The 51165-nt window shown below is 69.7% G+C and carries 44 protein-coding genes; 19 read left to right on the top strand and 25 right to left on the bottom strand.

The window, feature by feature from the left end:
* On the bottom strand, positions 1-1072 hold a 1072-nt coding region (locus tag ACXJKR_RS00470; protein ID WP_457319831.1), incomplete at its 3' end, for a GMC family oxidoreductase.
* 344 nt (positions 1073-1416) lie between these two features.
* Between ACXJKR_RS00470 and ACXJKR_RS00465 the strand changes: the two genes are divergently transcribed.
* On the top strand, positions 1417-2319 hold the full coding sequence (locus ACXJKR_RS00465; RefSeq protein WP_457319829.1) for a LysR family transcriptional regulator: 903 nt from the start codon (positions 1417-1419) through the stop codon (positions 2317-2319).
* A 128-nt stretch (positions 2320-2447) separates the two neighbouring features.
* Here ACXJKR_RS00465 and ACXJKR_RS00460 read toward each other — a convergent pair whose 3' ends face one another.
* Positions 2448-3341 (bottom strand): LysR substrate-binding domain-containing protein, encoded by an 894-nt coding sequence (locus tag ACXJKR_RS00460; RefSeq protein ID WP_457319828.1) that lies wholly within the window; start codon positions 3339-3341, stop codon positions 2448-2450.
* A gap of 142 nt (positions 3342-3483) precedes the next feature.
* On the opposite strand from ACXJKR_RS00460, the gene ACXJKR_RS00455 reads away from it, so the two are divergent.
* Positions 3484-4242 carry an SDR family oxidoreductase gene (locus tag ACXJKR_RS00455; RefSeq protein ID WP_457319826.1) on the top strand — a complete coding sequence of 253 codons (759 nt, stop codon included), beginning with the start codon at positions 3484-3486 and terminating at the stop codon, positions 4240-4242.
* A 14-nt stretch (positions 4243-4256) separates the two neighbouring features.
* A complete protein-coding gene (locus tag ACXJKR_RS00450; protein ID WP_056191120.1) occupies positions 4257-5156 on the top strand; it encodes an SDR family oxidoreductase in 900 nt (299 codons plus the stop codon).
* Here the strand turns inward: ACXJKR_RS00450 and ACXJKR_RS00445 are convergent.
* Together ACXJKR_RS00445 and ACXJKR_RS00440 are read right to left on the bottom strand one after the other, a co-directional pair.
* Positions 5153-6340: a DUF4382 domain-containing protein gene (locus ACXJKR_RS00445; protein WP_457319824.1), complete on the bottom strand. Its 1188-nt coding sequence runs from the start codon at positions 6338-6340 to the stop codon at positions 5153-5155. The two genes, ACXJKR_RS00450 and ACXJKR_RS00445, sit on opposite strands and share 4 nt — an antisense overlap.
* A gap of 91 nt (positions 6341-6431) precedes the next feature.
* Positions 6432-7385 carry a LysR family transcriptional regulator gene (locus tag ACXJKR_RS00440; RefSeq protein ID WP_457319823.1) on the bottom strand — a complete coding sequence of 318 codons (954 nt, stop codon included), beginning with the start codon at positions 7383-7385 and terminating at the stop codon, positions 6432-6434.
* A 115-nt stretch (positions 7386-7500) separates the two neighbouring features.
* Between ACXJKR_RS00440 and ACXJKR_RS00435 the strand changes: the two genes are divergently transcribed.
* Complete coding sequence (locus ACXJKR_RS00435) at positions 7501-8352, top strand: oxidoreductase (protein ID WP_457319822.1); 852 nt, start codon at positions 7501-7503, stop codon at positions 8350-8352.
* Positions 8353-8355: 3 nt separating this feature from the next.
* Here the strand turns inward: ACXJKR_RS00435 and arsC are convergent, their stop codons facing one another.
* Complete coding sequence (gene arsC, locus ACXJKR_RS00430) at positions 8356-8778, bottom strand: arsenate reductase (glutaredoxin) (protein WP_457319820.1); 423 nt, start codon at positions 8776-8778, stop codon at positions 8356-8358.
* Positions 8775-10559 carry a DUF885 domain-containing protein gene (locus ACXJKR_RS00425; RefSeq protein ID WP_457319818.1) on the bottom strand — a complete coding sequence of 595 codons (1785 nt, stop codon included), beginning with the start codon at positions 10557-10559 and terminating at the stop codon, positions 8775-8777. The genes arsC and ACXJKR_RS00425 overlap by 4 nt, the downstream gene beginning before the upstream one ends.
* 371 nt (positions 10560-10930) lie before the next feature.
* Here ACXJKR_RS00425 and ACXJKR_RS00420 point away from each other — a divergent pair, with 371 nt between their 5' ends.
* Positions 10931-13654, top strand: a complete 2724-nt coding sequence (locus ACXJKR_RS00420) for a polysaccharide deacetylase family protein (RefSeq protein ID WP_457319816.1) — start codon at positions 10931-10933, stop codon at positions 13652-13654.
* A 25-nt stretch (positions 13655-13679) separates the two neighbouring features.
* The gene (locus tag ACXJKR_RS00415; protein WP_457319814.1) at positions 13680-13961 is read left to right on the top strand and encodes a hypothetical protein; all 282 of its coding nucleotides are present in this window, start codon (positions 13680-13682) and stop codon (positions 13959-13961) included.
* An 81-nt stretch (positions 13962-14042) separates the two neighbouring features.
* Here the strand turns inward: ACXJKR_RS00415 and ACXJKR_RS00410 are convergent, their stop codons facing one another.
* Positions 14043-14447, bottom strand: coding sequence for an SRPBCC family protein (locus ACXJKR_RS00410; protein WP_457319812.1), 405 nt, complete (start codon positions 14445-14447; stop codon positions 14043-14045).
* 116 nt (positions 14448-14563) lie between these two features.
* On the opposite strand from ACXJKR_RS00410, the gene ACXJKR_RS00405 reads away from it, so the two are divergent.
* Genes ACXJKR_RS00405 through ACXJKR_RS00395 form a run of 3 tightly spaced genes read left to right on the top strand, consistent with a single transcriptional unit; the run spans position 14564 to position 17333 of the window.
* Entirely contained in the window at positions 14564-16795 is a 2232-nt protein-coding gene (locus tag ACXJKR_RS00405; RefSeq protein ID WP_457319811.1) for a helicase-related protein, read from the top strand.
* Between the two features lie 17 nt (positions 16796-16812).
* Positions 16813-17034: a hypothetical protein gene (locus ACXJKR_RS00400; protein ID WP_457319809.1), complete on the top strand. Its 222-nt coding sequence runs from the start codon at positions 16813-16815 to the stop codon at positions 17032-17034.
* Positions 17031-17333 carry a type II toxin-antitoxin system RelE/ParE family toxin gene (locus ACXJKR_RS00395; RefSeq protein ID WP_457319807.1) on the top strand — a complete coding sequence of 101 codons (303 nt, stop codon included), beginning with the start codon at positions 17031-17033 and terminating at the stop codon, positions 17331-17333. The genes ACXJKR_RS00400 and ACXJKR_RS00395 overlap by 4 nt, the downstream gene beginning before the upstream one ends.
* A gap of 38 nt (positions 17334-17371) precedes the next feature.
* On the opposite strand, the gene ACXJKR_RS00390 is transcribed toward ACXJKR_RS00395, so the two are convergent.
* Both ACXJKR_RS00390 and ACXJKR_RS00385 read right to left on the bottom strand, forming a co-directional pair.
* Positions 17372-18397 (bottom strand): NAD-dependent epimerase/dehydratase family protein, encoded by a 1026-nt coding sequence (locus ACXJKR_RS00390; protein ID WP_457319805.1) that lies wholly within the window; start codon positions 18395-18397, stop codon positions 17372-17374.
* Between the two features lie 5 nt (positions 18398-18402).
* On the bottom strand, positions 18403-19785 hold the full coding sequence (locus ACXJKR_RS00385; protein WP_457319803.1) for a ribonuclease E inhibitor RraB: 1383 nt from the start codon (positions 19783-19785) through the stop codon (positions 18403-18405).
* A 154-nt stretch (positions 19786-19939) separates the two neighbouring features.
* Between ACXJKR_RS00385 and ACXJKR_RS00380 the strand changes: the two genes are divergently transcribed.
* Positions 19940-21355, top strand: coding sequence for a peptide MFS transporter (locus ACXJKR_RS00380; RefSeq protein WP_056191091.1), 1416 nt, complete (start codon positions 19940-19942; stop codon positions 21353-21355).
* A gap of 6 nt (positions 21356-21361) precedes the next feature.
* Here the strand turns inward: ACXJKR_RS00380 and ACXJKR_RS00375 are convergent, their stop codons facing one another.
* Positions 21362-21940, bottom strand: coding sequence for a hypothetical protein (locus tag ACXJKR_RS00375; RefSeq protein ID WP_457319801.1), 579 nt, complete (start codon positions 21938-21940; stop codon positions 21362-21364).
* Between the two features lie 88 nt (positions 21941-22028).
* Here ACXJKR_RS00375 and ACXJKR_RS00370 point away from each other — a divergent pair, with 88 nt between their 5' ends.
* From ACXJKR_RS00370 to ACXJKR_RS00360, 3 genes are all read left to right on the top strand, one after another.
* The gene (locus ACXJKR_RS00370) at positions 22029-22487 is read left to right on the top strand and encodes a hypothetical protein (protein WP_457319799.1); all 459 of its coding nucleotides are present in this window, start codon (positions 22029-22031) and stop codon (positions 22485-22487) included.
* A gap of 32 nt (positions 22488-22519) precedes the next feature.
* Entirely contained in the window at positions 22520-23185 is a 666-nt protein-coding gene (locus ACXJKR_RS00365) for a glutathione S-transferase family protein (protein ID WP_457319797.1), read from the top strand.
* A 147-nt stretch (positions 23186-23332) separates the two neighbouring features.
* Positions 23333-24013, top strand: a complete 681-nt coding sequence (locus tag ACXJKR_RS00360) for a class I SAM-dependent methyltransferase (RefSeq protein ID WP_457319795.1) — start codon at positions 23333-23335, stop codon at positions 24011-24013.
* 10 nt (positions 24014-24023) lie between these two features.
* On the opposite strand, the gene ACXJKR_RS00355 is transcribed toward ACXJKR_RS00360, so the two are convergent.
* The 4 genes from ACXJKR_RS00355 to ACXJKR_RS00340 all read right to left on the bottom strand — a co-directional run bounded on the left by ACXJKR_RS00355 (position 24024) and on the right by ACXJKR_RS00340 (position 30324).
* Entirely contained in the window at positions 24024-25001 is a 978-nt protein-coding gene (locus ACXJKR_RS00355; RefSeq protein ID WP_457319793.1) for a hypothetical protein, read from the bottom strand.
* Positions 24998-25522, bottom strand: coding sequence for a (2Fe-2S)-binding protein (locus tag ACXJKR_RS00350; protein ID WP_457319791.1), 525 nt, complete (start codon positions 25520-25522; stop codon positions 24998-25000). The genes ACXJKR_RS00355 and ACXJKR_RS00350 overlap by 4 nt, the downstream gene beginning before the upstream one ends.
* Positions 25523-26117: 595 nt before the next feature.
* Positions 26118-28940, bottom strand: a complete 2823-nt coding sequence (locus tag ACXJKR_RS00345; protein WP_457319789.1) for a xanthine dehydrogenase family protein molybdopterin-binding subunit — start codon at positions 28938-28940, stop codon at positions 26118-26120.
* A gap of 82 nt (positions 28941-29022) precedes the next feature.
* Complete coding sequence (locus ACXJKR_RS00340) at positions 29023-30324, bottom strand: M20/M25/M40 family metallo-hydrolase (RefSeq protein ID WP_457319787.1); 1302 nt, start codon at positions 30322-30324, stop codon at positions 29023-29025.
* A 23-nt stretch (positions 30325-30347) separates the two neighbouring features.
* Between ACXJKR_RS00340 and ACXJKR_RS00335 the strand changes: the two genes are divergently transcribed.
* A complete protein-coding gene (locus ACXJKR_RS00335; protein ID WP_457319785.1) occupies positions 30348-31172 on the top strand; it encodes an alpha/beta hydrolase in 825 nt (274 codons plus the stop codon).
* Here the strand turns inward: ACXJKR_RS00335 and ACXJKR_RS00330 are convergent.
* From ACXJKR_RS00330 to ACXJKR_RS00300, 7 genes are all read right to left on the bottom strand, one after another.
* The gene (locus ACXJKR_RS00330) at positions 31159-34251 is read right to left on the bottom strand and encodes a ligand-binding sensor domain-containing diguanylate cyclase (RefSeq protein WP_457319783.1); all 3093 of its coding nucleotides are present in this window, start codon (positions 34249-34251) and stop codon (positions 31159-31161) included. The two genes, ACXJKR_RS00335 and ACXJKR_RS00330, sit on opposite strands and share 14 nt — an antisense overlap.
* Before the next feature lie 125 nt (positions 34252-34376).
* The gene (locus ACXJKR_RS00325; protein WP_457319781.1) at positions 34377-35210 is read right to left on the bottom strand and encodes a CPBP family intramembrane glutamic endopeptidase; all 834 of its coding nucleotides are present in this window, start codon (positions 35208-35210) and stop codon (positions 34377-34379) included.
* 128 nt (positions 35211-35338) lie between these two features.
* Positions 35339-36085, bottom strand: coding sequence for an AAA family ATPase (locus ACXJKR_RS00320; RefSeq protein WP_457319779.1), 747 nt, complete (start codon positions 36083-36085; stop codon positions 35339-35341).
* Complete coding sequence (locus ACXJKR_RS00315; RefSeq protein ID WP_457319777.1) at positions 36082-36651, bottom strand: hypothetical protein; 570 nt, start codon at positions 36649-36651, stop codon at positions 36082-36084. The genes ACXJKR_RS00320 and ACXJKR_RS00315 overlap by 4 nt, the downstream gene beginning before the upstream one ends.
* Positions 36652-36837: 186 nt before the next feature.
* The gene (locus tag ACXJKR_RS00310; protein ID WP_457319776.1) at positions 36838-37515 is read right to left on the bottom strand and encodes an ABC transporter ATP-binding protein; all 678 of its coding nucleotides are present in this window, start codon (positions 37513-37515) and stop codon (positions 36838-36840) included.
* A 2-nt stretch (positions 37516-37517) separates the two neighbouring features.
* Positions 37518-38777, bottom strand: coding sequence for an efflux RND transporter periplasmic adaptor subunit (locus tag ACXJKR_RS00305; protein ID WP_457319774.1), 1260 nt, complete (start codon positions 38775-38777; stop codon positions 37518-37520).
* A 7-nt stretch (positions 38778-38784) separates the two neighbouring features.
* The gene (locus ACXJKR_RS00300) at positions 38785-41262 is read right to left on the bottom strand and encodes an FtsX-like permease family protein (RefSeq protein ID WP_457319772.1); all 2478 of its coding nucleotides are present in this window, start codon (positions 41260-41262) and stop codon (positions 38785-38787) included.
* A gap of 152 nt (positions 41263-41414) precedes the next feature.
* On the opposite strand from ACXJKR_RS00300, the gene ACXJKR_RS00295 reads away from it, so the two are divergent.
* From ACXJKR_RS00295 to ACXJKR_RS00280, 4 genes are all read left to right on the top strand, one after another.
* On the top strand, positions 41415-42707 hold the full coding sequence (locus tag ACXJKR_RS00295) for a sigma-54-dependent transcriptional regulator (protein ID WP_457319770.1): 1293 nt from the start codon (positions 41415-41417) through the stop codon (positions 42705-42707).
* Positions 42697-43857, top strand: a complete 1161-nt coding sequence (locus ACXJKR_RS00290) for a sensor histidine kinase (RefSeq protein WP_457319768.1) — start codon at positions 42697-42699, stop codon at positions 43855-43857. The genes ACXJKR_RS00295 and ACXJKR_RS00290 overlap by 11 nt, the downstream gene beginning before the upstream one ends.
* A gap of 92 nt (positions 43858-43949) precedes the next feature.
* A complete protein-coding gene (locus ACXJKR_RS00285; RefSeq protein WP_457319766.1) occupies positions 43950-45188 on the top strand; it encodes a glycerophosphodiester phosphodiesterase in 1239 nt (412 codons plus the stop codon).
* A gap of 226 nt (positions 45189-45414) precedes the next feature.
* Positions 45415-46140, top strand: coding sequence for a response regulator (locus ACXJKR_RS00280; protein WP_457319764.1), 726 nt, complete (start codon positions 45415-45417; stop codon positions 46138-46140).
* 147 nt (positions 46141-46287) lie between these two features.
* Here the strand turns inward: ACXJKR_RS00280 and ACXJKR_RS00275 are convergent, their stop codons facing one another.
* Complete coding sequence (locus ACXJKR_RS00275) at positions 46288-47364, bottom strand: hypothetical protein (protein ID WP_457319762.1); 1077 nt, start codon at positions 47362-47364, stop codon at positions 46288-46290.
* A 122-nt stretch (positions 47365-47486) separates the two neighbouring features.
* Here ACXJKR_RS00275 and ACXJKR_RS00270 point away from each other — a divergent pair, with 122 nt between their 5' ends.
* The gene (locus tag ACXJKR_RS00270) at positions 47487-48260 is read left to right on the top strand and encodes a PEP-CTERM sorting domain-containing protein (protein ID WP_457319760.1); all 774 of its coding nucleotides are present in this window, start codon (positions 47487-47489) and stop codon (positions 48258-48260) included.
* 13 nt (positions 48261-48273) lie between these two features.
* Here the strand turns inward: ACXJKR_RS00270 and ACXJKR_RS00265 are convergent, their stop codons facing one another.
* The 3 genes from ACXJKR_RS00265 to ACXJKR_RS00255 form a co-directional block, all read right to left on the bottom strand.
* Entirely contained in the window at positions 48274-48933 is a 660-nt protein-coding gene (locus ACXJKR_RS00265) for a 3-keto-disaccharide hydrolase (protein WP_457319758.1), read from the bottom strand.
* A gap of 244 nt (positions 48934-49177) precedes the next feature.
* Positions 49178-49792 (bottom strand): gluconate 2-dehydrogenase subunit 3 family protein, encoded by a 615-nt coding sequence (locus tag ACXJKR_RS00260; protein WP_457319756.1) that lies wholly within the window; start codon positions 49790-49792, stop codon positions 49178-49180.
* A 2-nt stretch (positions 49793-49794) separates the two neighbouring features.
* A partial coding sequence (locus tag ACXJKR_RS00255) for a GMC oxidoreductase (RefSeq protein ID WP_457319754.1) occupies positions 49795-51165 on the bottom strand: 1371 nt, incomplete at its 5' end.

Below are 51165 nucleotides of genomic sequence, written 5' to 3'. Positions count from 1 at the left end.
GTTGCAGGTCGGGCACGGTCACATCCGCCGAGGAGCGCAGGAAGGCGCCGGACTCGGCAATGCTGCTCGTCAGCAGGCCCTTGCGATGGCGCCGCCATTCGCCCACCGCCCGCGCCAGCCGCGCGCCGCCGCGCAGCGAGACGCCGAAGGTGGGCGTGTCCGAGCTGCAGCGCCAGGTCTGCACATAGTCGATGTGGTCCTGCAGGTTCTGGCCGACGCCGGGCAGGTCGTGCTGCACCTCGACACCCGTCTGCCGCAGGTGTGCGCCAGGCCCGATGCCCGAGAGCATCAGCAGCTGCGGCGAACCGAAGGCGCCGGCGCTGAGCAGGACCTCGCGGCGCGCACGCACGAAGCGGGATTGGCCGTGGACGCGGTAGTCCACGCGCACCGCGCGGCCATTGGCCAGGCGCAGCTTCGTCGCCTGCGCGTGGGTGATGACCTTGAGGTTCGGGCGGCCCAAATTGGGCGTCAGATAGGCCTTGGCGGCGCTGCAGCGCTCGCCGTTGACTTGCGTGACCTGGTAGACGAAGGAGCCGAACTGCTCGGCGCCGTTGTAGTCGCCGATATGGGGCACCCCCTGCAGCGCCGCGGCGGTCAGGAAGGTCTGGTTGATGGGGCTCGCGCTGCGCGGCAGCGTCACGTTCAGCGGCCCGCCACGGCCGTGCAGCGGGCAGTCGCCGAACTGCTCGTTGTGCTCGGCGCGGCGGAAATAGGGCAGCACCTCGTCATACGACCAGCCGGCGTTGCCGAAGCTCGCCCATTGGTCGTAGTCGTGGCGGTGGCCGCGCACATAGAGCATGGCGTTGATGGAGCTGCTGCCGCCCAGGGTCTTGCCGCGCGGCTGGTAGCCGCGGCGGCCCATCAGGCCGGGCTGGGGCACGGTCTGGTAGGCGTAGTTGTTGATGCGGGTGGGCACCATGGCGACGACGCCGGCCGGCGCGTGGATGAGCACGCTGCTGTCCGGCCCGCCGGTTTCCAGCAAGGCCACCGTCACGCCGGGGTCTTCGCTCAGGCGCGCGGCCAGCACGCAGCCCGCCGAACCGGCACCCACGATCACGTAATCGAACTCCACGGCGCTTGCCTCCTCCAACCTCTGAGCGGGCCGGGGAGCGAAGGATGGAAGCCGGCAACCAATACGTCCAACGCATAATTGGTTGGCATTCATTGCGTTCACTGCATAGCAACCCAGATCCGGCAGTCGGCCGCTCCCCATGGCGCCATGCCTTCAACCTCGGCACGCCGGCCGATTTGCCACCCTCGCCGCTTCGATGAACAACGCTGCACGCCCGCTGGTCGGCCGCTGCAAACCGCAGGCGGCGTTGCTTCTCCTCGTGGGCAKSAGCCCACTTCGTCGGCGCGCCTTGCCRRCGGCYCGCCTCGYCMGCCCCTCGGRCGYGCCCAACTRCCGGATCTAGGTTGAACCTCCGCCAGCTCTCCCATCTGATCGCCCTCGCCGACGAGGGCCGCTTCGTCGCCGCGGCGGAGCGTGTGCACCTGAGCCAGGCCGCCTTCAGCCGCAGCATCCAGGCCCTCGAAGCCCATTGGGGGCTGCGCCTGTTCGAGCGCGGGCCGCTGGGCGCGGTGCTGACGCCGGCCGGCCGCACGCTGGTGGAGCGCGCCCGCCGCCTGGTCTTCGACGCCGACTGCCTGGAGCGCGACGCCGACCTGCTGCGCGGCGGCCTGCTGGGCGACCTGGCCTTTGGCGCGGGGCCCGTGCCGGCCGCCGTGCTGGTGCCGCCGCTGCTGGCCGAGCTGCGCCGCCAGGCGCCCGGTGTTATCGCCCGCGTGCGCTACGGCAATGTCGACAGCCTGCTGACCTTGCTCACCGACGAGGCCATCGAGTTCTTCGTCGCCGACCCGCGCATGCTGACCGACGCCAGCCGGCTGGAGATGGCGCCGGTAACGCGCATCCGCGGCGCCGTCTATGCCCGCGCGGGCCATCCGTTGTTGGACGCCACGACCGTGACAGCGGCCGACCTGGTGCACTACGGCCTGGCCATGGTGTCGGTGTCGCCGCAGCTGCAGGCCTATGTGGCCCAGGGCCTGGGCTTTGCAACGCCGGCCGAGCTGCCCGTCGTCGTCGAATGCGACGACCTCGTCACGCTGGCCCGGCTGGCGGCCGACGGCGACCTGCTGGCCGCGCTGCCACGCTCCCTGCCCATCATCCAGACCCTGGGCCTGCAGCCCGTGCGCGGGCTCAAGACGATGAGCGAGCTCTATGTCGACGCCCACGCCGTCTGGTTGCGCGGCCGCACGCTGGCGCCGGCGGCGGAGACGGCAATCCGGCTGTTCAGGGCGGTGGCGGGGTCGGGTGGGTGACGAGGAGGCCCGCAGCGCCGAACCGCGTCCAGATGCTCACGACAGCGCCTCGATGCAGATAGGCCACCACGTCGGCCCCTAGGCCCACCGAGTGCAGCGATTCATAAGCGCTCACCGGTCAACGTCGCTCAGCCCGCCGCCGCCATCCTCTCCGCCAACCAATCCACAAACACCCTCACCCGCGACGACAGCTGGCGGGCATGGGGATACAGCACATAGACCGGCATAGGCGTCGGCTGCCAGTCGGCAAACACCTCGACCAGCTCGCCGCTCGCCAGTTCTTTCTCGAAGTTGTAGCGCGGCGCCTGGATGAAGCCCAGGCCGGCCAGGCAGCAGGCGCCATATGCCGTCGCGCTGCTGACGGTGACCGGGCCGGGCAGCGTGAGGCTGTGCGCCTCGCCATCGACGATGAAGTCGAAGGGCAGCACGCGACCGCTGCTGCCGATGTAGTTGACGGCCTGGTGGGTGGCGAACTCTTCCAGCGTGAGCGGCAGGCCGCGGCGCTCGATGTAGTCGCGGCTGGCGCAGGTGACCTGGCGCAGCTGGGCAACGCGCCGGCCCACCATGGACGAATCCTTGGGTTCGCCCGAGCGCAGCACGCAGTCCACGCCCTCGCGCACGAGGTCGACAAAGCGGTCGCCAAGGCCGATCTCCAGCTCGACGTCGGGGTAGCGGGCATGGAAGTCGCCGAGGTAGGGCAGCACGAAGCGCTGGGCCTGGTTGCCCTGCATGTCCACGCGCAGCTTGCCGCGCGGCTTGAGCTGGGCGGTGCGGAACAGGTCCTCGGCCTCGCCGACGTCCTGCAGGATCTGCTGGCAGCGCAAGTAATAGGCCTGACCGTCCAGCGTCGGGCTCACATGCCGCGTCGTGCGGTTGAGCAGGCGCACACCCAGACGCGCCTMCAGCTGCTGCAGCGCCAGGCTGACCGAGGCGCGCGGCAGCTGCAGCTCGTCGGCGGCCTTGCTGAAGCTGGCCAGGTCGACGATGCGCACGAAGAGGCGCATCGCATCGAGTCGGTCCATGGCCGTTTGGCTCCGATTGTTTAGTTGGGCTGGATTGTGATGTCTTGTTCGTCTGATTTATCCGAAAGCGATCGAACAATACATTGAACTCACAGGGCCGCTCCTCGGTCCTGCCTTCCAACCCAACGATCTGGAGCACCCCGTGAGCAACACCACTTCTTCTTCCTCTTCCCCCGTCGCCATCGTCACCGGCGCCTCGCGCGGCATCGGCGCGGCCATTGCGCAGCGACTGGCGGCCGATGGCCATGCCGTGGTCGTCAACTACGCCGGCAATGCCGTCGAAGCGCAAAAGGTTGTCGATGCGATCGTGGACCGTGGCGGCCGTGCCATCGCCGTGCAGGCCGACGTGGCCGACGCGGGCGCCGCCAGGCTGCTGTTCGACGCTGCCACCGAAGCCTTCGGCGGCGTGGACGTGCTCGTCAACAACGCCGGCGCCATGGCCAACGAGCTGCCCCACCTGGCCGACACCGACGACGAGACCTTCGACCGCCTCTTCGACATCAATGTGAAGGGCAGCTTCCTGGCCATGCGCGAGGCGGCCAGGCGCCTGCGCCAGGGCGGGCGCATCATCAATTTCTCGACCAGCGTTATCGGCCTGGGCCTGCCGGGCTACGCCGTCTACGCCGCCACCAAGAGCGCCATCGAGACCATGACCAACATCCTCGCCAAGGAGCTGCGCGGCAAGGCCATCACCGTCAACGCCGTGGCCCCCGGCCCGACGGCAACGAACTTGTTCCTGAACGGCAAGACGCCCGAGCAGGTCGAGCGCCTCGCCAAGATGGCGCCGCTCGAGCGCCTGGGCCAGCCCGAAGACATCGCGGCGATGGTCGGCGTGCTGGCCGGGCCGCAGGGCGGCTGGGTCAACGGCCAGACGGTGCGCGTCAACGGCGGCATTGTCTGAAGGAGGACAGCATCATGAGCAACCAACAACAAGTCATCCTCGTCACCGGCGCCTCCAGCGGCATCGGCAAGCTGAGCGCCCTGGCCCTGGCCACCGCCGGCCACACCGTCTACGCCAGCATGCGCGGCGTTGCTGGCAAGAACTCGGCCAAGGCCCGCGAGCTGCGCGACTGGAGCTTTGCCCGCGGGCTGGACCTGCGCGTCGTGGAGCTGGACGTGCTGTCGCAGCACAGTGCCGACGCGGCCGTCGCCACCATCGTGGCCGAGCAGGGCCGCCTGGACGTCGTCATGCACAACGCCGGCCATCTCGTCGTCGGGCCTACCGAGGCCTACACGCCGGAAGAGATCACCGCCGTCTTCAACACCAATGTGCTGGGCGCCCAGCGCGTCAACCGCGCGGCCCTGCCGGTGCTGCGGGAGCAGCAGCGCGGCCTGCTGCTGTGGATTGGCAGCACGACGACACGCGGCGGCTTCCCTCCCTTCCTGGGCCCCTATGCGGCGGCCAAGGCGGCCATGGACTCGCTGGCCGTGACCATGAGCTTCGAGCTGGCCCGCTTCGGCATCGAGACCAGCATCGTCGTGCCCGGCGCCTTCACCAGCGGCACCGACCATTTCGCCAACGCCGGCAAGCCGGCCGACGAGGCCAAGGCCGCGGCCTACGCCCGCTATGCCGGCCTGATGGACCAGATCGGCACGCGTCTGACCGCGCTGATGCCGCCCGAAGCCGACCCGCAGGCCGTCGCCGACGAGGTCGTGCGCGTCGTGGGCCTGGCGCATGGCGAGCGGCCCTTCCGCTCGGTCGTCGACTTCATGGACGACGGCGCGGCGGCGGTGACCGATGTGGCCGAGCGGGTGCGCGAGGACTTTGCCGCGCGCATCGGCATCGCCGACCTGCTCAGACCCACTATCGCCTAGAAGCCGAAGTTGACCGTCAGCGTGCCACCCGCCGTGACAGCCAACGGGCCGACGACCTTGACCGTGCCGTTGAGGCTGGCGTTGAAGGAGTAGGACAGGCCGGCCGTCACGTCCGCCGCAAAGACCAGGCTGGCCGGCGGCGCGGCATAGGGCGCCACCCAGGGCGGCGCGGCGGGCAGGGTCAGCTTGAAGGCGCCGGTCGTCGAGTCCGATAGGGTCTCGGCGATGGTGATGATGCCGCCGCTGGCCAGCTTCTGCGTCGCCGCGACGGCCGCCGTGTTGACCACCCCATCCACCATCACCGTGCCCATGGCCTGGCCATCGATGGCCGGGGCGGGCGACAGCGGCGCCACGCTGGTGCTGACGGCCGTCACGGTATTGGCCGTCACCGGCACGCCGGTCACGACCATGGTGGCCCGCGCCGCGGACTTGATGACCAGGTCATAGCTGCCCGGCGCCACCGGGGTGAGCACGAACTTGCCGCTGCTGTCCGGCGCGGTGGCCTTGAGCACGACACCGCCCTGCTGCAGGCTGACCTGGGTGCCGCCAAAGGCGACGCTGGCGTCCACATAGCCGCTGATGCCCGACAGCAGGTTGGGCACCACAGCCACGACGGGCTTGAGCAGATATTGGCCCGAATTGCCCGCCGTGACGACGGACTTGCAGGCATCGAAATCCAGCACGAAGTCGGCCATCTGGTTGGCCGCGATGTCGATGCTGGCATTGAGCTTGAGGCCGCTCTGCTGGCCGCTGGGCGTCTTCAGCGCGACCTCGCTGCCGCCCGTGGGAACGACCGAGTTGGCCAGCGGTGTGGCGCCGCCGTTCTCGGCCAGCACCAGGCGCAGCTGCGCGTAATGGCCCACGGCGAGCGGCACCTGGCCCAGGCTGGCGAGCACGCCGTTCTGCAGCGCCAGCAGGTCAAAGCGCTGTGTCGGGCCCACCACCAGGTCCGTCCAGCCGGCGCCGTCCTCGGCGGCGTCGGCGCTGGCGTTGACGCGGACCTTTTGCACCGTCACGTACACATGGTCGAAGCCGCAGGCCGGCGAATCGGTCAGTTTCAGGGCCAGCGTGCCCGAGGTGCTATTCGAGGGCGTCGTGACAGGAGTGCCGGCATCGCCGCCGCCACCGCCGCAAGCTGCAAGGGCCACGGCCGCAGCGCATGCGCTCAGGGTTCTGTAGTTCATGAGAGCCTCCAATCGAGATGCCCTCCCCGTCTGCAGTGTTGGCTTTCGCGGTGTGCCCAGGCTTTACCAATCGCGTCGGGTTGTTACCCGCTCAGCGGCGCTTGCGGGCGGCCGCAGCCAGCTCCTGAGCGCTGACCACCCAGGCCGGGTTGCCCACCACGCGCTCAACGACGAGGTCGATGAAGGCGCGCACCCGCGCCGGCTGGGCCACGCGGCTGCCGTAGTACAGGTACAGGCCAAGGTGGGCGCAGACATGCTGGGTCAGCAGCGGCACGAGCTGGCCGCTGCGGATCAGCGGGGCGGCGGTGGCGCCGACGAGCTGGCCGATGCACTGGCCGGCCACGACGGCATTGGCCTCCAGCTCGACGTCGTTGGTCATGAAGACCGAAGCGACGTCGCGCCCGACGATCTCGTCGCCCACCAGGAACTCCCAGGGCATGGCTTTGCCCGTGCTCGGGTGGCGAAAGCCGCTGCAGCGGTGCTGGGCCAGCTCGTCGATGCTCTGCGGCGCGCCATGGCGGGCGATGTAGGCGGGCGCGGCGCAGACGATCAGCTGCAGCGGCAGCAGGTGGCGGGCGATCAGACCTTCGCCCGGCGGCGTGCCGGCGCGAAAGCCCACGTCGACGCGGTCTGCCACCCAGTCGCCGATGCGGTCGTCCAACTGCACATCGGGCTCGACGTCGGGGTGGCGGGCGCAGAACTCCTCCAGCACCGGCCACAGCACCGGCAGCATCAGCGAGCGCGAGGCCGTGATGCGCAGCGGCCCGGCGATGACGTCGCGTCCCTGGCGCGCGCCGTGCAATGCACGTTGCAGTGCTTGCAGCCCAGGCGCTGCGGCGCCGAGGAAACGCTCGCCCTCCTCGGTCAGGCTGAGCCGACGCGTCGTGCGGTGGAAGAGGCGCACGCCAAGGTAGGCCTCCAGCTGCGTCAGCGCCTGGCTCGCCGCCTGCGGCGTGATGCCCTGGGCCACCGCGGCCTGGCGCAGGCTGCCCAGCTCGGCGGCCTTGGTGAAGGTGGTGATGGCGCGCAGTTCGTTGAAGGCCATTGTCAGGATTTACTTGCCAATCAATGAAGCGATTCTGGGCTAGTTGAAGATCAATCCCGATCCTAAATTTCGCTCCATCGGCCGATCCACCCTTCCCCCCACACCGGAGCCCAACATGACCACCACCCCCACCTTCAAGCGCGTCTGGATGATCACCGGCGCCTCGCGCGGCATCGGCGCACGCATCGCCGAAGCGGCCCTCGCTCATGGCGACGCCGTTGTGGCCACGGCCCGCGACGCGGCCGCCATCGAGAAGCGCTTTGGCGCCCAGCCCGGCCTGCTGGCCGTGGCCCTGGACGTCACCGACGAATCCCAGGCCGCTCGGTCCACGGCCGCCGCGCTGGCCCGCTTCGGCCGCATCGACGTCCTCGTCAACAACGCCGGCTACGGCCTGCTCGGCGCCGTCGAGGAGGCCAGCGCCGACGAGGTGCGCCGCCTGTACGAGACCAATGTCTTCGGCCTGCTGAACGTGACCCGCGCCGTGCTGCCGCAGATGCGCGAGCGCCGCAGCGGCCATGTCATCAACATCTCGTCGCTGGGTGGGGTCCGTTCGGCCGCGGGGTTCGGCGTCTACTGCTCGACCAAGTTCGCCGTCGAGGGCATCACCGAGGCCCTGCATGCCGAGCTCGCGCCGCTGGGCATCCACGCCACCGTCGTCGAGCCGGGTTACTTCCGCACCGAGTTTCTGGAAGGCCAGTCCCTCGTCACCTCGCCGCGCGAGTTGGCCGACTACGCCGCCAGCGCCGGCCAGGTGCGCGAGGCCGCCAGGCGCATCAGCCTCAACCAGCCCGGTGACCCCGAGCGCCTGGCGCAAGCCATGCTGACGCTGGTCGATGCCAAGACCCCGCCACTGCGCCTGCCGCTGGGCACGGACACGCTGCAGGCCATTGCCGACAAGCACGCCTTTGTCGAGCGCGAGACGGCCGAATGGCGCGGTCTCGCGGCATCGACGGACTTTCCGGCCTGAACCTCAGCCGCGCCGACGGCCGTGGTCGTGCACGACTTCGCCGTCAGACTTGGTGAAGGGCGGCAACGGCCCGACGGGCAGCAGCTCCAGCACCGCCTCCGACGGACGGCACAGCGCCGTGCCCAGGGACGTCACGACGATGGGGCGGTTCAGCAGCACCGGATGCTGCTGAACCGCGTCCAGCAGGGCGTCATCGCTCAGAGCCGGATCGGCGAGGCCCAGCTCGGTGAAGACGGCCTCCTTCTCGCGCAGCAACGCGCGCAAGGGCTGGTCGGCGGCCGCCGCCAGCGCGCGGATTTCGTCGCGGCTCGGCGGCGTCTGCATGTACTCGACGACGCGCGGCTCCAGGCCGGCATGGCGGATCAGCGCAAGCACATTGCGCGAGGTGCCGCACTTCGCGTTGTGGAAGATCGTGATGTCGCTCATCGCGCCACCTTAGCCTGTGTGGCGATCCAAGCATCGATGCGCTTCTCCAGCACCGACAGCGGCAGCGAGCCCTCGCCCAGCACCTGGTCGTGGAAGGCGGCGAGGCTGAACTTCGCACCCAGTTTCTGCTCGGCGCGACGGCGCAGCTCCTGGATCTTCAGCGCCCCGATCTTGTAGCCCAGGGCCTGGCCGGGCCAGGCGAGGTAGCGGTCGATCTGCGCGACGGCCTGCTGCTCGCCGGCGCCCGTCACATCCATCCAGTACTTCAGCGCCTGCTCGCGGCTCCAGCCCTTGGCGTGCAGGCCGGTGTCCACGACAAGGCGCGCCGCGCGGCTGATCTCCATGCGCAGCATGCCGGCGTAGGCCACGGGGTCGTTGGCATACAGGCCCAGTTCATGGCCCAGGGTCTCGGCATAGAGCGCCCAGCCCTCGCCATAAGCATTGATCCACATGCGACGGCGGAACTCGGGCATGGGCATCACCACCTGCTGGCCAAAGTGGAAATGGTGCCCGGGCTGGCCCTCATGCAGGAAGAGGGCGGTCATCGTCGCCACGGAGTAGTCCTTGGGGTCGTTGATGACGGCCCAGAACACGCCGGGCGCGCTGCCGTCAGCCTGGCCGGCGGTGTAGTGATCGGAAGCCGTCTCGCGCGTCAGCTCGGGCTCGGCGCGGATGTCCAGCGCCATGCGCGGCAGCTGGCCGAAGAGCTTGGGCAACTGCGGCGCGACACGGGCGTTGATGGCGCGATAGGCATCCAGGATCTCGGCCTCGGTCTTGAAGGGCCGGAAGCGCTCGTCGGTACGCGCCCAGGCCAGCAGGCCGCCGTTCTTCAGCGGGTCGCCCGTGAAGCCGAGCTGGGGCGCGATGCGCGTGATCTCGCCCTGGATGCGCGCCACCTCCTTGAGCCCCAGCTCATGGATCTGCTCAGGCGTCAGGTCGGTCGTCGTCTGCTCGCGCACCCATTGGCGATACCAGGCCTTGCCGTTGGGCAGCGATGTCCAGCCGATGCTGCCGCGACGCTTCGCGGCGGGCAGGTAATCGGACTCGACGAAGGCGAGCAGGCGGCGCAGCGCGGGCTGGGCGCGCTCGCTCAGCTCGCGGTGGTAGGCCTCGGTCAGGCGGGTGCKGTCGGCCGCGCTGATGTCGACGGGCAGGGCGCGCACCGGCGCCGTGTAGGGGCTGTGCTCGGCGTCGGCCTCGGCCAGGCTCTTCAACACCGGCAGGGCCGCTTCGACAACGGGCCGCGACTGCACGACGCCGCGTTTCATGCCTTCGCGCATATTGGCGATGGCCTGGTCGCACCAGGCCGGCAGGCCGGTGACGCGCTTCAAGTAGGCGTCGAGCTGCGCCGCCGTCTTCAGCGGCTGGCCGGCCTGGCCGCTGGAGAAGAAGGCCAGCTGGAAGGGCGTGGCGCCCATCTGGTGCAAGGGCAGCAGGTGGTCGGGGTAGCGCTCGAAGGCCAGCTGGGCGCGCAGCTGCTGCTCCAGCAGCTCGCGGTTCAGGCGTTCGGCCGGCGGCAGGCTGGCGGCGGGCAGGGCGGCCAGCTCCTTCAGGAAGCCGCGCCAGGCGGCGAACCGCTTGGCCCGCTCGGCCGGCGCGATGTCCAGGCCCAGCTGGTCGTCGAAGCGGTTGTCGCCAGCCTGGGTGGCGTTGAGCGGGTCGAAGCGGGAGCGGGTGTCGTAGTAGCGCGTCGCCATATCGGCCAGGCGCTCGGCGGGGGTGGCGGCCTGGCCAGGGGCGATGAAGCAAGCAAGAGCCAGGGTCAGGGCAAGCAGTCTCATCGTTATCGTCCTTGTTGGGAGGACGGCATTCTGTCGGTGATCGGGAGCGTGGGCGACAGAGATTGCGGCCCGCGCCGGGGCAAATTGCGAGGCCAATCAAGGCGTCGGCGAGGCGTTGGGTGGGGCCCAACAACGAGCTGGCAACGCCGAGTGGCCTCGCAATTYGCCCCGGCCCGAAGGGTTGGGCCCGCAAGGGGGTGATTCGGCGTTGCGCCGCTCGCCCGGGCGGCCAGCCCGCGGCTGCACGCCGCGCCTTGCCTCACCCTCTTGCGGGCCCAACGCGGGCTGCAATCTCTGYCGCCCACGCTCCCCCGGCGCTGTCAGCAGCGCGGGCAGCCCCACAATCTCGCGGCTGACTTTTTCACCCCGCAATGCGCCTCATCTCACTCGCCCTGCTGCTGACCACCGCCTTTGCCCTGCCCGGCTGCAACAAGCGCCTGGCCGACGTGCCCGCCGCGCTGCCAACCGCCTCGGCCGCGCAGGACAGCAGTGCGACGGCCAAGCTGCGTGAGGAAGGCGACGGCATGCTGGCCCTGCACCGCCAGATCGTCGTGCTGATGGACGGCGAGGCCACCCTGCCGGCCGCCCAGCGCCGCGAGGTCCAGGCCCTGGGCCAGCAGCTCTTCCACGAGCTGCTGCAGCGCCAGCAGCGCCTGGCCGATCTGGCGCTCAAGCCCGAATCGCTGGACGCCACCGCCGCGCTGCTGACGCGCATCGAGAGCGAGCCGAGCTGGTTCGACGCCGACCGCCTCGCCTTCAAGGAAGTGCTGAGCCAGCTCGCCACCGGACTGAAGAGCGCGCAGACGCTGGACGGCATCAAGCTTGCGCGCCGCGCCCAGGAGGACCTGGACACGCTGGCCGAAGTCGAGAAGGCTTATGAGCAGGAGCTGAAGGAAGTGTTTGGCGGCTTTGCCAAGCGCGGCATCGAGCTCAAGCGCGAGCGCTGGAGCGACTACGTCGCCAAGCTGAAGGCGCTGCACACGCGCGACGCCGTCATGAAGCAGCACGGCGCACAGTTGCCGGCCGCGGCTGACCTGGAGCCGGAGCCCGCCGCGTCAGGTGCGATGCGCGGTGTCGCCGCCAAGGAGCGCGAGGTCTTTGGCGACAAGCTGCCGCCCAAGACCGTGCTGCTGACTTTCGACGACGGCCCGCATGCGCGCTACACGGACGAGATCCTGGAGATCCTGAAGCGCTACAACGCACCGGCTGTGTTCTTCCAGCTCGGCCAGAACCTCGGCAAGGTGGGCGCCGACGGCAAGATCCAGCCGGGCAATGGCAGCGCCGTCGCCAAGCGCGTTCTCGCGGCCGGCCACCAGCTGGCCAACCACAGCTTCACGCATGGGCTGATGTCCAAGTTCGAGCTCGTCAAGGTCAAGGAAGAAGCCGCCAACACGGAGGCGCTGCTGGACGCGGCGGGTCGCAACGGCGACGCGTTGTTTCGCTTTCCTTATGGCGCGCGCAACGATGGGGCGTTGACCACCATTGAGGCGCTGAAGCTGCGCTCGATGATGTGGAACGTCGACTCGCTGGATTGGAGCGACCCCATTCCCAAGAGCATCGCCGCGCGGGTGATGGCCGAGCTGGACAAGCAGCAGCGCGGCATCGTGCTCTTCCACGACATCCACGCCCGCACGGTGCAGGCGCTGCCCCTGGTGCTGGACCAGCTCGCCGCCGAGGGCTGGCGCTTTGCGAGCTGGAAGGATGGGCAGTTTGTCGTGTCCTCCGAGCGCCCCGCTGCGCCGCCACCCGCCGCTGGTGAGCTGTATCGCGACAGCCACGCGCTGGTCATCGGCATCAACCAATACACGGCCTGGCCCAAGCTCTCGCATGCGGTGCGCGACGCGCAGGCCGTGCGTGAGTCCCTGGTTACGCGGTTCGGTTTTCGCGCCGACAACGTGACGCTGCTGACCGATGCCGAGGCCACGCGCGCCAACATCCTGAAGGCGCTGAATGAGCGCTTTGGCGACGCCAAGCGCGTGAAGCGCGACGACCGCGTCTTCGTCTTCTTCGCCGGCCACGGCAGCACGCGCAAACTGCCCAGCGGCCGTGAGGTGGGCTATATCGTGCCGGTGGATGCGGGCCTGAACGACTTGCAGGCCGACGCCATCGCCATGCCGCAGCTGCAGGAGGTGGCCGAGGCCATCACGGCCAAGCACGCTCTCTTCGTCATCGACGCCTGCTACTCGGGTCTCGGCTTGACGCGCGGCGGCTCGGCGGCAGCCGACAGCAACTTCGCTCGCACCAACGCGCGCCGCATCGGCCGCCAGATGATGACCGCCGGCGGCGCCGACCAACRGGTGGCCGACGACGGCCCCGGCGGCCATTCGGTATTCACGTGGACGTTGTTGCAGGCCCTGAACGGCAAGGCCGACCTGAACGGCGACGGCCTCATCACGGCCACCGAGCTGGCCGCCTATGTCGCCCCCGCCGTGTCGGCGATCGCCCACCAGACGCCGGCCTTTGGCAGCCTGCCGGGCAGCGAGGGCGGTGAGTTCATCTTCGAGCTGCYGACGGCGCAGGAGCCCGCGCTGAGTGGCGCCGTGGCCCAGCTCGACGACAAGGCCAGCCAGTTCGCCGCCAAGCTCGACGAGGCCAGCAGCGCCGGCCGGCAGCCCTCGGGCCCCGCCAGCGCCGTGCAGGTGACGATCAAGGGCCTGGACGGCAAGGACCAGGCCCTCGCCGCGACGACCGCCCGCGTCGACCCCGGTGCCCGCGTCGCCGCCCAGCGTGCCAACGACCGTGGTCTGCAGCTCTACCGCGAGCGCCGCTACGACGAGGCCGAAGCCGCATTCAAGGAGGCTTTACAGCTGCAGCCGAAGTTCGCGCTGGCGGCCAACAACCTGGGCTTCGTGTTGTACCGGCGCGGCAAGCCTGCCGATGCTGCAGTGTGGTTCGAGAAGGCCGTCGAAATGGACGGCAGCCGTTCCCTGGCCTGGCTCAACCTCGGCGACGCGCGGCTGCTGGCAGGCGACGAGGGCAAGGCGATGGCGGCCTACAAGACTTTCCTGGAGCTGGCGCCCAAACATGCAAGGGCGGCGGAGCTGCAGGGGTGGATTGCGAATCCGTCTGAGGGGACGCGGCCGAAGCCGTTGTGATGCAAGTGGAACGACTCTGACCGTCATGGGTACTGAATATCGACTGACGTTCTCGCACCTCGACAAGGCGCGGATCGAGCACGCCCTATCCGAAGTGGCCACCGTGAAAATCGGCAGCGTGCCAACCCCCAGCTACGAATTCCGAGCCGACTCGACGAAGCCTGGAATGCCGGATGCGACGGCGATGATTGAACAGTACGGGCTGTACTTCTGTGACCACGGTGGATCGGGTCGAGACTATTTAGGACGACTCGTTGCTGTGCTGGTTGGCGAGTTCGGCAGCGTGCGCGTCGAAGCTCTCGAGTAGCTGGCGCTGAACGTCGCCCAAACCGCGTCGCTGGCAGCTTGGTGGGGTGCGAGCAGCCAACGCTGCCTTGCGGGAAGCAAGTCAGCCGTTCTCCATCAACGCCTTCAACGCCCTTAAATCCTTGCGCACATGCGCCGCATCCCGCTCAAATTCCTCGTCGCTCGCCCCCGCCATCCTCAGCACCACGAACATCAGCGCACAGCCCTCATCCACCGGCGTGACCCGGAAGGCGTTGTGCGTGATCACGCCGTCCGGCGTCGTCACATCGTGGTCCAGCACCCCAAACTCGTTGCGCGGCGCCATCCTGATCTGGATGCGGCCCATGGGTGAATCGGCCACCACCCAATGGTCGCCTTCCTGCTCGATGTCGGCCGACGCCAGGCCCGATGCCCAGAGGTGCAGGTTCTCGCGCTGGCGGGCGAACTCATAGACCTGTTGCGCCGGTGCGGCGACGGTTTCGCTGACGACCTTGATTTCGCGTGGCATGCGGGCCTCCAAAGCAGTTGCAGAGCTTGTCACGAAGGAATGGGCACCGGCAAACCGCGCGCCCGTCGGCCCTCTTGGCGAGGACGCAGTCAGCTCGCCTGTGTTCCACTTCCGCCGTGAATTCCGAAGTCTCCTCGCCCAAGCCGGCCAAGCCGCCCGCACCCGCCTTTCCCCTCCCGCAACCCAGCCACRCCGCCCGCTTCCCCGCGGGCCTCGCGCCTGAAGACTGGGCCCGCATCCGCCAGGCAGCGCACGCGTTGCCCCAGGTGCTCGTGCCGGCTGACCTCGACGATGGCAGCGACGAGGCCCTGGACCGCCTCGGCTGCATCCAGATCTCCCGGGCCGCTGGCGGCGGCCGGCCGAGCCGCTGGATCCTGCCGACGCACATCCCCGTCGCGCTGGCCCAGCTCGAAGCCACGCCGCAGACCAACACGCTGCGCCCACAGCTGCAGCAGCGCCTGCACCAGCTCGAAAGCCTGGGGCTGCGCCGCGAAGGCCTGGTGTTCACGCGGCTGTGCGTGCACCCGATCACGCTCGCGCACGAGGGTTGGCGCATCGACCTGTCGCACCGCGTGCCGGTGCCCGAGGAGCCCGTCTGGGCCTTTTTCCGTGATGGCGACACGGCCGCGCTGCGCCACAACCTGGGCCAGGCGCCCGAGTACTCCTACACGGCCGAGCTGATCCTGCACCTGAACCACCTCATCGCCCGCAGCGAGGCCATGGGCCATGCCAGCCAGCTCGCGTCGTTGTTGCCGCGGCTGCAGGCCGAGTGCGGCGTGCCCATGCCCTACGAGGACCTGAAGGCCGCACTGAACCGCGCCCAGGACCGCTGGGAGCAGACGGTCGAGGAGCAGGACACGCTGGCCAGCCTCGGCCGCGAACTGGCCTTCCAGGGCTACCCGGACAGCTTCGACGCGGCGCGCAAGCTGGGCCGCAAGGTCACGCTGTATCTGGGCCCGCCGAACAGCGGCAAGACCTATGCCGCCTTCGAGCGGCTGGCGCAGGCGCTGGACGGCGCCTACCTGGCACCGCTGCGCCTGCTGGCGTTGGAGGGCCGCGACCGGCTGGTGGGCCGCGGCGTGCCCTGCTCGCTGCTGACCGGCGAAGAGAACGTGCCGGCCAACGACGCGCGCGTGGTGAGCAGCACCATCGAGATGGTCAACACGCGCGACACCATCGACGTGGCGGTCATCGACGAAGCGCAGATGATCTTCGACGACTCGCGCGGCTGGGCCTGGACGCAGGCCATCGTCGGCGTACCGGCACGCGAGCTGATCATCATTGCCTCGGCCTATGCCGCGCCGGCCATCGAGCGGCTGCTGCAGCTGTGCGGCGAGAAGCCCGAGCGCCGCGTCTTCGAGCGCAAGCAGCATGTGCAGCTGATGCCCGCGCCCGTGCCGATGACGCATCTGCATGCGGGCGACGCGGTGGTGGCCTTCAGCCGCCGCGACGTGCTGATGCTGCGCGACCAGATCGCGCAGAACGGCCACGTTGTCAGCGTCATCTACGGCGCGCTGCCACCCGAGGTGCGCCGCCGCGAGGCCGAGCGCTTTGCCGTCGGCGCCAGCCAGGTGCTGGTCGCGACCGACGCCATCGGCATGGGCCTGAACCTGCCCATCCGCCGCGTGCTGTTCTCGACGCTGGAGAAGTACGACGGCGTCGGCGACCGCGCGCTGACGGTCAGCGAGGTGCACCAGATCGCCGGCCGCGCCGGCCGCTACGGCATGCACGACGAGGGCTTCGTCAGCGTGCTGAAGGAGGCCGAGGCCGACGCGATGAAGACGCTGCGCGAGCTGCTGCCCAAGGAGCCGCGCGCGCCGCGCGACTTCAAATGCCCGGTGGCGCCCAACTGGCGCCATGTGCAGACCATCTCGGCGCGCCTGGGCGTGAACAGCCTGCACCAGGTGCTGACCGTCTTCATGCAGCAGCTGCGCCTGGACGACGCCCACTTCGAAGTGGCCGAGCTGGAGCAGATGCTAGGCCTGGCCGAGATGCTGGACCGCAACGCGGCGGCGCTGTCGCTGCAGGAGCGTTTTCGTTACGCGCAGGCACCGGTGGACGACCGCCTGCCCCAGGTCGTCGAGCAGTTCCAGGCCTGGGCCGCCAGCCACGCGCGCACCGGCAAGGCCGGCACGCCCTGGTTCCTGGACGACGTCGACGAGCACAGCCGCCTGGACCGCATGGAGCAGGCGCTGCGCCAGTGCACGCTGTGGCTGTGGCTGGACCTGCGCTTTCCCGAGGTGTTCGGGCATGTCGAGGCGGTCATCGATCTGCGCAGCCGGCTCAATGACGGCATCGAGCGGCACCTGAAAGGGAAGAAGCCGTTGTGGCAGCGCCGGGGAAGGTGAGGCGTACCATGGCGCCCATGCAGCTCACCACTGGCACCGTCGTTGGCGGCAAGATCGTCGTCGAAGGAGACCCGCTGCCCGAGGGCACGGTCGTCACAATCCTGACACGCGACAGGAACGAGACCTTCCTTGTGCCTCCTGAACTCGAAGCCGAGCTGCAAGCGTCACTCGGCGAGTTGGAGCGCGACGAAACGATGCCGGCCGACGTGCTGCTGCAACGACTTCGCATGGCATCGTGAGTGGCCGCGTCGCCGTGGTGGTGACCCGCAGGGCCGCCACCCAGTTGGAGCGGGCCGCATCGTGGTGGCGCGAGAACCGGCAGGCTGCACCTGACGCCGTGGCGAACGATTTCGAGGACGCACTCCGCTTGCTGGCCTTGCAACCCGAATTGGGCGCGCGCTCTGCGTCGCCACGCCACCCGGACCTGCGACGGCTCTTCCTCGCCCGCATCCGCTATCACGTCTACTACCAGGCGCTGCCGGACAAGGTGGTGATCCTCGCGTTCTGGCACGCCAGCAGGCAGTCGCCGTCTCTGTGAGTTCTCCGGCAGGTCAGCCAGATCGGCTCAACGCCGCGTCACATGCACAGTGCGATCAGATCGCGAGCGGTCGCCACGATCGCCTCACGCGGCGGCCTGGGAACCCAACCCAGCGCCTCCCGCGCATGCGTCGCATCCTGATGCCGCGCCGTGCCCAGCTCACTCGCCGCCGCCCGCACCGCCGGGCTGACCTTGGCCAGCAGGCGCACCGCCCAGTCCGGCATCTGCAGTGTCGGCACGCGCTGGGCCTGCTCGCCAAGCTCGGCCCTCAGGATGGCCGCGATTTCGCGCAGCCAGAGAAAACCGCCGCAGGCGATGAAGCGCTCGTCGGCCATGCCCGGCGCGGTCAGCGCGCGCCAGTGCAGCTCGGCCACGTCACGCACGTCGACGATGCCGAAGCCGATGTTGGGCAGGGCCGGCACCTTGCCCTGCAGCAGGCTCTTGACGATGACGACGCTGGCCGAGTAGTCGGCACTCGCCACCGGGCCGAGCACGACTGACGGATTGACCGTGCAGAACTCCAGCCCGCCGCCCTCGCGCGCCACCCAGTCGCGCGCGGCGCGCTCGGCGATGGTCTTGGACTGGATGTAGGGCGGGATGCCGGGCGTCTCCAGCCGCGTCCAGTCGTCCTCGGTGAAATGGTGCTCGCCCGGGCCATGCCCATAGGAGATGGCCGCGACGGATGAGGTCATGACGACGCGCTGCACGCCGGCATCGCGCGCGGCCTTCAGCGCGCGCAGGGCGCCGTCGCGGGCGGGCACGATCAGCTCGTTGGCGTCGCGCGGCACGCCCACCGGCAGCGGCGACGCGAGGTGGGCCATGTGGCTGCAACCAGCGGCCGCCTCGGCCCAACCGGCGTCGGCCATCAGGTCGGCGGCAAAGCAGCGCAGCTGTTCGCTCGCGTCTCCGTCATCTGCGCCCAGCAACTGGCGCAGCGCCGGCTCGCGCCTGAGGTCGCGCACGGTGGTGTGCACCTGCCAACCGTTGGCCAACAGCTGGCGGATCAGCACGCCGGCGATGTAGCCGCTGCCGCCGGTGACGAGGACGCGAGGAGGGGTGTTCATACGCTTCACTCCACGAACACGCGCGCGTGCCCCTCGTGCGCCGCGGGCGAGCGCCAGTAGGGCGATTCAAAGGTGACGTGGATGGACGGGCACTCGTCCTTCGGCCGCAGGAACACGCTGCGAACCTGCCTGCCCTGGGCCTGCAGTGCGCGGCGCAGCTCATCCTCGCTGGGCAGCTGGAATCCTGGCTGGGTGTACAGCAGCAGCTCCGCTGCCGAAGGATGCCGGGCGAGCGATGCGAAGTCGACCTGGCCCATGTGCAGCAACACGCCGGCGTTCTGCAGCTCCGGCCAGTGACTCAAGGTCTCGTAGCTGGCCAGCGTCCCGCCGCGGCTGCAGACGAAGACCCAGCGCAGCCGGTTCACCCCCGCGATGGGCTCGAAGCTCTGCACCTTGGAGGTCTTGTAGATCTCCAGCATTTCGATGCCCGGGGTCTGAGCCAGCTCGCTGATGTCCGTGAGGCTCAGGCAATGCGCCAGGCGCAGTTCACGCAGCGCCGAGAACCGCGCCAGGCCTTCCAGCGAGGTCAGCGGCGCGCCGGCAAGGATGAGCGATTCCAGGCCGCTCCAGCCGTCGAGTGCATTCAAGGACTTGAGCTTGCGGGGCCGCCTCAGCTCCACGCGGCGCAGGCTGGGGTTGTTCAGCCCTCGGGGATCGAGCTTCTCCGCATCCAGGCAGCGAAAGCCGCGCAGCCTGGGCAGCTTGCGGTAGTCGCCATGGGCTTGCGGCGCCTTGTGCAGGTAGATCTGCTCCAGTGCCGGCAGCAGATCTATGCTCTCCAGGCTCAGCTCTTCCGACGGGCTCCTGAGACCGCGGATCTTGTGGGCGTAGGGTTGCAGCGCCCCCAGCGAACCCACGCCGGCACCAGGGCTGACCCAGTAGACGTCGTTCTCCGCCAGTGCGGCCTCCGAGGCGGCGCTCCAGCGGTAGATGTCCAGATCCAGCTTGCCATCAGGGCGCCCTTGCAGCCAGTGGTCATCGCTCTTTTCGAGAAAGTCCGGCGTCTCGCCGAACCATCCCTCGAACTCGCAGTCATGCTGTGGGCCGAGCTGGCACATCTCCTTCGTCCATGCGAGCAGGGCGTCTTCCGTCATCAGCAGCGGCGGGGTGTGGCCGGTGACCACCCACGACGCCACCTCCAGCGAAGCGGCGGTCCAGTCCACGAAAGCGCCCGTCTTGCGCGCCTGCGGCTCATAGCCGCGCGCCTTCAGCACCGCCGCCAGCGCGTCGGCCTTGGCCTGCGTGTTGGTGTGGAAGAAGAACTTCAACGGCTTTTCGTCGGTCGGCTGGACTCGCCAGGCCCGCAGCGAGGCCAGTTGCTGGGGCGTTTTCCAAGCCGCCCGAGCCACGCTGCGCTCGAAACGCTCCTCGGTGACAAAGCTTTCCATGCCGACGCCTCTCCCTGGATGAATGCGCCCCATCGTAAGCAACGAAAACGACGGGCCGCCCCCATGACGCCCGTCATGCCCGGGCCATTCCCATTGCCAGACGGTCACCCGGCATGGACAGTCTCGGCTTTCCGCAAGTTTCCGGGACACCCCCTTGACCTCCGCCACCCTGACCGCGGCCGCCGACGCCACAAGCGACGCACGCGCCCGCCATGACCGATCCTTCCTGGGCCACCCCGCCGGCCTGGGCTGGCTGTCCTTCTGCGAGCTGTGGGAGCGTTTCAGCTACTACGGCATGCAGGCGCTGCTGGTGCTCTATCTGAGCAACTACCTCTTCCTGCCGGCCCACATCGGCCATGTGGCCGGCATGGATGCGCTGCGCTCGGCAATAGAGAACGTCACCGGTCCGCGCTCGCCGCAGCAGCTGGCGTCTGCCGTGTTCGGCCTCTATGTGGGCCTGGTCTACCTGCTGCCCATCTTCGGCGGGCTGATCGCCGACCGGCTGCTGGGCCGCACCAAGACCGTCGTCATCGGCGCGCTGCTGATGGCCACCGGCCACTTCCTGATGGCCATCGAGGCCGCGCTGCTGCCGGCCCTGGGCTGCCTGCTGCTGGGCGTGGGCTGCTTCAAGGGCAATATCGCGGCCCAGGTGGGCGACCTCTATGCGCCGGGCGACAAGCGCCGCGCCAGCGCCTTCCAGATCTTCATGCTGGCGATTCAGATCGCCGTCATCGCCGCCCCCATCGTCTGTGGCACCCTCGGCGAGAAGGTGGGCTGGCACTGGGGGTTCGGCTCGGCCGGCGTGGGCATGTTGATCGGTCTGTTCGTCTATCTGGCGGGCCGCCGCTGGCTGCCGCCCGAACCGCAGCGCAGCGCAGCCAAGGCTGAGGTGCGTCCGCCATTGGGCCGCCGTGGCGTCGTGCAGGTCGCCCTGCTCGTCGGCATCCTGCCGCTGCTGATGCTGTCCATCGTCGGCAACCAGCAGTTCAACAACGCCTACCCGCTGTGGTCGCAGCAGCACATGGACATGATGGTCGGCAGTTTCCAGGTGCCGGTGACCTGGCTGCAGGCCGTGGACGCCACGGTGAGCTTCATCACGATGCTGGGTTCGATCGCCTTCTGGCGCTGGTGGGCCACGCGGCGACGCGAACCCGACGAGGTCACCAAGATGGCGCTGGGCTCCTTCGTCGCGGCTGGCGCGCCGCTGCTGCTGCTGATCCCGGCTTTCGCCATCGAAGCCGGCGGCGGCAAGATCAGCATCCTGTGGACCTTCGCCTACACCCTGGTCAACGACATCGGCTTCGCCAACATCATGCCAGTGGGCCTGGCCTTGTATTCACGCGCCGCGCCGCGCGGCCTGCAGGGGGTCATGATCGGCATCTACTACCTGCACCTGTTCTTCGGCAACACCTTCGTCGGCTGGCTGGCCGGGCTGCTTGAGACCATGCCGGGCTCACAGTTCTGGGGCCTGCATGCGGTACTGGTGGCCGCGGCCGGGGTGGGGCTGCTCATCGTCAAGCTGGTGTTTGGCCGCTTGCTGGCGCCGGACGAGGCGCCAGCCCAGGCCTGACCGGGCTCATGCCCGCGCGTGCTGGGCCGTGCCAACGCCCAGCGAGCGTGTCAGGGCCGCCATCAACGCCTTGTACTTGTCGCGCACCTCACGCTTGTCCACGGCGTTCTCGGGCTCCGAGAAGCAGGCATTCCAGGCCTCGCTCCAGGCATAGCCGCTGTCGGTGCGGCGGTCGCCATCGGGACTGCGCACCAGCGCGCGCAGCTTGGCATCGTGGCCCGCGCTCGTGTAGGTCTCGAACAGGACGTGGATGTAGTCCTGGTAGGCCTCGTAGACCTCGGCTTCGAACACATGCCGGTAGATGTTGAGCGTCTTGTCCAGGTCGCGCTTGGCATGGATGGCATCAGCCGGCGAGATGGTCTTCCAGTAGCCCACCCAGGTGAAGAAGCAAAGCAGCTGGTTCAGCTTGGGCGCGATGTCGTCGTAGATGGCCAGGCGCTTCTCGATGAGCTTCTGGTTGGTCCAGTTGCTGAGGTCCAGGCGCTTGAGCTGGCGACTGAACAGCCAGCCCAGCAGGGCCACCGACAGCGGCGTCAACACGCCGACGATGAGCTTGGCGATTTCCAGTGTCGGCCATTGAGCCATGCGACCCTCCTTCGGCACGGCGTGCCGCGCCGCAGCGTAGCCGGCCGCGGCCTTGCGGTGCAATCCCGTCTGCCTAAACTGGGTCGCCATGAACGACGCCCTTGACCATCTGGCCCGCGAACTCGCCTTGGACGCCCCGGCGCAGGAGGGGCTGCGGCTTCGCTTCGGCCTCGCGTGCGTGCAGCGGGTGCGGCATCTGCTGGAAGACGCCGCCGTCGTCGACTGCCTCGACGTGCTGGCCCGCTTTGCGAGCAGGGGGGCTACACGGGCAGAGGTGGATGCGGCGGCTGCCGAAGCGGCGCGGCTGGCCAACCACCACCCGGGCTCGCGCTCGCTCGACGGCGTGGGCCATGCGGCCGTGTCGGCCTCCTATGCGGTCGCCAATGCCCTCGCGGGGCGGGCGCTGCGCGCAGCCGAATACGCGGCCTATGCCACGGTCTATGGCGAGGGCGGCTATGGCGCCGTGCAGCAGCGCGAGTCCTTCCAGCCCGAGTTCGACTGGCAGCTGGACGCCTTGCGCCGCCTTGCCGCTGAAGTGCCGGTGTAGCGTCGGTTGGGTGCCTGCCTACACTGCGGCACATGATCACCGTCCACCACCTCAACAACTCCCGTTCGCAGCGCGTGCTGTGGCTGCTCGAAGAACTGGGCCTGCCCTACGAGATCAAGCACTACCAGCGCGATGCCAAGACCGGCCTGGCGCCGCCCGAGCTGCGCCAGGTGCACCCGCTGGGCAAAAGCCCCGTCATCACCGACGGCGGGCTGACGGTGGCGGAGAGCGGCGCCATCCTGGAGTACCTGGTGGACCGCTACGGCCAGGGCCGGCTCAAGCCCACGGGCGAGCAGGACCTGCTGCACTACCGCTACTTCATGCATTTCRCCGAGGGCTCGGCGATGCCGCCTCTGGTCATGAAGCTGGTGTTCAACAAGGTCAAGCGCGCGCCCATGCCCTTCTTTGTGAAACCCATCGCCAAGGGCATTGCCGACAAGGTGCTGAACAGCTTCGTGCAGCCCAATATCGACGCGCAGCTGAAGTTCCTGGAGGGCGAGCTGGCGTCCCGGCCCTGGTTTGCCGGCGCCGAGTTCAGCGCGGCCGACATGCAGATGAGCTTTCCTGTCGAAGCCGCGGCAGCACGGGGCACGATGGACAGCTACCCCAAGCTGAAGGACTTCCTGGCCCGCATCCACGCGCGGCCGGCCTACAAGAAGGCCCTGGAACGCGGCGGGCCTTACAGCCTGATGAGCTGACCCTACACTGGCTCAACGGCCGCGCGCTCCGCGCGGCCGCTACCGTCTTGCCCCGCCGGCCTGTCGCCCGGCCGCTGTGAACGAACAGCGGCGCTGACCTCCCCGTGTCGCATTGCGCTCTGACACGCAGGTCACCTGGGGGCTCTCATGCCCGGCTATGAAATCAAAGTCCAGGCGCTCGCCATCGATGGCGCGGCGGATCTGCAGATCCGCTCGCTGCTGGACAACGACCAGTTCGCCGACCCGGCGGGTGCGGCCGAGGCCCTGGGCATCTCGCCCGCGCAATGGCCGTTGTTCGGCCAGGTCTGGCCCTCCGGGCTGCATCTGGCCGCCGCGATGGCGATCCGGCCCCTGCTAGAGGGCGAACGCATCCTGGAGATCGGCTGCGGTCTGGCCCTGGCCAGCCTGGTGTGCCACCGCCGCGGCGCCGAGGTCACGGCCAGCGACATCCACCCGCTGGCCGGCGCCTTCCTGCTCGAGAACMTGCGCCTGAACGAGCTCACGCCCATGCGCTACTGCCATGGCGACTGGAGCGAGGACGCGGTCGCCGCCGAGGGAGGCGCACCGCGTGTGCAAGGACGCTTCGATCTCATCATCGGCAGCGACGTGCTCTACGAACGCGACGACGGCGGCGCGCTGGCGGCCTTCATCGAGAAGCACGCGCTGCCGCAGTGCGAGCTGTTGATCGTGGACCCCAACCGCGGCAACCGCGCGGCGTTTGGCAAGCGGATGGCGGGGCTGGGGTTTGAGTTCAGTGAGGTGCTGTTAGGGGCGGAAGCGGGGAGGCCGGACTACCGCGGGCGGTTGATGCGGTTTGTGCGCGGCTGACGCGGCTGCCTCAACGCTTGGGCAGCGCTCCCTTCGGCCCGTACTCCACCACCCTACAGCCCGCCCCCTGCGGGTTGTCGCAGCAGGCCGCCAGCTTCTTCAGGCTCTCGCTGAACTGCTCGTCCCACTGCGCCTTGCTGTGCAGGTTGCCCGGGCTCATCCAGTGTGATTGCGGGAACTTCTTGGACCACTCGTCGCCACCCTCCTGAGGTGCATTGCCGGTGGACTGCTTCATCGCCACCTGGCAGGAGTTCATGTTGCCCATGCGATGGCAGGCCGTGCAGGTGTTGCCCCGCGTCGTGATGCCGAAGGCATTCAACTTCGCCCAGGCGCGCTTGAAGTCCTCGCCGATGGCCTTGGGTTGGTAAAAGCCAAAGGGATCGCCGGGCAACATGGTCGTCTGGGCGATGTAGGGGCTGTACATGAAGGGGCCGCTGTCGTGGCAGCCGATGCAGGCGGGCTGCTTGAAGGCCACCTCGTAGGGTGACAGCCAGACCTTGTCGGCCGGCACCGCAGGCCGCTTCAGGGTGCTGGGCGACGGCACGGCGCGGCCATCAATGCCCGCGCCCTCAGTCAGTGGCGCCTTGGCCTTGGCGGTGAACCAGCAGGTCTTGCCGTCCTTGAGGCTGTGCGAGATGACGTTGATCTCGTCGAACAGCGGGCTGCCGACGGGCCGCGCGACTTGCTTGCGGCAGACGGCACTGATCTGCGCGGTCTTGTCGTCGCGCAGCACCAGGGCGCGGCTGCCGGGCACGCACTGGCCCTGGCTGCCGACATCGTGCTGGGGCAGCAGCGACGGCCTGTCGCAGCGCGGTGGCGCGGGTTGCGATGGCACGGGCTTGCCGTCGACGGTGATGGGGATCTCCTCGCCCGCCATGCAGTTGAAAGCAGGGATCTCGCTGATCTGCTCGGCGCATTGGCGGCCGTATTCGTACAAGGTCTCGGCCTGGGCGGCACCGGCCAGCAGCAGTAGCAACAGGGCTCTCATGCGACCACCAGCCCTTTCTCCGCCAGCACGACGGTGCGTATGGCCTGGTGGTAGCGGGCGTAGCCGGTGCAGCGGCAAATGTGCTGGCCGACGGCGTCTTCAATCGCCGCGTCCAGTTGCTCGCGGCGGATGGGCTGCGCGCGCAGCCGCCCGAGCAGCATCTCGGTCGCCATGACAAAGCCCGGCGTGCAGTAGCCGCACTGGAAGGCGAAGTGGTCGAGGAAGGCTTGCTGCACAGCGCTGGGTTTTTCCATGCTGCCGGTGCCCTCCACCGTCGTGATGCTCTGGCCTTGCAGCAGGGCCACCGGCGTCGAGCAGGCCAGCATGGGCTGGGCCTGGCTCGATGGCGCACGCCGCGCGGCTACGGTGCAGGCCTTGCAGACGCCGATGCCACAGCACAGGCGCGTGCCGGACAAGCCGAGCTCTTCGCGCAGGAAGTCGACAAGGGGCAGGTCGGTGGGCACCTCGGTCTTGATGGGGCGGCCGTTGACGTGGAATTGGACGGGGACGAGGTCGGTCATTGGGAGGCCTCTCGTTGGTGTTGGTTGATGGCGAGGCCCAGCCGGGAGTTCGCCCCGGCGGGCGACCTACTTTCTTGTGTCGACAAGAAAGTAGGCAAAGAAACGACCCCCGATCCGCCCGCCCTTCGCTGCGCTTCGGGTCCCCTGCGGTACTCAGGCCTTGAGGCCCCGCGCAAAACTCCCTTCGCTACGCTGCGGTCAAACAGTTGCGCGGAGTCAGTTCTTGAAGCGTGCTGCGCACGCGGCCTCAAGGCCCTCCGTTCCTCGGCAGGCTCAGAGGGGGCAATAGAAATGCCTCGTTGCGAACGGCCTCCGGGTTTGGCTGTTGGCTGTTCAGGAGCCTCCCCTTCTAAACCGCCGAGAAGCACAGGAGCCCGGGGCGCGAGCGCAGCTCGCATCAACTTCTGACTTCGCGCCCCTTTGTTTGAACGGAGCGTAGCGAAGTGAGTTGGGCGCGGCCCCGGGCTTCGAGCATCGCAGGGGACCCCGACAGGGGCGGTTTCGCAGGGGAGAGCTTTTTGCCTACTTTTTGGCGGCGCAAAAAGTAGGTCGCCCGCGGGGGCGAAATCCCCGCTGGGCCTTGCCACAAAGCCGCTCATGACAAAGCCCTCTCAATGTCAGCGCCAGTAATCGGCAACGACCGAAACCGCTTCCCTGTCGCATGGGCGATCGCATTCCCGATCGCCGGCGCAATGGGGCAGAGCACCGCCTCCGCAATGCCCTTGGCCGTCGTCTCGGTGGTTGGCAGCGGCGTGATGCTCATGCGCGCGAGCGGCACGTCGGCGCTCAATGCCACGTGATAGCGGTCCAGGTTCCAGCGCCCGTCGCCCGCGCCGCCCGCCTCCAGCGGCAGGTCTTCCAGCAACGCATAGCCAATGCCCATCGCGATGCCGCCCTGGGCCTGGCCCAAGAGCAGGTCGGGTTGCAGCACCTTGCCGGCATCCACCAGCAGCTGCACGTCGACGACACGCGGCGCAAAACTCTTGGGCCCGATCTCGACGGCCACCAGCACGCCCGACGGCGCATACAGGCTGCGACCGTAAAGCGCGGCCTCGGGCTTGGGCGGGATGACGTTCTGGCGCAGCACCGGCGTCCAGCTCGCCTGGCCCGCGGCGCGCAGCGACAAGCCGTCGATGGGCAGCTGCAGCGGCGGCCCGGCCGGCACGGCGTAGGTGCCGACCACCCAGGACCCTTCGTAGAGCCCATGCACCATGGCAGCCGAGGTCAGGCCCATTTGGTGGACTTTGGTGGCCAGCGCACGCAGCGCCAAGGGCGCCAGGCCCGGCGCGGTGAGATGACCCTTGTCCCACTTCGTCTTGCCCTGCAGCTGCGCCAGCGGCACGCCCCAGAGCGCCGCCGCCGCCGGCAGCAGACCGGCCTGGAAGAGCACCTGGCTGGCCTGCTCGGTCACATGCACCTGGTGGAAGGCCGTCAGGCAGGCGCTGCTGGACATCGCAAATCCCGCCGTCCAATTGGGCTTGCTCCAGTCGCCGCCCGGATAGGTGCTGACGTCCAGCGCATTGAAGCTGCCGACATCGCCCATGACGATGTCGTGGGCGTTGTGGCCCAGCCAGGCGGCCGTACTGATCGCCAGCGTTGTCGCCGAGCCATTGCCCATGTCGACGCAGTTGGTGCGCACGGTCAGGCGCCCGATGCCGTCCATGGCCACCTCGGCCATGACGCCATCCTTGCCCGTGCCATAGGCCTGGTTGGCCAGCGCAAAGCCGACGCCGTAGCGGATGCCCTCGCGCGCCTTGCGGGCCTTCACCGCTTCGCGGTCGCGCCACAGCGCATGCTCGCGCGAGCGGCGGCAGATCTCGCGCAGCGTCGTCGCCTGGGTCAACGGCGCGCCGGTGATGGTGCGGTCGCCTTCACGCAGCGCGTTGAGCTCGCGCAGCGCGATCGGGTCGCGCTTGAGCGCCACGGCCACCTCGTCGACCAGCGTCTCCACCGCGAAGCTGGCCTGCGGCCCGCCGAAGCCGCGCATGGAGCCGGCGACGACGCCCGTGCTGGGCTGGGCGATGGCATCGACATAGGCTTGGCGGATGTCGTAGCCGCTGAGGCCGCAATACGCCGCCAGCATGGCGACGAACTGGCTGTAGTTGTTTTGCCCACCAGAGGGCAGCACCTGCTGGCTGCCGAAGGCGAGGAACTTGCCGGTCTTCGCGTCCACCGCGATGCGCTGGGTGATGTGGCTGGCCAGCTGCTTGAGGCCGCCCTGGAACTGCTCGTAGCGGTCCTGGGCGATGCGCACCGGGCCGTCGGCCAGGGCCGCCGTGACGGCCAGCAGCGGCGGGAAGGTCGACACGTCGCGCCCGCCGAAGCCGCCGCCGGGATAGCAGGAGTTCAGCACCACGGTCGCGACCTTGACGGGGCAGTCCTTGCTGAACAGCGCCAGGCTGTCGCCCGAGTCGCCGTTGGTGGCCTGGGTGCCGAGCACGAGGTTGAGCGTGCCGGTGCCGGAGCGGTCCAGCCAGGCCAGGCCCGCTTCGGGCTCCATGAACATCGGGTCCAGCACCTGGGTGCTGTAGCTGCCGCCGAGCTGCAGCACGGCGGGGCTGGGCGCCTGCAGCGCGGCGTTGATGCGGCCGCGCAGCCGGCGGGCGGTGCTGTTGTAGGGCTGGGTCTTGGAGTCGGGCTGGTAGGGGTCGGACGCATAGCCCACCTGCACCTGCGAGAACGGCTCGATGCCCGCCGCCTCATAACGCGTCAGGTAGTTGACCGGGCTGTAGGCCATGACCCAGGGCTGGGTGGGAGGCGCGGCCAAGCCGCCGGTCTGCACGACACCGGGCTGGAACTGCAGCGCGCGCTTGGCGCGGCGGTAGGTGTTGCCGTCGGCAAAGATCAGGATGGCCACGGGTTGGCCGTAGAACTGCGGCGCCGTACCGATCGGCACCAGCAGCTGGTAGACGCCATCGGCACCCGCGCTGGAGAAGGGCAGTTGAAGGTTCAGGGAGGCCAGGTCGCGCTGCGGCCCGGTGTAGCCGGGCAGAGGCGTCTGCGTGATGGTCAGGAGCGGCCGCGCATCGGCGGCGTCGAGGCGGGACAGGTCCAGGCCCGCGAAGGCGAGGCCGGGATCGGTCGCGCGCAGGATCATCGCCATGCGCTCGGTCTGCGGCCAGCCGGGCATGTCGACGGCGCGGAAGTCGCGGGCGTAGATCTTCTGACCCGTCACCTTGGCCAGGCCGTCGATGCGAAAGCGCGCCTTGCCTGGGCCGCCGGACCAGTCGGGCGCACCCGGTGGCGCATGCGGTTGGACGGGCGTGCCTTCCGGCTGCGGCAGGGCGCCGGGGTTCTTCAGGGCTGGTGGCTTGAAGGCCAGGGCCAGCTCATGCACCAGCAGCGTCACTGCGGCTGCGCCGCTGCCAATGACGCGGCGCCGCGTCAGTTGGAATGGCCCGTTTGTGTTCTGCGACACGCTTGTCTCCCTTCCATGCGATGGGGGGAGTTTGGCGCCGCCAGCCGCCCTGTCTGGCGGGGGTTTTGCCTGAGTCGATGCCCTATCGAGTCAGTCGATAGATCAGCAAGGCCGCACGGATGGCACCACGCTCGATGGACGCGATCTCCAGCCACTCGTCCGGCGTGTGAGCGCCGCCACCCGCGGCACCGAGGCCATCCAGGCTGTCGACCAGCGGCGCGACGAATTGGACGTCGCCCGCGCCGCGCAGGCCGGGCGGGAAGGGCACGATGGCATTCAGGCCGGCGTCAGCGCTGGCTTGGGAATAGGCCTCCAGCACCTTCAGATTGCCCGGCGTGGGCGCCATCGGCGGGTAGCTTTCGTGGAAGCTGATCTTCGAGCGCGTGCCGGGCAGGGCCTGGTCGACGATGGCCTGCATGCGCTCACGCGCCTTCGCACCCTGCTCGGCGGTCAGGTAGCGCAGGTCGCCGCGCACCTGGGCGTCGCGCGGGATGACATTGGTCTTGCCGAAGGCCTGGCCCTGGCTTTCACTGTCATCCCATTTGGCGCTGGTGCCGGCCACGATCGTCGCGGCATTGAAGGTCAGGTCGGGCTCGATGAGCTGCTCGCGGAAGGCGTTCAGCACACGCGCCGCCTCATAGACGGCGCCGTAGCCATCCTTGCCGAACACGCCTGCCGAATGGCCGGTGCGTGCCGTGACGTTGAGATGCCAGCCGCCCGAGGCACGCCGGCCGATGGTGGCGGCGTCGCGGCCCTGCTCGTCCTTGGTCGCGCCCTCGAAGGCCAGCGCAACGTCGCTCTGTTTGGCCGCATCGATCAAGGCGGCCCGCGCCACCTCGGCGGGGCTGCCGACACGCTCCTCGTCGCCGGTGAAGACGGCCCGCACGGTGCGGCCATCCAGCGCGCCGGCGTCGTTCAGCGCCCGCAGCGCGAGCAGGATGATGACGTCGCCGCCCTTCATGTCGGACACGCCCTGGCCGCGCACCTTGCTGCCGTCGCTCTGCCAGGGCGGCACCGGGCTGTCCTTCTCGAAGACGGTGTCCAGGTGGCCGATCAGCAGCACGCGCTTGCCCTTGCCGCCACTGCGCTCGGCCACCAGATGGCCGGCGCGCTTCATCTCGGCTGGCATGTCGACCCAGTGCGCCTTGAAGCCGATGGCCTCGAAGGCCTTGGCGTAGACGGCGCCCACTTCGCGCACGCCGGTCGGGTTCAGCGTGCCGCTGTTGATGAGGACGCTGCGCTCCAGCAGCTTCAGCGCGTCGGGTGTGTGGCGCTTCACGTTGGCGACGATCTGCTGCTCCTGGGCGTCGAGCCCGGCGGCCACCGCCGAGGACGTGACGAGCAGCAGGGCGAGGGCGGTTCGGATAGCGTGCGGGGTCTTCATGCCTTGAGTGTCCAACACCCACCATGCAACGCCGCCTGCTGCTGACCCTGCCCCTAATGAGCTGTCTGCCGGCATGGGCCGCCCCTTCGACGGCCTTGCCCAGCGTGCAGGTGCTGCCCGAGCCGCTGGCCATGCCGGGGCTCGCCCGCAGCCGCACGCTGCGGCTGTGCCTGCCGACCAGCTACGACAGCCAGCCCGAGCGTCGCTACCCGGTCATCTACATGCACGACGGTCAGAACCTGTTCGACGCGGCCACCGGCTTCGCCGGCGAATGGGGCGTGGACGAAACGATGGAGATCCTCGCCAAGGAGACCGGCTTCGAGGCCCTCGTCGTCGGTATCGACAACGGCGCCGAAAAGCGCAACAGCGAGATGGCGCCCTACGACCACAAGGAACTCGGCAAGGCCGAGGGCCCGGCCTATCTCGACTTCATCGTCAACACGGTCAAGCCCTTCATCGACAACGGCTGGCGCACGCTTCCCCGAAGCGAGCACACGGCCCTGATTGGTAGCTCGCTGGGCGGCCTCGTCAGCCATGCGGCCCTGCTGAGCCATGGCGAGGTGTTCGGCCGCTACGGCCTGTTCAGCCCGTCCTATTGGGCGGCGCCCCAGCTCTTCGAAGCGACCGCTGCGGCCCGGCTGCCAGCCGACACGCGCATCCACCTCTACTGTGGCGGCCGGGAAGGCGGCAGCATGGCGGGGCAGACGCGCCAGATGCACAAGCAGCTGGCGCGCCAAATGCCGCCCGAGCAGTTGAGCCTGCACATCGCCGCCGAGGCGGGCCACAACGAGGCGGCCTGGCGCGCCGAGCTGCCGGCGGCGCTGAAAACCCTGTTCAGGCTGGGCTGACGGCGTCGTCGACCGCGGCGCTGCGTGCGACCTGCAGCCGCTTCTCACCGCGCCAGGCGGCCAGGCCGTCGGGCGCCTCGCGCGGCGACAGGCCATTGGCGCGGATGGCGCCCATATAGCCGTCGCGACCCTGGGCCTTGGTGGCGTACAGCGCCGAATCGGCCAGGGCCAGGCAGGCGCGCCAGTCCCACAGCCGCGGGTGGCGCGGGTCCAGTGGGAAGGCGCAAAAGCCGACGGACACCGTCACGTGCACGGTCTCACCCAGGCCGATCTCGAAGGGCTGGTCGCGCACCGCGGCGCAGACGCGCGCGGCCAGCTCGGCGGCATCGCGCCGCTCGGTCTCGCGGGCCAGCACCAGGATCTCCTCGCCGCCCCAGCGCACCAGGGAGTCGGTCTCGCGAAAAACCTGGCGCAGCCGCTCGGCCACTTGCACGAGCACCGCGTCGCCGGCCGCGTGGCCATGCACGTCGTTGACGCGCTTGAAATGATCCAGGTCCAGCAGCATCAGCAGCAGGTCGGCATCYGGGCCGGGACCTTCGCCCGCTCCTTCAATTCCGGGGGTCTCGAAGCGGCGCAGGCACAGGCGCAGGTCGTCGTCCAGGCGCAGCTCGAGGTAGCGGCGGTTGCGCAGGCCCGTCAGTGCATCGGTCAGGCTCAGCTCGCGCAGCTCGGCCGTGCGCTCGTCCACCAGGGCCTTGAGTTCGACCTCACGGCGGCGCAGCAGCCGCGTGCGCCAGCGCATCCAGGCCCAGATGGCGAGCAGGGCCAGCAGCCCGCCGCCGATGCGGGCCGACGTGGTCTCCCACCAGGCCGGCTCCAGCGTGATGGGCAGCTGCAGCTGCTCGGTGCCCCACAGGCTGTGGTGGGCCGTGGCACGCACCTGCAGCGTGTAGTGGCCGGGCCGCAGCGGCCCGAAGCTGGGGTTGCGGCCGCTGGCGTCGACGCGCGTCCAGTCGCTGTCCAGGCCTTCCAGACGGTATTCGTAGCGCAGCCGAGACGGGTCGGCATAGTCCAGCGCCGCGAACTCGATGGACAGGCTGCGCTTGCCGGGCGGCAGTTTCAGGCCGTCCAGAAGATTGCGGGGCTGCTCCCAGGGCTGGCCGTTGACACGCAGGCCGCTGACGACCAGCGGCGGGCTGGTGCGCTGCGCGCGGTAGGCGTCAGGCAGCACGCGCAGCAGGCCTCGACTGCCGCCGAACAGCAGGCCGCCGCCGGGCAGCTCGGTGCTGGCAAAGAACCAGAAGCTGCCAAAGTTGGCGCCCTCGGCGCTGCCGAAGCTGTCCAGGCGGTCGGCCGCCGGGTCGTAGACATAGAGCTGGCTCCAGATACGGCCCTGCGCGTCCTCGTGCAGATTGCCGCCGAATACGCCCTCCACGCCATGGCGCTCGCTGATGCGCTCGAAGCGCGCGCGGCCCTCGCCGTCCCAGCCCTTGAGGCGATGCAGGCCGCTGAYCGGCGTGTCCACCCACAGCCGCCCGTCGCGCCCCCACAGCAGGCTCATGACGATGGGGCTGGCCAGGGACTCGGCGGGTGCCTGTGGCACCACCTCCAGGCCGCCCTGGCCAGCGGTTCTCTCGCGGAACAGGCCCTGCTGGCCGCCCACCCAGAGGCGCCCGTCCGGCGCGGCGCTCAACACATAGACGCCACCGTGCAGCGGCCCGCTCAGCGGATGCACCCGCTCCAGCGCTGCGGCGCCATCGCCGGCGAGGCGGTACAGGCCCTCCTGCATGCCCAGCCAGACGCTGCCGTCGGCGCGCAGCAGCAGCTGTTGGGCACGGCCGCCGTCCAGCGCCCAGTCGCGCAACAGGCGGCCATCGGCGGCGCGGTGCTCCAGGCGGCCGGCCGCGGCCATCCACAGGCTGCCGTCGCCCGCCTCGGCCATGAGCTCGACGACGCTGCGCCGCTCGCGCGGCCATTCGCCCAGCGTCGCCAGGTCGCGGCCCGGGCGGCCGTCCAGGCGGGCGACGTGGCCGGTCTGCGTCGGTGCCAGCACCTCGCCGTTCTTCAGCGCCAGCACCGCGCGCACATCGGCCTCGGCCAGCGGGCTGTTCAGGTCGGCATCGGGGCCGCGCACGGCCAGGGCCGGGTGGGAGAGATGGCGCTGCACGCCCAGGCCATAGCCGCTGACCCACATCGCGCCACTGCGGTCGCGCAGCAGGCCGCTGATGTCGTTGCCGGCCAGGCCCATCGCGCGGCGCGGGTCTTGGCGCAGCCTGGCCTCGATGGCGCCGCTGGCCGGGTTGACCCAGAACAGCCCGACCTTGCCGCCCACCCAGAGCCGCCCGTCCGGGCCTTCCGCCAGCGCATTGATGGGCATGCCCAGGGCCTGCACCCAGCGCACCTGACCCTGCTCGACGACACCGAGGTGGCCGTCCTGCGTGCCCAGCCAGATGCGCCCGCCACGGTCCTCGGCCAGGGCCGGCACGGGCATGCCCTGTTCCAGGCCGGGCAGGGCCAGGTCCTCCCAGGCGCCGCGCGCGAAGCGGCTCAGGCCGCGCCAGTGGCCGGCCCAGACGACCCCGTCGGCGCCCACCTGCAGGGCCAGCACCCGCTTCTCGGCCTGGCCGCGCCAGTGCAGCTCGTGGGCCTCGAATCGCGTGGCCGCCGGGTCGTAACGGTACAGGCCCTGGCCCAGGGTGCCGACCCAGATGGCGCCGTCCGGCGCCGCCGCCAGCGCGCGGATGGGCGGCTGCGGGCCCGCGCCGCCCTGGGCGCTGCCATGGCTTTCGACGCGGTCCTGTTCGGGGTCGTAGGCCACCAGGCCCTGGAACTCCGTGCCTATCCACATGCGCCCGTCGGCCGCTGGCGCCAGTGCCCGCACCCAGCCCAGGCTGCGCTTGGCCGTCGTGTCACCGGCCTGCTCGATGGGCCGCAGCCGGTAGCCGTCGTAGCGCGTCAGCCCCTTGCTCGTGGCGATCCACATGAACCCGGCCCGGTCCTGCGAGATCGCCGGCACCGAGTTCTGCGGCACTGTCACGCTGCGGAACTGCACCTCCAGCGGGCCCACGCCGGCGTCGGCGCGGGCCAGACCCGCCCCGAGCAGCATCAGGCCAAGCAGGCCTTGAATTAGGGGGTGCATGGGCCGGCATCCTAAAGGCGGCGATTGACGGCGCCGGCCTGCTGGGGTTAGGGCGGACGGGGGAGATGTGCGGTGCTGTCGGCGATCGGCGACTTGACATGCCACAGTCGCGCGTAATGCCGCGGCTATGTCCACGCCAGCACGGCAGGCGGCCGGCGGTTCAGCGACCGCAGCAGCGCAACGCAGGCCAGCAGCGTGACGCCCACATAGACGGCCTGTGCCACCTCCCACTGGCCCAGGCTCCAGGCCTGCGGACCGCGCACGTCCAGTACCGCGGCGGCGCCGTCGGGCGACATCACCAGGTCGCGCGCCCAGTTCCAGCCTGCATGCACGCCGATGGCGGCCGGCACGCTGCGCCAGCGGATGAAAACCAGACCGAACAGCAAGGAACCGGCCGTCGTGCTGACCAGCGCAACCTGCCAGCTCCAGCCGGACAGCACATGAAAGACAGCCGCGACGAGCGCCACGATGATTTGCGCCGGCCAATGGCCGAGGCTGCGCAGCAGGCCGTCCAGGGCGTAGCCGCGCCAGGCCAGTTCCTCGCAGGCATTGGTCAGGAGGTGAAAGAGCAGGGCGCCACCGATAGAAGCCGGCAGCAGCGCCGCCTTCATCCGCCATTCAACGGGCAGCCACAGCGCCATGACAAGTGTCGCCGCGGCGAAAAGCAGCAGGCCCGCCACCAGTCCCAGGCCCAGGTGGCTGAAGGCACGGGCCGACACTGTGAGGCCAAGGTCGGCCAGCGACCGGCCCTCGCGGCGCATCAGGGCACGCGCAAGCGCGGCCAGCAACAGCGCGGTCGCCAGGCCGTACAACATCGGCCTGTGCGGACCGACCGGAAACGGCAGGCCCTGGTAGACGACGACCACGAGCGGGAAGGCGCACAGCAGAAAAGCCATGCTGCGCAGTGCCAGCCAACGGCGGGCTTGGGTTGTCAGCGCGGTGTCGGCAACGTGCGGCATCGGCCGCACTCTAATATCAACCCACCGCACTCACCGCATCCACCACCACCCTGCCATCCAGCAGCCGCAGCGTGCGCGAAGCCTGCGTTGGCGGGGCAGATGTGCAGTGCTGTCGACGATCGCCGGGCTTAACGCGCCAGCAGTTCGCCCAGCACGCGCTGCGGGTCGGCCATGAAGTCGCGCGTGACGCGGTAGTGCTCGGTGTCTTCGTAGGCCACGCGGCGCACGCCGTCCGGCGTGCACTGGTAGATCCAGGCGTCGGGATAGGCCATCAGCAGCGGCGAATGCGTGGCGATGATGAACTGGGAATTCGCCTTCACCAGTTCGTGAACGCGCGCCAGCGCGGCGAGCTGGCGTTGCGGCGACAGCGCCGCTTCGGGTTCGTCAAGCAGGTACAGGCCCCGGGCGCCAAAGCGCTCGTTGAGCAGCGCGAGAAAGGATTCGCCGTGTGACTGCTCGTGCAGCGACTTGCCGCCATAGCCGCTGATGATCGGTGAACCGCCCGGCCCCGCGTCCAGGTTCTCGATCTCGGTCGCGACGTTGAAGAAGCTCTCGGCRCGCAGGAAGAAGCCATCGCGCGGCGGCTTGTAGCCCTTGGCCACCCGCAAGTACCCGTGCAGCTCGGAATGCGACAGCCGCGTGCCGAAGCGGAAGTTCTTGCTGCCGCCCTCGGCGTTGAAGCCCAGCGACACGGCCAGCGCCTCCAGCAGCGTCGACTTGCCCGAGCCGTTCTCGCCGACGAGGAAGGTGACCTTGGGATGCATCTCCAGCCGCTCCAGCGTACGCACGGCGGGCAGGTTGAAGGGATAGCGGTCGAAGGAGTCCACCTTGTCGCGCTGCAGGGCGAGGTGGAGGATGAACTGGGTGGAGATCACGGCCTGTCCTGCGACAACCGGATGCGCAGCTGCGCCGCCGTCATGCCATCCGGTGCGACGAAGGTCCGGCTGCCCATGCGCACGACGCTGAAGCCACCGACAACGGTCGACTCTGGCAAGGACGGCGCCGGTTCCAGGTAGCTCAGCCGACCGGCATAGGTGGGCAACGACGAGTTGGGGAAGCGGATGTCGAAGCTGACCTCACCCGGGCGCTCGATGACAGCGGTGATGGTGGCGCCGACGAAGCGCGACGAAGCGCTGCCGGGCACGCTGGTCTTCGCCACCGTCGCCGCATGGCGTCCTGCCGAGCCGCAGGGGCTGTCTTTGAAGGCGTCGGCCAGAGCCGACAGAACGGGCGCCGACTCCAGCGCCAGCCAGGGTGATTCCCGTGCGGCGTTGTCGACTTCCGCGGCAGCCACGCCTTTGACGAGGATGGCCCCGCCCTCGGCCGTGCGCACGTAGAGCACCTCGACAGGCGGTTTGTCCTTGTCGCTGCGACTGAGGACGTGCAACTCGCCGCTGCCGAAGTGCGCGACGCGGAATTCGCCGTCGGGTGCGATGGTCATGGCCTGTGCAGTGGGCATATGCCATCGGCTCTCACAGGCCGCCGCTGCCGGGCGGGCGAGGATCAGGGCTGCCAGGAAAAGGGTGGCACTTCGCAGGCGCATGGTGTCAGGCTAGGTTGACGAGCTTTGACTATGCCGCCTCGTGCAAGTACAGCGTCAGTGGCGGCCGTAACCCGCCGGAGCGACTTAGGCCGACACCGCATCCACCACCACCCGCCCATCCAGCAGCCGCAGCGTGCGCGACGCCTGCGCCGCGTGCTCCAGCGAGTGGGTCACCATGACCAGCGTCGTGCCCTCGGCGTTGAGTTCGCGCAGCAGCCGCATGACCTCCGCGCCATGGGCGCTGTCGAGGTTGCCGGTGGGCTCGTCCGCCAGCAGCAACGCGGGCCTGGCGGCAATGGCACGGGCGATCGCCACACGCTGCTGCTGGCCGCCGCTCAATTGGCTGGGCCGGTGGCCGGCGCGATGGGCGATACCCAGGCGCTCCATAACCTCTGCGATGCGCTCGCGACGAGCGCGCGCGGGCAGTTCGCCGTATTCCAGCGCCAACGCGATGTTCTCGGCCACGCTCAGGTCGTCGATCAGGTTGAAGCTCTGGAACACGAAGCCGATGCGGCCGCGGCGCAGCGTGTTGAGCTGCTTCTCGGTCCAGCCGGCGACGTTCTGGCCGTCGAACCAGTATTCGCCGCCGCTCGGCGCGTCCAGCAGGCCGAGGATGCCCAGCAGCGTGGACTTGCCGCAGCCCGAAGGGCCGGTGATGGCGAGGTATTCACCGGCCTCGATGTCGAGGTCGATGCGGTCCAACGCGGTGGTCTCGATGTCGCCGGTGTGGAAGGTCTTGGTAAGGTGCTTGAGCTTGAACATGGTCAGTGGATGTCGAGAGCGGAAGCGCCCGCCAGGGCGCGGTAGGGGGAGACGATGACCTGCTCGCCGGCTTGCAGGCCGCCCAGCACTTCGATGACGCCATCGGCGCGCCGGCCCAGTTGCAGCGGGCGGCGCTGGGCGTGGCGGCCGTCCGCGTCGAGCACAAAGGCCCAGGCGCCGCCGGTGTCGGCATAGAAGCCGCCGTCGGGCAGCAGCAGCGCGTCCTGCGCCTGGCCCAGCGTCAGGCGCACGTCCAGACCCTGGCCGACCTGCAGCGCGGGCGGCTCGGCGTCGAAGGCCAGCTCGACGGTGAAGCGTCCATCCTTGACCTGCGGGTCGATGCGCGCGACGTGCAGCGCATGGCTGCGGCCTTCGTGCACCAGCGTGCCGGCCAGGCCTTCGCGCACGCGACCGAGGTGGAACTCATCCAGCCGCAGGTCGAGCTTGAAACGGCCCAGGCTGTCCAGGCGCGCGATGCGGGTGCCGGCGCGCACGCTCTCGCCGACCTGCAGCGTCAGGCCCGTCACGCGGCCGGCGACCGGCGCGCGCATGGCCAGGCCCTCGCTGGCGGCGCGCATGGCGGTGAGGCGCTGGTCCAGGTCGGTGACGGCGCGCTGCATGGCCTGCACCGACTGCTCGCGGGTGCGCAGCTCCTCGCGGCCGTCGGCCTGCAGTTGCGTGAGCAGGCGCTGGGCCATGGCCAGTTTGTCGGCCGAGTCCTCGAGCGCCGACGGCGACAGGAAGCCCTGCGCGGCCAGGCCGACGTTGCGCTGGTGCAGGCGGCGCACGCGCTCCAGCTCGAACTCGCCTTGCGTCAGCTCGCGGCGCTGCGCGGCTTTCGCCTGGGCCAGCCCGGCGCGGAAGGTGGCGAGGTTGGCCAGCTGCTGCGCCGCCTCGCTGGAGCGCGCCATCAACTCCTGGGCGCGCTGGGTACTGCTCAGCACAACGAGCAGCTGGCCGGCCGCGACGCTGGCGCCATCCTTCACCAGCACCTGCTCGACGCGACCGTCCTCGGTGGCGTCCAGCAGCACCGACTGCAGCGGCTGCACGACGGCGCGGCCGACGACGAGGTCGCGAAAGGGGCCGGTTTTCACGGCGRCAATTTCCACGTCGGCGCGCGCCACCGCCACACCGCGCGGCCAGTAGCGCACCAGCAGCAAGGCCGCGGCAAGCGCAGCCAGGACCGCCAGCACGATCAGGCCGTAGCGCCTGGGCACCGCGACGCGGCGGTCCATGGCGGCGCCGGAGAGCGCGGCATTCATTGGCGCGTCAGCCACGCAGCGCCTGGAGTGGCCGCAGCGCCAGCGCCGCATGCAGGTGCCGCGCCACGGCCAGCGTCGTCACCACGGTCAGCAGCGCGACGGCGGCCAGCAGCGCCCACAGCGAGAACGGTCCCACCGGCGCGCGCTCGACGAAGCCGCTCAGGTAGAGCTGCGACAGCCAGGCCGCCAGCGGCAGCGCCACGGCGCAGGCGGCGGCCAGCACGCCGACGAACTCGGCGGCCAGCAATCCCGCTACTGCACCGGGGCCGGCACCGTGCAGCTTGCGCAGCACGATCTCGCGCTCGCGGCGGCGCAGCGTGTAGGCGGCCAGGGCGTAGATGCCCACGGCGGCCAGCGCCAGGGCCAGCAAACCCGCGAAGCCGATGAGCCGGCCCAGGCGGGTGTCCTCTGCGACCTTCTGCAGCAGCATGTCGCGCATTGGCAGGGCCTCGATGAACGAGTCGGGAAAGCGTTCGTTGAGCAGTGCCGTGAGCTTGCGGCGCGTGGCCTGCGGGTCACGGCTGTGCACGCCGATGGCGCCCGCGCCGCGCGTCACCACGGGCGAGATGGCATGCGGCTGCGGCGGGCTGCGCGGGCCTTCCAGGCGGATGTCGTCGATGACGGCGACGACGGTGGCGGGCTTGCCATCGTGGAAGTTGGGGGACACCCCCAGCGTCTGGCCAACCGCCGCCTCGGGGCTGGCAAAGCCGAGCGCGCGCACGGCGCTGCGGTCCAGCACGAGGCCGTTCTGCGCCACCTCCGCGACATGGTCGGCCGACAGCCGGCCGGCGATGACCCGCATGCCATAGACCTGCAGATAGCCAGGGGTGAAGCCGACGCCGGTGCGCAGGTTCATGGGCGGGGCGCCTGGGCGGTTGAACTCGGAGAACCAGCTCGAAAAATCCCGCCCCGGCACGTCGTCGGCGGCGGCCACGGTGACGACCTCGGGCCAGCGGCGGACTTCCTCGAGCACCGCCATCGTCTGCGCCGGCTGCGCTTCCCAGGGCAGGTCGACGGCGACGCGGTCCTGCAGCTCGAAACCACGCGGCATGCCGCCGGCATGCTCGGCCTGCCACAGCACGGTGAGCGCCAGCGACGCGAACAGCGCGGCGGCGCCGAACTGCAGCGCCGTCATGAGCCGGCGCAGCCAGCGGCTGGCCGCGCCCTCGCTGTGGCTGCGGCCGGCCAGCGACTCCGCCGGCCGCACCCGCAGCGCGATCGCCGCCAGGGGCAGCGAGCTCAGCCCCGCGATGCCCAAGCACAGCAGGCCCGTCAGCGCCACCATGACGGGCGATAGCACCGGCGCGTCAAACGGATGCTGCAGCAGCACCGACGCCGTGGGCGCGGCCCACCAGGCCAGCAGCAGCCCGAGCCCGCCAGCCAACCCGGCAACCACGGCCGCCTCGGCGAAGAACTGCGCGGCCAGCTGGCCGGCGCCCGCGCCCAGGGACTTGCGCAGGCCGATCTCGCGCTGGCGCCTGAGCGTGCGCACGCTCCACAGGTTGACGAAGTTGATGACGGCCAGGCCCAGCACGCCGGCCGATGCAGCGGCCAGGCCGGCCAGCTGCTGACGCCGCTGCGGGCTGCCGGCGCCGTGCAGGCCGATGTCGGCCACGGGCAGGGCGCGCAGATAGGCCGCCTTGCCGCCCCCCTTGAGGAAGTCCATCGGGAAGCCCGGCGGCAGGGGTTGCCGGTCGACCAGGCGCTGCGCCAGGCCGGTGAGCTGCTCGGCCGTGGCGCCAGGTTGCAGGCGGGCGAACAGCCGGCCGGAGTTCTGGTACCAGTTGTCCGAGCGCGCCAGGTAGGCCTTGGCGGCCGGTGCCTGGAAGCCGGCGATGGCGTCGTAGATCAGCGGGCCGTTCATGTTGTGCGTGGGCAGCACCGCCTTGACGGTCAGCGCGAACTGCATGGCCGGCGTGTGCCCCTCGGGGTCGGGCGGCAAGGACAGGGTGAAGGTGCGGCCGAGGACCTGCGCGGTGCCGAAGAGCCGCTCCGCGGCGACTTCCGTCAGCGCAATGCCTTCGGGCGACGACATCGCGGCCTTCAGGTCGCCGGCGACCGGCTGCAAGCCCAGCAGCGTCTGCAGGTCGGGATCGGCCATGGCGATGACCAGCCGCACGCCACGGGGCTGGCCCTGCGCCTCGCTGGCGCGCGCGTGCAAAAAGGTGTAGAGCACGCGGCTCATCGGCCCCACCGGCGCGCCGGTGTCGCGCAAGGCGGCGTTCAGCGGCACGGCCGGCACGTCGCCGAACCAGTCGGTCGTGATGCCGCCGGGCCCGCGCACCCGCCACTCGAAGGTGATGAGCCGGTCGGGCTCGGGCACGCGGGCATCGGGCCACAGCGTGTCCTGCAGGAAGCTGGCGGTCAGCAGCGTCAGCGCCAGGCCCAGCGCGAGGCCGGCGATGACGAGGGCGGCCGGGCCGGGTTCGGCACGCAGTTGCCGCCAGGCGCCGCGCCAGGCGGTGGAGGTGGGGAGCTGGGTCATGGCCCGGTTTTGCAAGAGGCGGGCCAGGAGCGTTCTCCCAGGCCAACGCGGCCTGAAGGCATGGCGACCGTCCGCAAGCGGACAGCTCGACTGTCCGCTTCCGAACACCACCTTCCCCGCAGCCCCGGCCCCGCTTAGAGTCGCGCCCTCTCATGCCCGGCATCCTCATCCTCGACGACGACCCCGACGTGGCCCTGGCCGCGCGGCTTGCGCTGCGCAGGCTGAGCGCAGTGGCCGTGCGCAACGACCCGCGCGAGCTGGCCGCCGCACTGGACGAGATGGCGCCCGACGTGCTGCTGCTGGACATGAACTTCACACCCGGCGCCAGCGATGGCGTGGCCGGCCTGGCGCTGCTGCGTGAGGTGGTGGCGCGCCGCAACGCGCCGGCGGTGGTCGTCATGACCGCCTATGCCGAGGTGGAACTGGCCGTGCAGGCGCTCAAGAGCGGCGCGGTGGACTTCATCACCAAGCCCTGGGCGAACGACAGGCTGGTGGCCTGCGTGCAGGCGGCGCTGGCCCGACGTGCTCCCGCGCCTGCCGCGGGCGAGCTGCTGGGTGAGTCGACGGCGATGCAATCCCTGCGCTCGCAGATCGCGCAAGTCGGCGCCAGCGAAGCCAGCGTGCTCATCCTGGGCGAGAACGGCGTCGGCAAGGAGCTGGTGGCGCGCGCACTGCATAGCGCCTCGCCGCGTGCGGCCGGGCCGCTACTGGCCGTGGACATGGGCTCGCTGCCCGAGGCACTGGTGGAGAGTGAACTCTTCGGCCACCGCCGCGGCAGCTTCACGGACGCCCGCGAGTCACGGCCCGGGCGCTTCGTCGCAGCGGCCGGTGGCACGTTGTTTCTCGACGAGATCGGCAACCTGCCACTGGCCCAACAGGCCAAGCTGCTGGCCGCGCTGGAGCGCCGCGAGGTGACGCCACTGGGCAGCGACAAGCCGGTGCCGGTCGATGTGCGTGTGCTGGCCGCCACCAATGTGGCCGAGGCCGAGCTGTTCGACGCGCGGCGCTTCCGGCCCGACCTGCTGTACCGCCTCAACACCGTGGTGCTGCGCGTGCCGCCGCTGCGCGAGCGCGGTGCCGGCGACATCGCGCTGCTGCTGCGCCACTACCTCGCGCAGTTCGCCAAGCGCACGGTCGAGTTGACGCCCGACGCACTCGCCAGGCTGTGCGCCTACCGCTGGCCCGGCAATGTGCGCGAGCTGCGCCAGGCCTGCGAGCGCGCCGCGCTGCTGGCGCGCGGACCGGTGTTCACCTTCGACGACTTCGGCCTCCCCGACGCGGCCAAGCCGGCGCCGGTCGAGCATGGGCTGGACCTCGCCCAGCGCGAACGCGAGGCCGTACAGGCGGCGCTGGCACAGGCCGACGGCAATATCAGCCAGGCGGCCAAGCTGTTGGGCGTCAGCCGCGCGGCCTTGTATCGACGGCTTGAGAAGCATGGGCTTTGAACGAACGCGTGTCGTGGTGGCTGCGATGGGGCTGGCAGCAAGCGCGGCGGGCGCCGCCGCTTCACTGGACGCCCCGCGCCTGCTCGTCGCCTGCGCGCTGACCGGCTGCCTCGCCGCTGCCATTGGGTGGACTGCACTGAGTCGCCTTGCCCACCGGCCGACGCCGCTCCCACCCGACCCACCGCCCGCACCGCGCCCGGACCTGGATGCCGCACTCGAACACGCCCCGCTCGCGCTGTGGCGCCTCATGGCCGGGACACCGCCTCTCGCGCTGAACGCCGCCGCGCGCCGGCTCATCGCCCCGGGCCGCGCCGTCGAGCCTGCGGCGCTGCTTGCTCTGCTGGACACCGGCCCCGGCCGGCGCGTCGTCACCCTGCCCACCGAGCATGGCCAGGAGCGCGCCGTGCTGGCCGTGTCGGCGCTGACCGTGCAAGGCCAGGCCTGGCGGCTGGCGGCACTGGCACCCATCGAGTCCGAGCTGGAGACCGAGACGCTGGCCGCCTGGCGCCAGCTGGTGCAGGTGCTGACCCACGAGATCATGAATTCGCTGACGCCGATCGCGTCGCTCGCCACCAGCGCGCCGGCCCTGCTGGACGCCGGCGAGCACGACGAGCTGCAGGCGGCGCTGGCGACGCTGGCGCGGCGGGCGGCGCATCTGCAGGCCTTTGTCGAGCGCTACCGCAGCGTCAGCCAGCCGCCCGCGCCAACGCTGGCCGACACGCCGCTGCTGCCCTTGCTGCAGGCGGTGCAGCGGCTGCTGGCGCCGGCCTGGGAAGTGGCCGGCGGCGCGGTCAGGCTCGCGGTCGAACCCGAAAGCCTGGCCCTGCGCACGGACGCGGCGCAGCTGGAACAGGTGCTGATCAACCTGGCGCAGAACGCGCTGCAGGCTTGCGCCGGCTATTCCAAGCCCGAGCTGCTGATCGAAGCCCGCCTGAGCCGCGGCGCGCGGCTGCGGCTGACGGTGGCCGACAACGGTCCGGGCGTGGCGCCGGGGCTGGAGAGCCGCATCTTCACGCCCTTCTTCACGACGCGCGAGGGCGGCAGCGGCGTGGGCCTGGCAGTCGTGCGCCAGCTGGTGCATGGCCTCGGCGGCTCGGTGCGCCACGCCAAACGGCCGGGTGGCGGCGCCTGCTTCGTCTTGACGTTTTGATGCAGTTGCAGCGGAGCTAGGGGGTTCCAGGTTCACGGCCTCGTCACCGCCGCCGCCTACCCTGCGGCGCTCGGTCACCCAGGAGCCATCCGATGTTCAAACCCCTTCGCTGGGCCGGCCTGTGCCTGCTCACCCTCGCCTCGCTGAGTTCGTCACTCAGCGCTACCGCCCATGACCGCGGCCGCGCCGAGAACGCGCCGCTGGTCATCGGCCACCGCGGCGGCGCCACCGGCTATCTGCCCGACCACACGCTGGAGAACTACGCCCTGGGCATCGCCATGGGTGCCGACTATGTCGAGCCTGATCTTGTCGCGACCAAGGACGGCCATTTGATCGTCCGCCACGAGCCCAACCTGATCGCGACCACCAACGTCGCCTCGCTGCCGCAGTTCGCCTCGCGCAAACGCACCGCCGTCATCGACGGCGCGACCGAGACGGGCTTCTTCGCCAGCGACTTCACGCTGGCCGAGATCAAGACGCTGCGCGCCATCCAGCCGCTGGCCGACCGCGACCCATCCTTCAATGGCCAATTCGAGATCCCGACGCTGGAGGAGGTCATCGCCTTCGTGAAGCGCAAGTCGGCCGAGGAAGGGCGGCGCATCGGCATCTACCCGGAAACCAAGCACCCGACCTATCACCAGAGCCTCGGCCTGGCCCTGGAAGACCGCCTGCTGCGCGTGCTGACCAAAGCTGGCTGGAACCATCGCAGCGCGCCGGTCATCGTGCAGTCCTTCGAGACGGCCAACCTGAAATACCTGCGCAGCAAGTCCAGCCTGCGCCTGGTGCAGCTGGTGGATGCCGACGACGTCAATGCCGACGGCAGCCTGGCCTTCAACAAGCCCTATGACAAGCCTTACGACTGGGTCGTGTCCGGCCGCGCCGGCCTGTTCAAGGACCTGCTGACGCCAGCCGGCCTGGCCGAGGTGAAGACCTATGCCGATGGCATCGGCCCGTGGAAGGTCTATCTGCTGTCCAGCGCCTGCAAGACGGTGGCCGCGGGCGGTGGCTGTGCCGACAGCAACGGCGACGGCCTGGTCGACGAGCGCGACCGCAAGCTGCTGCCCGCCAGCGACATCGTCGCCAACGCGCACAAGCTCGGCCTGGTGGTGCACCCCTACACCTTCCGCAGTGAGCAAAAGCGCCTGGCCAGCGACTACCAGGGCAGCCCGGTCAACGAATACCTGGCCTTCTACGAGCTGGGCGTGGACGGCGTGTTCGCCGACTTTGCCGACTCGGCCTTCGCGGCGCGGGCCATGTTCCTGCTGAAGAACGACGCCGGCTACGCCCGCTGCCTCGTGAACGGCCGGGGCTGCGTCTCCAGCCGGGATTGAGGTACGGAACGCGGACCGGCGCCGGGCCGCTCCCAAGCCGGCCCGCAGGCGATGTGCTTGCGGCTCAATGCCGCAAGCATCGCCGTCCCCTCGGGGGACCGACTGGGTTTGCCCGCGTTCAGCGCGCAAAACCGGGCGAGGGGTGCACTCTTACCGGCTTTCCTCGGTGGTGTGACCGTGTGGCGGGTGTTAGGCTGCCCGCTGTTACACCCCGGGGATGGAGTCGATGTTTCACGAGCTGCAGGAGTTGCTGGGCGCCTATCTGATGCCGGTATTGATCGCGATACCGCTGGCCATCATCGTGCTCATCGCCGCCTTCAAGCGTGACGACTACCGTCCGCCGCGCGAATACACGCCGCCGCCACGCCCGCCGCAAGGGGGCCAGCGCGCCAACGCGCCGGTGGTGTTGCCGCCGCTGCCTGGCTCAGCCACTGCTGGCCCGTCGATGGCCAGCGCCTTCGTCACGGCGCCTACGCCGATGCAGCCGCCGGCCGCCCCCGCGCCCGTGGTGCCGGAGGGGCCACCCACCGTGCTGATCGCTGATGACTCGGCCGTCGTGCGCACCAAGCTCAAGCGCCTGCTGGAAGGTGCGGGCTTCGTGGTCGTCCAGGTCAACGACGGCAACGAGGCCATGGCACAACTGGACGAGAAGCCCGAGATCGCCGTGCTGATCACCGACCTCGAGATGCCCAACAAGGACGGTTTCGAGCTGATCGCCGACGTGCATGGCAGCCTGATCACCGAAGACCTGCCCGTTATCGCCATCACTGGCCACGACGAGCTGCACGGCCGCGTCGGCCAGATCGAGGGCGTCTACGGCATCTTCAAGAAGCCCTGGAACGACCGCGAACTGCTCAAGCGCGTGGAGTCGCTGGTGCACCTGCGCAGCGCCGCCAGCAAGCGCGGCCGCCGCGTCAGCGACCTGCGCGCCCCGCCACCGCCGAGCACGTAACTTGCGGGCCGAGCGCCGGGCCGCTCCCTAGCCGGCCCGCGTTTGGCGATGTGCTCGCGGCTCGAAGCCGCGAGCATCGCCGTCCCCTCGGGGGACCGGCCGGTCAGGCCCACGTTCAGCGAGGCCTGACCGGACGAGGGGCGTCAGTCACGTCGGTCTGAAGCTCCACTTCATCTTGATCTCCGCCTGACCGGTGCCGGCCGGCAGGCGCGCCTGATCCTGGCCCCCTGAACTGAGCTGCACGAGGCGCTGCTGCAGCCAGGGCTGGGCCTCGCGCCATTGCAGGCCGATGCGGCCCTCGTGGCGCTGCTTGCGGCGATTGGCCTCCTCGCGGGTCTGCACGCCCTGCACATCCTGCGGCACCAGGCCCAGCGCCGTCCAGACCCGGCCGTTGCGGGTGTCCAGCACGGCCTGCAGCGTCGGGCAGGGCGCATCGTCACGGCGAGTCTCGCTGCCCTGGGCCGTCTCGGTGAAGGGGACAACGCCCTGCACATCGTTGAAGCGGCCCTGCACGCGCTCGTCCAGCTTGGCGCTCAACTGCAGGTTGCAGGCCATCGGTCCGGTGAACAGCAAGTAAGGCGTGGCCGGGCCGCTATCGTCGGGTGCATCGGCACCGCCACCGGCGGCGCGGCGTGCGTCGGCGCGGCAGGCCTCGCGGGCCTTGCCGGCGGGCTGGCGTTCGCAGGCGGCCGCCGCCTGGCCGTAGCCCTGCATCACGCCCTGGCTGCCGCGGTTGACGCCGGGCATCGCACCCGCGCTCAAGGCCGACGCCTCGCGCATCAGGCAGGCACTGTCCTGCCCGCAGCGTGCCTGCAGCGCCTGCGCCTTGGCCTGCATGGCGCGCCAGTCGGGTGTGGGGGCGGCGGACGCGGCCGTGACGGCGCGCTGGGCGGCTTCAAGCTGGCGGCGGTGATCGTCGGGGTCCAGCGGGTTGTAGGGGATGGGTGTGCCGTCGCTCTGCAGCAGGGCGCTGAACTGCCAGCGCTGGCTCAGCGTCTGCTCGCCGCGGTCCGCGCCGGCCTGCACGGGGCCCTGGCGCAGCAGTTCGACGTCGAGCACGAGGCGGCGCTGCTGAGCGGTTTGCGCTTGCGTGGTGTCGGCCAGCAGGCTGAAGGCGGCGAGGGCGAGCAGCAGCGTCGGGGCGGTGGGATGTGAAGGCATGGGGAAGAACTCCGGCAGGGATGTGATGGCCGGCATCGTCGGCCGCAGGCGCCAGCGGCGCATCACCCATGGGGAGCCATGCATTTATGACGGTGCCATGGCTCTCACGTGGCTCTTCGCGGGCGATGCGCCAGGAGGGCCTGAAAAACACACTTCGGACCGTCAACAACCCTGCCATCACCGCCATGAAACTGCTCTTGACCCCCCTCTTGCTGGCTTCGGCCGTGCTGACCGCGAATGCGGCGGCCGGTCAGCCTTTCGCCACTTCCGGTGTTCACGCCAGCGCGGGCGGCCAGACCGCCGGCGGTGCCGGCCAGTCGCACGTCAGCAACAGCTTTGCCAACGTGAACGTGCAGGCTTCCGCCGAGGCGTCGCTGAACACGGGCAGCCTGCATGCCCTGGCCTGGTCCAGCAACAACCCGACGCTGCCCAAGGGCTGCCGGCCCGACATGCTGTCGTGCAACTGGGGCACCAGCGCCGACGCCTGGTTCTACGACAAGGTCACGCTGCAGGCCGACGAGAGCCATGACCCGGGCGACCCGGTCAGCTGGAGCTGGTCGGTCGAGGGCGAGACCAAACGCGGCAAATGGTGGAGCGGCTCCTCGGCCACCAGTCGCTTCTATGTCGGGACCAATCCCGAGGGCTGGCGCAACGCCATCACGCTCGACGCCAAGAACAGTTCACGCGAGATCAGCAGCACCTTCCTGGTGCCGGCGCATGGCCAATCGCTGGTGGTCTACATCTATGGCTCGCTGTCCGTGTTCGCCGAAGGCGGCGCGGTGGCGGACTTCTCGCACACCGCCCGCTTCAACTGGGACCTGCCCACGGGCGTCACGGTCACGTCGGCCTCGGGCCATTTCATGACCGCGGCCGTGCCGGAGCCGTCCACCTACGGCCTGATGCTGGCCGGCCTGGCCGTGCTGCCTTGGGCCCGGCGGCGGCTGGCAAGGTGCGGCTGAAGGTCGCCGGTCTTCAGGGCAGCACCTTCACCTTGATATTTCTGAAGTGCACCGTGCTCTCGGGGTCGTGGCCCTGCAGCGCGAAGGTGCCGCTGGCGAGGTAGCGCTGCTCCAAGCCCTTCTTGCGCACGATGGGCGACTCTTCGGTGTAGTCGGCTGTCTTCTCGGCACCGACGAACGTGGTGACGTGCTTGCCCTCGACGCGGATGGTCAGCGTGAACCATTGGCCGTCGGGGGCGATGACCTTGGGGAAGTCCTGCACGCCCCACAGGCCGCCGGTTCGGCTGGGGTCGCTGTGGGAGTTGTTGACCTGCACCTCGTAGCCCAGGCTGGGCCAGCCGACGTCCTGCCACTTGGTGTGGAAATAGACGCCGGAGTTGGCCTTGGCAAAGGTCATCACGTCGGCCTTGAACTCGAAGTTCCTGAAGTCGTGCTGCTGCACGGGGCCGACGTAGAAGAGGTGGGAGCGCGGGCCCTGCACGATGAGGGCACCGTCCTTGACGCTGAAGCTCCCGGGCGCGTCGCTCGCACGCCAGTTCTCCAGCGTCTTGCCGTCGAACAGCAGCTTCCAGCCGGCGGCGGTTTCTTCGGCGCTCAGCGTGTTGATATTCATGTCGGCGGCGTGGGCAGCGGTGGCGACAGCGAGGCTGGCTGCGAGGAGGGTGGTCTTCATATCGGTGTCCTATGAATTGGTGTTCGGGCCGAGCGCTGGGCCGCTCCCGAGCCGGCCCGTTGGGCGATGTGCGGGCCGGTCGAACCGGCACGCATCGCCGTCCCCTCGGGGGCTGAGGCCGGACACATCCCGTCCAGTGGACGGAATGTGCCTGCCGAAGGGCTGCGGCACTGCCGCAGCGCGGTCTGCAAGACCGACTGGGCTTGCCGGCGTGCAGCGCGGCAAGACTGGGCGAGGGGCAGTTTCATCCCACTCCGACGATCTGAAGGACTTTGAGAGGGGGGCCGTCGAAGGTGACGGATGGGACATTGCCGACGAAGCCGAGGTCCTTCGAACCCTCGGGCGTCGTGTAGAAGCCCCCGGCCGTCAGGTCGCGGAAGCGCTTGAAGAAGCGTGCCGCGGCGGCGCGCTCAGGCTTGGCCTTCTGCACCCAGCAGATGTCGTCGGCGATCTGCGATTGCGCGGTGACATCGAGTTCGGCGAAGCGTTTGCCGAAGCGCAAGCGGCTCTCGGCGTCCAGCCAACCCAGGCCCGCGACGATGACGTCCTTGTCCTTGACCTGATCTGGGTAGGGCGCGCTGATCCACTCGTCGATGAAGAGGTGGACCTTGAGCTGCGCGGCGCTGGGTGAGTATTCGTCGGCCGGGATGATGAGGCCACACAGCGCCTGCGCGGCGCGCGCCTGATCAGCCGTGAAGGTCAGCGGCCACAGCTCGCCGCTGCGGTAGGTCCTGGTGAGTTGAGGATCCGTGCCATAGCCCTTGCCTTTGCGCGCAGCGGGCGTAGCGCCGGCCGACACCTCCACGCCCATGGCGGCGCTGGCGGCCAGCATCCATTGCAGGGTCTGTCTGCGGTCCATGCTCAGAGCTCCTTCTTGCGCATGCGCTCGACGATGTGGTCCGCCTGGCGCCAGGCCAGGGCCATGATGGTCAGCGTCGGGTTCTTGTCGGCGTTGGACGCGAAGGGCGCCCCGTCGGACAGAAAGAGGTTGGGCACGTCCCAGGTCTGACCCCAGCTATTCGTGACCGAGTTGCGCGCATCCGCGCCCATGATGGCGCCGCCGACCTCGTGGATGATGGAACCGCCCGGCGCGATGGCCTTGGCCCCGTCCAGTTCCGGCCCGCCGTCCTGCACGCGGCCGCCCATGGCGGTGATGATGTCGGCAAAGGTCCTTTGCATGTGCGCAGCCTGGCGGGTCTCGTGCTCGGCCCACTGCCAGTGAAAGCGCAGCACCGGGATGCCGAAACGGTCCTTCACCGTCGGGTCAATTTCGCACCAGGACTGCTCGTTGGGGATCATCTCCCCGCGGCCGGCGAAGTGGACGAAGGAGCCGTACAGCCGCCTCACGTCCTGCTTGAAGCGCGCGCCATAGCTGCCCTGGGTCAGCCACTCCAGGCCCGCGCCGGTGCCCGAGGTCGGCATGCGCCGGCCTGTGCTGATCTCGATGTGATAGCCGCGCGGAAAGCCCAGCTTCTTGTGCCAGTCGCGGCCCTGCTGCTGGTAAAGCCACCAGGGCGAATAGGCGTGGCCGCCGCCGGCGCCGTCCTCGTTGTGGGGCGGCAAGGCTTCCAGGCCTGGCACCTGGCCCGACAGGTCGCTGCCAACGGTATCCATGATGTAGCGGCCGAGCTTGCCGCTGGCGTTGGCGAGGCCCCCCGGCTTGCTGTTCAGCAGGATGCGCACCGATTCGCAGGCGCTGGCCGCCAGCACGACGGCGCGGGCCTTGGCCTTGATGTGCTTGCCGGTCTTGCGGTCGACAAAGCGCACGCCGCTGGCCTTGCCGCTGGCGGTCGTCACCTCGTAGACCATGGCGTCGCAGAGCACGTCCAGATTGCCGCTGGCCACCGCCGGCGGCAGGTGCACCGCCGGGCTCTGGTAGGTGGCGCCGATGCTGCAGCCGCGCCCGCAGGGCGTGGCCCAGAAGCAGGCGGCGCGGTCGCGCATGGCCTGGGCGACCAAACCTTGAGCGCGCGGGTTGCCGGGATGCAGCAGGGCGGGGATGCGGGCGTCGTCGAGCTTTTTCGTCAGCACCGCGCGGTGGATGGGCACGACGGGCACGCCCAGCGTCGCCGCATGCTTCTTGATGAGGCGCTCGCCCACGCGCATCGCCGGCGCGGGCAGCAGGCAGCCCTCGGGCGAGTCGGGTGTGTTCTCCAGGCCCTCGTTGCTGCCATAGATGCCGACCAGCATCTCGACCTTGTCGTAGTAGGGCGCCAGATCGTCGTATCCGAT

This window comes from Roseateles sp. P5_E11, from assembly GCF_054049355.1.
Note: the sequence above shows the minus strand (reverse complement) of the source record. Positions and strands in the feature narration are given on the sequence as shown.

What these genes read in the sequence shown, in the direction of transcription:
- ACXJKR_RS00300 (WP_457319772.1), bottom strand. Translation starts at nt 41,262, where the DNA reads ATGACCCAGCTCCCCACCTCCACCGCCTGGCGCGGCGCCTGGCGGCAA.
- ACXJKR_RS00350 (WP_457319791.1), bottom strand. Translation starts at nt 25,522, where the DNA reads ATGACCGACCTCGTCCCCGTCCAATTCCACGTCAACGGCCGCCCCATC.
- ACXJKR_RS00315 (WP_457319777.1), bottom strand. Translation starts at nt 36,651, where the DNA reads ATGACCATCGCACCCGACGGCGAATTCCGCGTCGCGCACTTCGGCAGC.
- ACXJKR_RS00410 (WP_457319812.1), bottom strand. Translation starts at nt 14,447, where the DNA reads ATGCCACGCGAAATCAAGGTCGTCAGCGAAACCGTCGCCGCACCGGCG.
- ACXJKR_RS00275 (WP_457319762.1), bottom strand. Translation starts at nt 47,364, where the DNA reads ATGCGCCGCTGGCGCCTGCGGCCGACGATGCCGGCCATCACATCCCTG.
- ACXJKR_RS00370 (WP_457319799.1), top strand. Translation starts at nt 22,029, where the DNA reads ATGAACGACGCCCTTGACCATCTGGCCCGCGAACTCGCCTTGGACGCC.
- ACXJKR_RS00340 (WP_457319787.1), bottom strand. Translation starts at nt 30,324, where the DNA reads ATGAAGACCCCGCACGCTATCCGAACCGCCCTCGCCCTGCTGCTCGTC.
- ACXJKR_RS00450 (WP_056191120.1), top strand. Translation starts at nt 4,257, where the DNA reads ATGAGCAACCAACAACAAGTCATCCTCGTCACCGGCGCCTCCAGCGGC.
- ACXJKR_RS00270 (WP_457319760.1), top strand. Translation starts at nt 47,487, where the DNA reads ATGAAACTGCTCTTGACCCCCCTCTTGCTGGCTTCGGCCGTGCTGACC.
- ACXJKR_RS00290 (WP_457319768.1), top strand. Translation starts at nt 42,697, where the DNA reads ATGGGCTTTGAACGAACGCGTGTCGTGGTGGCTGCGATGGGGCTGGCA.
- arsC (WP_457319820.1), bottom strand. Translation starts at nt 8,778, where the DNA reads ATGAGCGACATCACGATCTTCCACAACGCGAAGTGCGGCACCTCGCGC.
- ACXJKR_RS00415 (WP_457319814.1), top strand. Translation starts at nt 13,680, where the DNA reads ATGGGTACTGAATATCGACTGACGTTCTCGCACCTCGACAAGGCGCGG.
- ACXJKR_RS00355 (WP_457319793.1), bottom strand. Translation starts at nt 25,001, where the DNA reads ATGAGAGCCCTGTTGCTACTGCTGCTGGCCGGTGCCGCCCAGGCCGAG.
- ACXJKR_RS00335 (WP_457319785.1), top strand. Translation starts at nt 30,348, where the DNA reads ATGCAACGCCGCCTGCTGCTGACCCTGCCCCTAATGAGCTGTCTGCCG.
- ACXJKR_RS00440 (WP_457319823.1), bottom strand. Translation starts at nt 7,385, where the DNA reads ATGGCCTTCAACGAACTGCGCGCCATCACCACCTTCACCAAGGCCGCC.
- ACXJKR_RS00385 (WP_457319803.1), bottom strand. Translation starts at nt 19,785, where the DNA reads ATGGAAAGCTTTGTCACCGAGGAGCGTTTCGAGCGCAGCGTGGCTCGG.
- ACXJKR_RS00310 (WP_457319776.1), bottom strand. Translation starts at nt 37,515, where the DNA reads ATGTTCAAGCTCAAGCACCTTACCAAGACCTTCCACACCGGCGACATC.
- ACXJKR_RS00265 (WP_457319758.1), bottom strand. Translation starts at nt 48,933, where the DNA reads ATGAAGACCACCCTCCTCGCAGCCAGCCTCGCTGTCGCCACCGCTGCC.
- ACXJKR_RS00260 (WP_457319756.1), bottom strand. Translation starts at nt 49,792, where the DNA reads ATGGACCGCAGACAGACCCTGCAATGGATGCTGGCCGCCAGCGCCGCC.
- ACXJKR_RS00280 (WP_457319764.1), top strand. Translation starts at nt 45,415, where the DNA reads ATGTTTCACGAGCTGCAGGAGTTGCTGGGCGCCTATCTGATGCCGGTA.
- ACXJKR_RS00295 (WP_457319770.1), top strand. Translation starts at nt 41,415, where the DNA reads ATGCCCGGCATCCTCATCCTCGACGACGACCCCGACGTGGCCCTGGCC.
- ACXJKR_RS00375 (WP_457319801.1), bottom strand. Translation starts at nt 21,940, where the DNA reads ATGGCTCAATGGCCGACACTGGAAATCGCCAAGCTCATCGTCGGCGTG.
- ACXJKR_RS00445 (WP_457319824.1), bottom strand. Translation starts at nt 6,340, where the DNA reads ATGAACTACAGAACCCTGAGCGCATGCGCTGCGGCCGTGGCCCTTGCA.
- ACXJKR_RS00390 (WP_457319805.1), bottom strand. Translation starts at nt 18,397, where the DNA reads ATGAACACCCCTCCTCGCGTCCTCGTCACCGGCGGCAGCGGCTACATC.
- ACXJKR_RS00325 (WP_457319781.1), bottom strand. Translation starts at nt 35,210, where the DNA reads ATGCCGCACGTTGCCGACACCGCGCTGACAACCCAAGCCCGCCGTTGG.
- ACXJKR_RS00435 (WP_457319822.1), top strand. Translation starts at nt 7,501, where the DNA reads ATGACCACCACCCCCACCTTCAAGCGCGTCTGGATGATCACCGGCGCC.
- ACXJKR_RS00285 (WP_457319766.1), top strand. Translation starts at nt 43,950, where the DNA reads ATGTTCAAACCCCTTCGCTGGGCCGGCCTGTGCCTGCTCACCCTCGCC.
- ACXJKR_RS00400 (WP_457319809.1), top strand. Translation starts at nt 16,813, where the DNA reads ATGCAGCTCACCACTGGCACCGTCGTTGGCGGCAAGATCGTCGTCGAA.